The 57523-nt window shown below is 63.0% G+C and carries 52 protein-coding genes (1 of these 52 only partly in view); 37 read left to right on the forward strand and 15 right to left on the reverse strand.

Annotated features, from left to right (window positions below; genetic code table 11):
* Positions 1-501: 501 nt before the first annotated feature.
* The 3 genes from E3T46_RS16570 to E3T46_RS16580 form a co-directional block, all read right to left on the reverse strand.
* Positions 502-1950: an amino acid permease gene (locus tag E3T46_RS16570; protein WP_134579393.1), complete on the reverse strand. Its 1449-nt coding sequence runs from the start codon at positions 1948-1950 to the stop codon at positions 502-504.
* A gap of 98 nt (positions 1951-2048) precedes the next feature.
* A complete protein-coding gene (locus E3T46_RS16575; RefSeq protein WP_134579394.1) occupies positions 2049-2276 on the reverse strand; it encodes a YbdD/YjiX family protein in 228 nt (75 codons plus the stop codon).
* Positions 2276-4549 carry a carbon starvation CstA family protein gene (locus E3T46_RS16580; protein WP_134579395.1) on the reverse strand — a complete coding sequence of 758 codons (2274 nt, stop codon included), beginning with the start codon at positions 4547-4549 and terminating at the stop codon, positions 2276-2278. The genes E3T46_RS16575 and E3T46_RS16580 overlap by 1 nt, the downstream gene beginning before the upstream one ends.
* Positions 4550-4712: 163 nt before the next feature.
* On the opposite strand from E3T46_RS16580, the gene E3T46_RS16585 reads away from it, so the two are divergent.
* Both E3T46_RS16585 and E3T46_RS16590 read left to right on the forward strand, forming a co-directional pair.
* A complete protein-coding gene (locus E3T46_RS16585) occupies positions 4713-6098 on the forward strand; it encodes a glycine--tRNA ligase (RefSeq protein ID WP_134443261.1) in 1386 nt (461 codons plus the stop codon).
* A 73-nt stretch (positions 6099-6171) separates the two neighbouring features.
* Positions 6172-7221 (forward strand): alcohol dehydrogenase catalytic domain-containing protein, encoded by a 1050-nt coding sequence (locus tag E3T46_RS16590; protein ID WP_134579396.1) that lies wholly within the window; start codon positions 6172-6174, stop codon positions 7219-7221.
* Positions 7222-7338: 117 nt separating this feature from the next.
* Here E3T46_RS16590 and E3T46_RS16595 read toward each other — a convergent pair whose 3' ends face one another.
* Positions 7339-8718: a glutamyl-tRNA reductase gene (locus tag E3T46_RS16595; protein ID WP_104131880.1), complete on the reverse strand. Its 1380-nt coding sequence runs from the start codon at positions 8716-8718 to the stop codon at positions 7339-7341.
* A 72-nt stretch (positions 8719-8790) separates the two neighbouring features.
* Here E3T46_RS16595 and hemE point away from each other — a divergent pair, with 72 nt between their 5' ends.
* The 12 genes from hemE to E3T46_RS16655 all read left to right on the forward strand — a co-directional run bounded on the left by hemE (position 8791) and on the right by E3T46_RS16655 (position 19399).
* Positions 8791-9897, forward strand: a complete 1107-nt coding sequence (gene hemE, locus E3T46_RS16600; protein ID WP_134579397.1) for a uroporphyrinogen decarboxylase — start codon at positions 8791-8793, stop codon at positions 9895-9897.
* Between the two features lie 8 nt (positions 9898-9905).
* Positions 9906-11450, forward strand: coding sequence for an FAD-dependent oxidoreductase (locus tag E3T46_RS16605; RefSeq protein WP_134579398.1), 1545 nt, complete (start codon positions 9906-9908; stop codon positions 11448-11450).
* Between the two features lie 225 nt (positions 11451-11675).
* On the forward strand, positions 11676-12089 hold the full coding sequence (locus E3T46_RS16610; protein WP_134579399.1) for a hypothetical protein: 414 nt from the start codon (positions 11676-11678) through the stop codon (positions 12087-12089).
* 75 nt (positions 12090-12164) lie between these two features.
* Complete coding sequence (locus E3T46_RS16615) at positions 12165-12584, forward strand: phage holin family protein (RefSeq protein WP_092448137.1); 420 nt, start codon at positions 12165-12167, stop codon at positions 12582-12584.
* On the forward strand, positions 12571-12819 hold the full coding sequence (locus E3T46_RS16620; RefSeq protein WP_134579400.1) for a DUF3618 domain-containing protein: 249 nt from the start codon (positions 12571-12573) through the stop codon (positions 12817-12819). Before E3T46_RS16615 ends, E3T46_RS16620 begins: the two co-directional genes overlap by 14 nt.
* Positions 12820-12891: 72 nt before the next feature.
* A complete protein-coding gene (gene hemQ / locus E3T46_RS16625; RefSeq protein WP_104131876.1) occupies positions 12892-13644 on the forward strand; it encodes a hydrogen peroxide-dependent heme synthase in 753 nt (250 codons plus the stop codon).
* Positions 13644-14768, forward strand: coding sequence for a ferrochelatase (locus tag E3T46_RS16630; protein ID WP_134579401.1), 1125 nt, complete (start codon positions 13644-13646; stop codon positions 14766-14768). Before hemQ ends, E3T46_RS16630 begins: the two co-directional genes overlap by 1 nt.
* Entirely contained in the window at positions 14765-15718 is a 954-nt protein-coding gene (gene hemC / locus E3T46_RS16635; protein ID WP_134472252.1) for a hydroxymethylbilane synthase, read from the forward strand. The genes E3T46_RS16630 and hemC overlap by 4 nt, the downstream gene beginning before the upstream one ends.
* Positions 15719-15722: 4 nt before the next feature.
* Positions 15723-16511, forward strand: coding sequence for a uroporphyrinogen-III synthase (locus E3T46_RS16640; protein ID WP_092448141.1), 789 nt, complete (start codon positions 15723-15725; stop codon positions 16509-16511).
* A 58-nt stretch (positions 16512-16569) separates the two neighbouring features.
* Positions 16570-17553 carry a porphobilinogen synthase gene (gene hemB, locus E3T46_RS16645; protein ID WP_092448142.1) on the forward strand — a complete coding sequence of 328 codons (984 nt, stop codon included), beginning with the start codon at positions 16570-16572 and terminating at the stop codon, positions 17551-17553.
* Positions 17550-18923 (forward strand): glutamate-1-semialdehyde 2,1-aminomutase, encoded by a 1374-nt coding sequence (gene hemL, locus E3T46_RS16650; protein WP_134579402.1) that lies wholly within the window; start codon positions 17550-17552, stop codon positions 18921-18923. The genes hemB and hemL overlap by 4 nt, the downstream gene beginning before the upstream one ends.
* 125 nt (positions 18924-19048) lie before the next feature.
* On the forward strand, positions 19049-19399 hold the full coding sequence (locus tag E3T46_RS16655; protein WP_134579403.1) for a hypothetical protein: 351 nt from the start codon (positions 19049-19051) through the stop codon (positions 19397-19399).
* Between the two features lie 45 nt (positions 19400-19444).
* Here E3T46_RS16655 and E3T46_RS16660 read toward each other — a convergent pair whose 3' ends face one another.
* The gene (locus E3T46_RS16660) at positions 19445-20395 is read right to left on the reverse strand and encodes a sugar-binding domain-containing protein (RefSeq protein ID WP_134579404.1); all 951 of its coding nucleotides are present in this window, start codon (positions 20393-20395) and stop codon (positions 19445-19447) included.
* Positions 20396-20601: 206 nt separating this feature from the next.
* Here E3T46_RS16660 and E3T46_RS16665 point away from each other — a divergent pair, with 206 nt between their 5' ends.
* From E3T46_RS16665 to E3T46_RS16730, 14 genes are all read left to right on the forward strand, one after another.
* Positions 20602-21675 carry a substrate-binding domain-containing protein gene (locus tag E3T46_RS16665; RefSeq protein ID WP_206751489.1) on the forward strand — a complete coding sequence of 358 codons (1074 nt, stop codon included), beginning with the start codon at positions 20602-20604 and terminating at the stop codon, positions 21673-21675.
* An 84-nt stretch (positions 21676-21759) separates the two neighbouring features.
* The gene (locus E3T46_RS16670; protein ID WP_241980859.1) at positions 21760-23367 is read left to right on the forward strand and encodes a sugar ABC transporter ATP-binding protein; all 1608 of its coding nucleotides are present in this window, start codon (positions 21760-21762) and stop codon (positions 23365-23367) included.
* A gap of 116 nt (positions 23368-23483) precedes the next feature.
* On the forward strand, positions 23484-24407 hold the full coding sequence (locus tag E3T46_RS16675) for an ABC transporter permease (protein ID WP_233195027.1): 924 nt from the start codon (positions 23484-23486) through the stop codon (positions 24405-24407).
* Entirely contained in the window at positions 24404-25849 is a 1446-nt protein-coding gene (locus tag E3T46_RS16680) for an iron-containing alcohol dehydrogenase (protein WP_092448148.1), read from the forward strand. The genes E3T46_RS16675 and E3T46_RS16680 overlap by 4 nt, the downstream gene beginning before the upstream one ends.
* Positions 25849-27360 (forward strand): FGGY family carbohydrate kinase, encoded by a 1512-nt coding sequence (locus E3T46_RS16685; RefSeq protein WP_104131869.1) that lies wholly within the window; start codon positions 25849-25851, stop codon positions 27358-27360. Before E3T46_RS16680 ends, E3T46_RS16685 begins: the two co-directional genes overlap by 1 nt.
* Complete coding sequence (locus tag E3T46_RS16690; RefSeq protein ID WP_134579406.1) at positions 27357-28226, forward strand: HAD-IIA family hydrolase; 870 nt, start codon at positions 27357-27359, stop codon at positions 28224-28226. Before E3T46_RS16685 ends, E3T46_RS16690 begins: the two co-directional genes overlap by 4 nt.
* Before the next feature lie 116 nt (positions 28227-28342).
* Positions 28343-29326 carry a thiamine pyrophosphate-dependent dehydrogenase E1 component subunit alpha gene (locus tag E3T46_RS16695; protein ID WP_198415578.1) on the forward strand — a complete coding sequence of 328 codons (984 nt, stop codon included), beginning with the start codon at positions 28343-28345 and terminating at the stop codon, positions 29324-29326.
* On the forward strand, positions 29323-30354 hold the full coding sequence (locus E3T46_RS16700; RefSeq protein WP_092448151.1) for a transketolase C-terminal domain-containing protein: 1032 nt from the start codon (positions 29323-29325) through the stop codon (positions 30352-30354). The genes E3T46_RS16695 and E3T46_RS16700 overlap by 4 nt, the downstream gene beginning before the upstream one ends.
* A 37-nt stretch (positions 30355-30391) precedes the next feature.
* Positions 30392-30634 carry a biotin/lipoyl-containing protein gene (locus tag E3T46_RS16705; RefSeq protein ID WP_092448152.1) on the forward strand — a complete coding sequence of 81 codons (243 nt, stop codon included), beginning with the start codon at positions 30392-30394 and terminating at the stop codon, positions 30632-30634.
* A 62-nt stretch (positions 30635-30696) separates the two neighbouring features.
* The gene (glpD, locus tag E3T46_RS16710; protein WP_134579407.1) at positions 30697-32403 is read left to right on the forward strand and encodes a glycerol-3-phosphate dehydrogenase; all 1707 of its coding nucleotides are present in this window, start codon (positions 30697-30699) and stop codon (positions 32401-32403) included.
* Positions 32400-33956 carry a glycerol kinase GlpK gene (gene glpK / locus E3T46_RS16715; RefSeq protein WP_134579408.1) on the forward strand — a complete coding sequence of 519 codons (1557 nt, stop codon included), beginning with the start codon at positions 32400-32402 and terminating at the stop codon, positions 33954-33956. The genes glpD and glpK overlap by 4 nt, the downstream gene beginning before the upstream one ends.
* A gap of 34 nt (positions 33957-33990) precedes the next feature.
* Entirely contained in the window at positions 33991-34863 is an 873-nt protein-coding gene (locus tag E3T46_RS16720; RefSeq protein ID WP_134579409.1) for a class II fructose-bisphosphate aldolase, read from the forward strand.
* A complete protein-coding gene (locus tag E3T46_RS16725; RefSeq protein WP_092448155.1) occupies positions 34860-35537 on the forward strand; it encodes a 2-oxo acid dehydrogenase subunit E2 in 678 nt (225 codons plus the stop codon). The genes E3T46_RS16720 and E3T46_RS16725 overlap by 4 nt, the downstream gene beginning before the upstream one ends.
* 83 nt (positions 35538-35620) lie before the next feature.
* Entirely contained in the window at positions 35621-36346 is a 726-nt protein-coding gene (locus E3T46_RS16730) for a lipoate--protein ligase family protein (RefSeq protein ID WP_134477661.1), read from the forward strand.
* A gap of 66 nt (positions 36347-36412) precedes the next feature.
* Here E3T46_RS16730 and E3T46_RS16735 read toward each other — a convergent pair whose 3' ends face one another.
* Positions 36413-37936 (reverse strand): FGGY family carbohydrate kinase, encoded by a 1524-nt coding sequence (locus E3T46_RS16735; RefSeq protein WP_134579410.1) that lies wholly within the window; start codon positions 37934-37936, stop codon positions 36413-36415.
* 83 nt (positions 37937-38019) lie between these two features.
* Complete coding sequence (locus E3T46_RS16740) at positions 38020-38967, reverse strand: 3-keto-5-aminohexanoate cleavage protein (RefSeq protein WP_134579411.1); 948 nt, start codon at positions 38965-38967, stop codon at positions 38020-38022.
* 257 nt (positions 38968-39224) lie between these two features.
* Between E3T46_RS16740 and E3T46_RS16745 the strand changes: the two genes are divergently transcribed.
* The 6 genes from E3T46_RS16745 (at position 39225) to pepD (ending at position 47054) form a co-directional block, all read left to right on the forward strand.
* The gene (locus E3T46_RS16745) at positions 39225-40490 is read left to right on the forward strand and encodes an epoxide hydrolase family protein (protein ID WP_166790317.1); all 1266 of its coding nucleotides are present in this window, start codon (positions 39225-39227) and stop codon (positions 40488-40490) included.
* 169 nt (positions 40491-40659) lie between these two features.
* Entirely contained in the window at positions 40660-41814 is a 1155-nt protein-coding gene (locus E3T46_RS16750) for a sugar ABC transporter substrate-binding protein (RefSeq protein WP_134579413.1), read from the forward strand.
* Positions 41815-41910: 96 nt separating this feature from the next.
* Positions 41911-42960, forward strand: a complete 1050-nt coding sequence (locus E3T46_RS16755) for an ABC transporter permease (RefSeq protein ID WP_092448161.1) — start codon at positions 41911-41913, stop codon at positions 42958-42960.
* 80 nt (positions 42961-43040) lie between these two features.
* Entirely contained in the window at positions 43041-44492 is a 1452-nt protein-coding gene (locus E3T46_RS16760) for a sugar ABC transporter ATP-binding protein (protein ID WP_206751490.1), read from the forward strand.
* Entirely contained in the window at positions 44492-45499 is a 1008-nt protein-coding gene (locus E3T46_RS16765) for an ABC transporter permease (protein WP_134579415.1), read from the forward strand. Before E3T46_RS16760 ends, E3T46_RS16765 begins: the two co-directional genes overlap by 1 nt.
* Positions 45500-45557: 58 nt before the next feature.
* Positions 45558-47054: a beta-Ala-His dipeptidase gene (gene pepD / locus E3T46_RS16770; RefSeq protein ID WP_134579416.1), complete on the forward strand. Its 1497-nt coding sequence runs from the start codon at positions 45558-45560 to the stop codon at positions 47052-47054.
* A gap of 53 nt (positions 47055-47107) precedes the next feature.
* Here pepD and E3T46_RS16775 read toward each other — a convergent pair whose 3' ends face one another.
* From E3T46_RS16775 to E3T46_RS16785, 3 genes are all read right to left on the reverse strand, one after another.
* Positions 47108-47920, reverse strand: coding sequence for an ABC transporter permease (locus tag E3T46_RS16775; protein WP_134579417.1), 813 nt, complete (start codon positions 47918-47920; stop codon positions 47108-47110).
* Positions 47917-48819, reverse strand: coding sequence for an ATP-binding cassette domain-containing protein (locus tag E3T46_RS16780; protein ID WP_134442768.1), 903 nt, complete (start codon positions 48817-48819; stop codon positions 47917-47919). Before E3T46_RS16780 ends, E3T46_RS16775 begins: the two co-directional genes overlap by 4 nt.
* Before the next feature lie 81 nt (positions 48820-48900).
* Entirely contained in the window at positions 48901-49806 is a 906-nt protein-coding gene (locus tag E3T46_RS16785; protein ID WP_134579418.1) for a rhodanese-related sulfurtransferase, read from the reverse strand.
* A gap of 56 nt (positions 49807-49862) precedes the next feature.
* Between E3T46_RS16785 and E3T46_RS16790 the strand changes: the two genes are divergently transcribed.
* The gene (locus E3T46_RS16790) at positions 49863-50387 is read left to right on the forward strand and encodes a YbhB/YbcL family Raf kinase inhibitor-like protein (protein ID WP_241980860.1); all 525 of its coding nucleotides are present in this window, start codon (positions 49863-49865) and stop codon (positions 50385-50387) included.
* Between the two features lie 74 nt (positions 50388-50461).
* Entirely contained in the window at positions 50462-51574 is a 1113-nt protein-coding gene (locus E3T46_RS16795; RefSeq protein WP_241980861.1) for an alpha/beta hydrolase, read from the forward strand.
* Here the strand turns inward: E3T46_RS16795 and E3T46_RS16800 are convergent.
* Positions 51571-52209, reverse strand: coding sequence for a LysE family translocator (locus tag E3T46_RS16800; protein WP_134442766.1), 639 nt, complete (start codon positions 52207-52209; stop codon positions 51571-51573). The two genes, E3T46_RS16795 and E3T46_RS16800, sit on opposite strands and share 4 nt — an antisense overlap.
* A gap of 109 nt (positions 52210-52318) precedes the next feature.
* Here E3T46_RS16800 and E3T46_RS16805 point away from each other — a divergent pair, with 109 nt between their 5' ends.
* Positions 52319-52876, forward strand: a complete 558-nt coding sequence (locus E3T46_RS16805) for a thioesterase family protein (protein WP_241980863.1) — start codon at positions 52319-52321, stop codon at positions 52874-52876.
* 682 nt (positions 52877-53558) lie between these two features.
* Here the strand turns inward: E3T46_RS16805 and E3T46_RS16810 are convergent.
* The 4 genes from E3T46_RS16810 to E3T46_RS16825 form a co-directional block, all read right to left on the reverse strand.
* Positions 53559-54575: a MetQ/NlpA family ABC transporter substrate-binding protein gene (locus E3T46_RS16810; RefSeq protein WP_241980866.1), complete on the reverse strand. Its 1017-nt coding sequence runs from the start codon at positions 54573-54575 to the stop codon at positions 53559-53561.
* A 37-nt stretch (positions 54576-54612) separates the two neighbouring features.
* The gene (locus E3T46_RS16815) at positions 54613-55362 is read right to left on the reverse strand and encodes a methionine ABC transporter permease (RefSeq protein WP_241980868.1); all 750 of its coding nucleotides are present in this window, start codon (positions 55360-55362) and stop codon (positions 54613-54615) included.
* A 14-nt stretch (positions 55363-55376) separates the two neighbouring features.
* Positions 55377-56525, reverse strand: a complete 1149-nt coding sequence (locus E3T46_RS16820) for an ATP-binding cassette domain-containing protein (RefSeq protein ID WP_134579419.1) — start codon at positions 56523-56525, stop codon at positions 55377-55379.
* Between the two features lie 304 nt (positions 56526-56829).
* Positions 56830-57523: the 3' portion of an HNH endonuclease signature motif containing protein gene (locus E3T46_RS16825; protein WP_134579420.1), read on the reverse strand. Its footprint extends 422 nt past the window's final position; the window shows 694 of its 1116 coding nt (coding positions 423-1116); the start codon falls outside the window, past its right edge; its stop codon occupies positions 56830-56832.

The raw sequence follows: 57523 nt of genomic DNA on the forward strand, positions 1-57523 counted from the left end.
TATAGTTGCCGGTTCAGGCTCTACATTGTGACTCACTTCTTCCCGGATCGGGGAGATTTGACATTAACGGGGGGTGAATAGTTTTGCACTAAAACTATTTGGTAGCCGGCGAACCCTTTTCGCAGTATCCCCGCACGCCCCTCGCCGTCGAGATTCGCTGCCCCTGAGCCCCGCCTCAGCCGGAGTCCTACTCTCGATCCAGCAACCCGCGCGATTCTGAAAACGGCAGCAGCGGCATCCGCTCGGCGCAGTCGGATGACGCGACCTGGTTCGATGAATCCACCATCGAACCGGGACTGCTCGCGGTGCCGGGCGGCGACATTAGCGGTGCCGTGGCCAGCGCCCGGGAATTTCTCGCAATCATCGAGCGGGGTGGCGCATCGGAACCCGGACCCTCGCTCTCAACTCGGCTCTTCCGCGAGGCGATCACCCGGTAGATGGTGATCCTATCGATCGTGATCCGGCTGTTAGCGCTCTGTGGCGACCGAGCTGAGTGACAGACTATTTTTCGGCCGGTACCTCCACGTAGCGCGGACTCTTCGGGTTCATGACGGAGTTCCGACGACCGTAGGCGAAGTAAATGACCAAGCCGATCACGAGCCAGATGGCGAAGCGCAGCCAGGTTTCCCAGTGCAGTTGGGTGATCAGAAAGAAGGATGCCAGCACACCGAAGGCGGGGACTATCGGCATGAATGGCAGCCGGAAGGTGCGTGGAACATCGGGCCGGGTGCGGCGCAGCACGATGACGGCAATGCAGACCACAACGAACGCCGCCAGGATGCCGATATTGGTCAGATCCGCGATCAGACGAATCGGGAAGACTCCGGCCAGAAGTGCGGAGGCGATGCCCGCAATCCAGGTGACGCGTTGCGGGGTGCCCTTCTTGTCGGTGCCCGAGAACCATTTGGGTAGCAGACCATCACGGCTCATTGAGAACCAGACCCGGCTGACGCCGAGCAAGAAGGTGAGCATCACGGTGAGGATGGAGACAACGGCAAAGGCCGAGAGGATGGTGGCGATCACCGGCAGACCCACCGACTGGAAGGCGACGGCGAACGCGGCCGTCGGGTCGATGTCCTGCCAGTTCTGCATGCCTGTGAGTACGAGGGTAGCCAGCACGTACAGCACCATGGCAATGGCCAGGGAAAGCAGAATCGCCTTCGGCATGTGCTTCTTGCCGTCCTTGGCCTCCTCGGCCGTGGTGCTCATGGCGTCGTAGCCGAACACCGCAAAGAACACCGTGGCCGCGCCGGTGAAGACGGCGCCGAATCCATTGGGGAGGAACGGGATGTAATTCTGGGTGTTGATGTAGAAAAAGCCGAGCACGATGATGGCCAGAATCAGCAGCACCTTCAGGCCAACCGCGACGAGTTCGAAGCGGCCGAAAGTCTGGGTGCCGCGGCTGAGGATGAACGTGACGAGCAGACAGACGATGATCGCCGGCAGGTTGATCAGTCCGCCGTCGAGGGTGTCGGCCGTGCCCTGCATCCAGATCGGCACCTGCACGCCAACCCCGGACATGAATTCGGTGAAATAGCCCGAGATGCCGATGGCCACCACGGCCACGATGGCAATGTATTCCAGCAAAAGGTCCCAACCGATGAACCAACCCACGATTTCGCCGAGGGCGACATAACCGTACGTGTAGGCCGACCCTGCGCGCGGGATCATTCCCGCGAACTCGGCATAAGACAGGGCGGCGGCGGCGCTGGCCAGGCCAGCGATAAGAAACGAGATGAGTACGGCGGGGCCGGCGCCCTCGCCGTCGGGGCCGCCGTTGGCGACCAGGCCGGCCAGGGTGAAAATGCCGATGCCGATGATGCCACCGACGCCGATCGCGGTGAGCTGCCAGAGTCCGAGGCTCTTGAACAGTCCGTTCTTCTTGGATTCATCGCCGACATCGTTGATGGGCTTTCGCCGCAAGACAGAGTGGGGATTCTGAGCGGACATGACGCCTCCATTGGCTAATCGGCCTGTCCCCGGCTCGCGGGGCACGAAAATAACCTATACCTTCGGTTTGCCGGGGACGAGGCGGCCTGGCAGCTGATCTAGCAGCAGCGTCCCTGCGGGTTCGCATCCTGACGGTCGGTCTGGTCGCGCCAGAATTCCCGCTCTGTCATAAGCGGATGCGGCGCGAGGCCCACGCCCGCAGCATCCGTTTCGCAGACGCTCGCGTGGTGCGCCACATATTTCTCGTAGGCATCCTCGCCGAGGATCCCCTTGAAGAACCAGACCACCCCGCGGGCGCCCTTGCGGACGCCCGCCAGCAGGGTCATCAGTGACCCTTGATTTTGATCTTCTTGTGCACCGGCAGGGCATCCCACTCGGCCTGCAGCACCTTCTCGGGCGGGGTCATGATGAATCCAGCCGGGGCGTAGGTCTGCGACTGCACGGCGTCATCTTCACTCGTCGCACTGGAGTTCTTGCGGTACGCGTTCCAAGTGGCCTGAAGAGCCGTGAGAATCACGATGATCGCGAGCACCACGAACACGATCGACAGCACGCCCTGAACCATCGTGTTGCGCACGACAGCTTCCATGGCTTCGACGCTCGGTGCGGTGCCAAAGCTCGTCTCGCCAGCGGCGAGGGCCTCGGAGAATGCGCGATTCTGCGCGAAGTAACCGATGCCCGGGGTGGTCGAGAAGATCTTCAGGAACGACGCCGAAATCGTGACGACGGCAGCGAATCCGAGCGGAAGCGCCACGACCCAGAGGTATCTGAACAGTCCACGCTTGGCGACGATGGCCATGCACACGGCCAGCGCGATCGCCGCCAGCAGCTGGTTGGCGATTCCGAACAGCGGGAACAGCGTGTTGATGCCGCCGAGCGGATCGGTCACCCCCATCAGCAGCACCGCACCCCAGGCGGCGACCATGATGGCCGTGGCGGCCCAGGCGCCGGGACGCCAGGAGGTGTTCTTGAACTTCGGGAAGAAGTTGCCGAGGCTGTCCTGCAGCATGAAGCGGGCGACGCGGGTGCCGGCATCCACTGCGGTGAGAATGAAGAGTGCTTCGAACATGATGGCGAAGTGATACCAGAAGCTCATCATTGACGTGCCACCGACGAGCTGCTGCATAATGTGCGAGAGGCCGACGGCGAGCGTCGGCGCGCCGCCGGTGCGGGAAACGATTGACTCCTCGCCGACGTTGGTCGCCATATCGATCAGCATGTCGGGCGTGAGGTTGACGCCGGTCAGGCCGAGGCTGTTCACGAAGGCGACCGCACCCTGCACGGTGCCGCCGGTGAGGGCGGGCGAGGAGTTCATGGCGAAGTAGATGCCGCGGTCGATCGACAGCGCGGCGACGAGGGCCATGATCGCGACGAGCGACTCCATGAGCATGCCGCCGTAACCGATGAAGCGGGTCTGGCGTTCCTTCTGAATGAGCTTCGGCGTGGTTCCCGAGGCGATGAGCGCGTGAAAACCCGACAGGGCGCCGCAGGCGATCGTGACGAACAGAAAGGGGAACAGCGTTCCGGGGACGACCGGACCGGTGCCGCTCGATGCAAATTCGCTCACGGCCGGCACGCTGATTTCGGGACGGATGATGACGATCGCCACGGCGAGCATGCCGATCGTGCCGATCTTCATGAAGGTCGACAGGTAGTCGCGCGGGGCGAGCAGCAGCCAGACCGGCAGGATAGCGGCGATGAAGCCGTAGATGATGATGCCCCAGGCGATGGTCACCTTGTCGAGCAGCAGGTAGGTCTGACCCCAGTCGGTGCCGGCCACCACGCCGCCGCCGATGATGGCGGCGATGAGCAGCACGAAGCCGATGATGGATATTTCGGTGATCTTGCCCGGGCGGAAGAAGCGCAGGTAGCAGCCCATGAACAGCGCGATCGGGATGGTCATGCCGACCGAGAAGACGCCCCACGGGCTTTCGGCGAGGGCGTTCGTCACCACGAGGGCGAGGATCGCCACGATGATGACCATGATCACGAGGGTCGCGATGAGAGCGGCGGTGCCGCCGATCACACCGAGTTCGTCGCGGGCCATCTGGCCGAGCGAACGACCGCCGCGGCGCATGCTGAAGTGCAGAATCAGGTAATCCTGTACCGCGCCGGCGAGAACGACGCCGACAATGATCCAGATAGTGCCGGGCAGGTAGCCCATCTGCGCGGCCAGAACGGGGCCGACCAAGGGGCCGGCGCCGGCGATGGCAGCGAAATGGTGGCCGAACAGCACGCGACGGTCGGTCGCGGCGAAGTCCTTGCCATCGGCCTTGTACTCGGCCGGGGTGGCGCGACGGTCATCCGGGCGAATGATGTGCTTCTCGATGAACTTCGAGTAAAAACGGTAACCAATGAGATAGGTGCAGATCGCGGCGAACACGAACCAGATCGCGTTGACGGTTTCACCGCGCACGACGGCGAGCATGACCCAGCTGAGGCCACCGAGCAGTGAAATAGCTGACCAGATAGCAATTTTTAGGGGCGTCCAGTGGCGATCGTGGGCGTCAAGTTCCTCTGGATCCAGAGCGACCGCAAGGTCGTGCGGAATCCGTTTCAGAGCGGTCGGTGATTCGGTCGTGTTGGACGCGGCGCCCATTTCTCCTCCTTGAGCCAAGGCAAATCCTGTGAATCTGCCTACTAACGTTACCTCCGAGCGAGAAAGGCTGAGCACCAGGGCGGGAACTCGGGTCGGATCGAGCGCGTAAAATGGATAACCGGGCATTCGCCCGCATTCTGCGCCTTCGACCATTGGAGCCACCGTGGCCGCACCCACTCATCTTGATTCCGTCATCGCCCTCGCCCGCCACCGCGGCTTCGTTTTTCAGGCCGGCGAGATCTACGGCGGTTCCCGCTCCGCCTGGGACTACGGACCCCTCGGCGTTGAGCTCAAGGAAAACATCAAGAAGCAGTGGTGGCGTTCGATGGTCACCAGCCGAGACGACGTCGTCGGCCTCGACTCCTCCGTGATTTTGCCTCGCCAGGTCTGGGAAGCATCCGGTCACGTCGAGGTTTTCAGCGACCCGCTGATCGAGTGCACGAGCTGCCACAAGCGTTTTCGCGCCGACCACCTCGAAGAGCAATATGAGGAGAAAAAGGGTCGCCCGCCCGAAAACGGCCTCGACGACATTGCCTGCCCGAACTGCGGCAATCGTCACATCTGGACCGAGCCGCGTGCCTTCTCCGGCCTGCTCAAGACGTACCTTGGCCCGGTCGATGACGAGGCCGGTATGCACTACCTGCGCCCCGAAACCGCGCAGGGCATCTTCGTGAACTTCGCCAACGTGCTGCAGGCGTCGCGCTCCAAGCCTCCGTTCGGCATCGGCCAGATCGGCAAGAGCTTTCGTAACGAGATCACCCCCGGAAACTTCATCTTTCGCACCCGCGAGTTCGAGCAGATGGAGATGGAATTCTTCGTCGAGCCCGGTACGGACGAGACCTGGCACCAGTACTGGATCGACACCCGCATGAAGTGGTACACCGACCTCGGAATCAACCCCGAAAACCTGCGCCTGTTCGAGCACCCGGCCGAGAAGCTCTCGCACTACTCCAAGCGCACCGTCGATATCGAATACCGCTTCGGCTTCACTGGCACCGAGTTCGGTGAACTCGAGGGCGTGGCGAACCGCGGCGACTTCGACCTGTCGACGCACGCCAAGGCATCCGGTAAAGACCTCTCCTACTTCGACCAGACCAAAAACGAGCGCTGGACGCCCTGGGTGATCGAGCCCGCGGCCGGCCTGACCCGGTCGCTGATGGCCTTCCTGGTCGATGCCTATGTCGAAGAAGAGGTTCCGAACAATAAGGGCGGCGTCGACAAGCGCACCGTGCTCAAGCTTGACCCGCGCCTGTCGCCGGTCAAGGCCGCGATCCTGCCGCTGTCGCGCAACGAGAAGCTCTCCCCGATGGCGCGCGAGCTCGCGTCGAGCCTGCGCCAGCTCTGGAACGTCGACTTCGACGACGCCGGCGCCATTGGCCGTCGCTACCGTCGCCAGGACGAGATCGGCACCCCGTTCTGCATCACGGTCGACTTCGACTCGCTCGACGACCAGGCCGTCACCGTGCGTGACCGCGACACCATGGCGCAGGAGCGCGTGCCGCTCGCCGAGCTCGAGGCCTACCTGGCCGTGCGCCTCCGCGGCGCGTAGCGTTCAACCAACGGATGCCGCGACTCGGTCTCGAAAACCGCGCCGCGGGCATCCGTCGGGCAGACTGTAGAGCATGAAAGCGGTCTATTTCGAAGAATTCGGCGTGCTTCCGGTGCTGCGCGAGGTGCCAGAGCCGCTGATAAGTGCGGCCGGCGTGATCGTGCGGGTCGAGGCGACCGGACTCTGCCGCAGCGATTGGCACGGCTGGCTCGGCCATGACGCCGACATTGCGCTGCCGCACGTTCCCGGCCACGAACTGGTCGGCGTGATCGACGCTGTCGGGCCGCTCGTGCGCCGAGTTCGGGTTGGTCAGCGCGTGACGGTGCCGTTCGTCTGCGCCTGCGGCGAGTGCCCGGAGTGCGACGCCGGCAACGGACAGGTCTGTCGCAACCAGACCCAGCCCGGATTCACCCACTGGGGTTCCTACGCCGAGCGGGTCGCGCTGCACAACGCCGACGTGAACCTCATCGCCATCCCCGATGACCTCGACGCCGGCGCTGCCGCGATGCTCGGCTGCCGGTTCGCCACCTCGTACCGCGGACTCGTGCACCAGGCACGGCTGCAGGCGGGCGAAACCCTCGTGGTCGTCGGCTGCGGTGGAGTCGGCCTAAGCGCGGTCATGATTGGGCAGGCGCTCGGCGCCATCGTCATCGCCGTCGACATCAATTCCGACGCGCTCGAGGCGGCGAGCCGGGTGGGAGCTGCTCACGTCGTCAACTCGGCCGAACTGCCCGACGACGAGGTGGTCGAGCGCATTCGGGCGCTCGCATCAGGGGGTGCAGACGTGAGTCTCGAGGCGCTCGGCCGGGAGAATACGGTGGCCATCGGCATCCGTTCCCTGGCAACGCGTGGGCGGCACGTGCAGATCGGCCTGCTGGCGGACGACCCGCGGATACCGCTCGGCACGGTGATTGCGCGGGAACTGACCGTGCTCGGCAGCCATGGCATGCCCGCCCACGACTATCCGGCGTTGCTGGACCTTGTGCTGAGCGGCGGGTTGCGCCCTCAGGACCTGATCAGCCGCCGAATCACCCTCGCCGAAGCGCCTGCGGCACTCGCCGCCATGTCCTCGCCCGGTGCGGCCGCCGGAGTCACCCTGATCGAGGTCACCCGGCCGATCTGACCCTCGCGAATTGCCTCGTTTGGCCCCCTGAGACCGCAGCGCCTGGCCCGTCGGTATCAGCAGGCGGCGCTGAACGGATGCTCAGGGCTGGCCGACACGGTCGGCCGTTCGGGAAAGCTAGGAGGCGATTGCGCCGGCATCCGTTGCACCGGCATCCGCTGCGCCGGTGGCCGGCAGCGTCACGTCGATGCCGAATAGGGCGTCGAGGCCCCCGAGGTAGGCGTCTTGCTCGCCGGCGCGGGCGAGCTCGCGGGCCCGCACCATGGGAGTGTGCAGCAGCACGCCGGCCAGGTGGCGCAGGGCCGACTCGGTCGCCTCGCTCGAATCGCCGCGGCTGCGGGCCCGGGCGATTTCGGCGTCGCGCAGCTCGAACACGTAGCTGCGTAGCGCCACCACGGCCGGGGTGAGGCTCTGCTCTTCGGCAACGTCGGAGAACTTGCGGGCCGCCTTGCCGACGATTTCTCGGGCTTCGGTCGTGGCGTTGAGCTCTTCGAGCGGGGCGTGGATGCTGATGGTTTCAAGGTCGAGCAGCTCGACGCCGGGTACCAGGGTCACGTCGGGGGCGACGTTGCGGGGCAGGCCGAGGTCGATGATGAGCTGCGGCGGCGCCTCTGGACCGGCGTCGGCCGGGCAGATGCGGGTCGGAGCGTCGGCGGTGGCTCCCGAAATGGCGAACGGATCAATGCCGATCTCGGCGCGGCCACGACTGATCAGGGCCGCATCGATCACGTGGTCATCGCGCAGGGTGCAGGTGACGACAACGTCGGCACGCGCCACCTCGGCAGCGAAATCCGCAGCGGGAACGGCTTCAATGCCGTGCGAGGTCGCGAATCCAACGGCGCGCCCGGACGGCGAGTAGACGCGAACGTTCTCGGCTCCGCGGTCGCGCAGGGCGGCGAGCGAGGCGCCGGCGTAGCGGCCGGTACCGACCAGCAGCACGCGGGCACTCGACCAGTCGCTGACCCGGCTTTCGGCCAGTTCGAGGGCGAGGCGCACGATCGAGCGGCCGGCCGAGCCGATGCCGGTGCGGTTCTTGACGCCGCGAGAAGTTTGGGAGGCGCGCTGAAACAGGCGCTCAAGTTCGGGGCTCGTGGTGCCATCGGCGCGAGCCTGTTCCAGTGCGCGCCGCACCTGGCCGGCGATTTCGACCTCGCCGACGACGACCGATTCGAGGCCGCTGGTCACGGCGAACAGGTGCTCGGCGACGCCATTGCCGTGCACGAGGGTGAGATTGTCACGCAGGGTGTCTTCGGCGACGCCGGTGCTCGCGCTCACGGCTTCGATCGCCGCGTACACGGCGGGCAGCGGCGACACGCCGTAGGGTTCATCGAGATCGAGGTAGGCCTCGAAGCGGTTGCAGGTCGCGACGACGACGGCACCGCTGAGCCGACCGTGCTGCTCGACCATGCGGGTGGCCGCAACGCTTCCGCCGACAGACAATTTCTCCAGCACATCGAAGGTGGAGTTTTTGTGACTGGCCGACAGAAGAATGAGCACTAGCCAATTCTACGACTTATTGCTGTACGCTTCCGGCGCGCATCGTCAGGGATGTTTGAGAGGATGGGGGGGATGATCCTCGACGCGCAGCATCCACTCTCCTCCGGCCTCACCGCCGACTCCCGCCTGATTCAGGCCTATCAGGGCGTTCGACCCGACGTGACCCCGGTGTGGTTCATGCGCCAGGCCGGGCGATCACTGCCCGAATACCGTGAACTGCGCGTCGGTACGCGCATGCTCGACGTGTGCCTCGACCCCGAACTGGCGAGCGAAATCTCGCTGCAGCCGGTGCGGCGCCATAACGTCGACGCCGGAATCTTCTTCAGTGACATCGTCGTTCCACTCAAGCTCGTCGGTGTCGACGTGACGATTGTGGCCGGCAAGGGCCCGGTGCTCGGCAAGGCCGTGCGCACGTCAGCGGATGTCGACGAGCTCACCGCCCTGGATCCCGCGATTCTCGATGAGGCTCTCGCGCCGATTCGCGACGCCGTGGGCCGCGCGGTGTCCCAGCTCGGATCGACCCCGCTGATTGGTTTCGCCGGCGCGCCATTCACCCTGGCCGCGTACCTGGTCGAGGGCGGTCCGTCGAAGGATCACATCCACGCCCGCACTCTCATGCACGCCGAGCCCGAAGCGTGGGCGCGGCTCATGGCCTGGACCGCCGATGTCACCGGCCGGTTCCTGCGCGCCCAGGTGCTCGCCGGCGCGAGCGCTGCCCAACTGTTTGACTCGTGGGCCGGAGCCCTGTCACTGGCCGACTATGCGGCATCCGTTGCGCCAGCTTCGGCGGCAGCGATCGCGCACGTGCGCGACCTCAGCTACAGCGTCAACGGCGCTGATCGCAATGTACCGATCGTGCATTTCGGCGTGGGCACCGGCGAACTGCTGAAAGAAATGCACAATATCGGCGCCGACGTCGTAGGCGTCGACTACCGGGTGCCGCTCGATGAGGCCAACCGCCGACTCGGCGGAGCTGTTCCGGTACAGGGAAACGTCGACCCGGCCCTGCTGACGGCGCCGTGGCCCGTGCTCGAAGCGCACGTGCGCGACGTCCTCGAACGCGGACGCAGCGCACCCTCGCACGTGCTCAACCTCGGCCACGGCGTTCCGCCCGACACCGACCCCGACGTGCTCACCCGCCTGGTCAGCCTCGTGCACGACGTGAGCGCGGCCGAGTAGGAGCCAGCATGACCAGACCAATCGACGTTCTCGTCATCGGCGGGGGAGTGGCCGGCCTGGTCGCCGCCCGCGAATGCGCCCAGGTCGGCCTGGCCGTGACCGTCATCGAGACAACGGATGCCGTCGGCGGCCCGGTCGCCGGCCACGTTCTCGACGGGCTCACCCTCGACAGCGGCGCCGAGAGCTTCGCTGTGCGCGGAGGCACGGTCGCGTCGTTCATCGAGGATCTCGGCCTCACCGACCAGATCGTGGCCCCCAATGTCGCCGGGGCCTGGCTGCACTTGCCGGCCCTCAAGCAAGCGGATGCCGCGATGAGCGTTCCGCTGCCCAAGGCCGGCGTTCTAGGAATCCCCGGTTCACCACTCGCCGACGACGTGCGCCGCGTCATTGGCTGGAAGGGGGCGCTGCGCGCCTACGCCGACCGTCTCATGCCCGTGCTCACGATCGGCCGCGAGCACAGCCTCGGTGACCTCGTGAAGAAGCGCATGGGCCAGCGCGTGCTCGACCGGCTGGTGGAACCCGTCGCGTCCGGCGTCTACACGACGAGCGCCGTCGACCTCGAGATCGATGTGGTCGCCCCCGGACTCAACCGTGCCCTCACCACGGCCGGCTCGCTCTCCGGCGCGGTCTCGGCCCTGCGTGCTGGCGCCCCGGCCGGGTCCAACGTCGGCGGCCTGCTCGGCGGAATGGCCAGCCTGCCCGCCGCGATCGTGGCCGCCCTGCAACGCCACGACGTGGCGATTCTGACCGGAACCACGGCCACAGCGCTGGCCCGCTCGGGCACAGACGACGCGCCGACCTGGTCCGTCACCGTCACTCGGCAAGCGGATGCGGCCCCGACCGACCCCGCCGCGCCGACCGACCCCGCCGCGCCGACCGGCCCCGCTGCCGAGCGAACCACCAGCACCCTCACCGCCCGTTACCTCATCATCGCGACCCAGGGCGCTCAGGCACTGCGCCTGGTCAACCCGCTCGGTGACCAGTTCGACGCCCTCGCCGAGCTCGACTGGCCAGCACCGACTGCCGTTACCCTCACCACGCTCGTGCTCGATGAGCCAGCCCTCGACGCGCACCCACGCGGCACCGGCGTGCTCGTCTCGGCCGATGCCCCCGACGTCACCGCGAAAGCGCTCACCCACGTCACGGCGAAGTGGGCCTGGGTCGCCGAAGCGGCCGGCCCCGGCCGCCACGTCGTGCGGCTGTCTTACGGCCGCGCCGGCCAGCCCAACCCGACCGACGACTTGAGCGACAAGGAGCTGCAGGCCCTCGCCCTGCACGACGCGAGCGCCCTGCTCGGTGTGCCACTGGCAGCGGCCGCGGTGCGCGCTTTCGCCCGCACCGAGTGGCGCGACGCCCTGTCGCCGGCCACCCTCGGTGCTCCGGAACGCGCGCAGCAGGTGCGCGAGGCCGTCGCCGCGACCCCCGCAATGGAGATCACCGGTGCCTGGCTGGCCGGAACCGGCCTCGCCTCGGTCATCCCACACGCACTCGAGGCCGGCGACCGCATCCGCCACGCCGCCCTCGGCCTGACCATCACCGGGCCGGACGAGTAGTCCCGGTACCGAACCGCGGACACCCGCGTCTTGAACCGCGAATGCGGCCCGATTCGCCGGATTCTCCGCAGTTATGCACGGGCTGCCGAACGGTGGGCGCGCAGGTGCCCCAAACTGTGCACTTCCTGTATTGATACGAGCACTCCGAGACATACCCGGGCATCACCCGAGATCGAAACGGCGAACCGGGTTACTCTGGGGAGACCTTACGAAAGTGGAGACTCAATGCGCGGAAAGCTTCTGTTCATCACGGGCGGCCTCGTTGGCTATGTGCTCGGTGCACGCGCCGGCCGCAAACGTTACGACCAGATCGCCGCCGCCGCCAATGACCTCTGGAACGCCAAACCTGTGCAACGCCGGGTGACCGAGGTGCGCGACGCCGCGCTCGAACTCGTCGGCGACGTTCCCGTGACCCTGTACAACGCCGGCAAGAAGGCCGTCACGCAGGCTGTCGCCAAAAAGAAGAAGAACAAGAAGGCGGCTGCCCAGACCTCGACAACGTCAGCGAAAGCGGATGCCGCCGCCCCCGCAACCACGGCCAGCACCACGACGAGCCGCACGGCCGCCGCGAAGCCGAAGGCGACCGAGCAGCCGACACCGACGGCCAAGGCCAAGCCGGCGGCTGACGACGCCCAGTAGCTCGTAGAATTCGGACACCCGTTACACCGCCGGGCGCGACACCCCGACGACACCCGAAAACAGGGAAGGCAATTCGTGACTAGCAGTGGATTCAACCCGAAGAGCAAACGTCCGTTGCTCGCGCTGATCGGGGAACTGCCCGGCCAGATCAGCGCTCTCGTGAAAGCCGAACTCGATGCCTTCAAGGCCGAGTTCACGGCCAAAGCCAAGAATTTCGGCATCGGTGCAGGCCTCTTCATCGTGGCCGGGGCTTTTCTGTTCTTCGCGCTCGGGGTGCTCGTTGCCCTCTTCGTGATCTTGCTGGCCCTCGTGCTGCCGCTCTGGCTTGCCACGCTCATCGTGCTGGTCGTGCTCCTGCTCATTGCCGCACTCCTCGTGCTCATCGGCGTCAACCGGGTGAAGGCGGCAACGAAACCCGACCCAGAGGGCGTGCACGCGAGCATCCGTCACGACGTTGATGCATTCAAGGGAGTTGGCGAATATGACCACAAATGACCTGCGCGCCGAAGCCCGACACGCTCGCGCCGAGCTCGCCTCGACGCTCGACGCGATCGAGTACAAGCTCAATATCCCCAAGCAGCTGCGCATCAAGCGCCGCCGCCTGACCCACGCCCTGCACCAACTCGGCGAAGACAGCCCGGCCGCCCTCGTCGGCATCGCCCTCGGTGCGGCGACCCTGGTCGGTGTCATCGTCTGGTTCGGCGCCTCCGCGGTGGCCAAAAACCGGTAGCAAGCGGGGTGGGTTCACAGCTACCGCACTGCTCATTTTGGTCGTAGGGGCAATTCAGAGCAAACTAGACCCATGACTCACCCGGCTGCCGGAGAGGCAGTAACCAGCGTTCAGCCCACCACTCCCACCGATACCGAGGTAACCGCGGCTTCGCCGCAAGGATTCACCCTCTTTACCGTGCTGCGAAGAGACCCGCACAACCCCGATGATCTCGACGGCCGCGATGTTCCGCACGCCGTGAACGAGCTCGACGACGTGGTGGCCTTGATCGAAGCCGAGGGCGTCACCGTGCGCGGCTTCTACGATGTCTCCGGCCTCAAGGCCGATTCCGACGTCATGATCTGGACCCACGCGCCCGAGGCAGAGACCCTGCAGTGGGCGAACCGTGAGCTGCGCCGCAGCCGCCTGCTGAAGAGCCTGTTGCCAACCTGGAACGCCATGGGCGTGCATCGGGACGCCGAGTTCAACAAGAGCCACGTGCCCGGATTCCTGCGCGGAGTCGAGCCCAAGGCCTGGCTCACCATCTACCCCTTCGTGCGCAGCTTCGAGTGGTATCTGCTGCCCGAGGCTGAGCGCAGCGCCATGCTCGCCGACCACGGCCGCAAGGGCGCCGCCTACCGCGGTGCAATCGCCAACACCGTCTCCGCCTTCGCCCTCGGCGACTACGAGTGGCTGCTGCCGATCGAGAGCGACGAGCTCACCGAACTCGTCGACCTCATGCGCGGCCTGCGCGACACCGAGGCGCGTCGCCACGTGCGCGAGGAGATCCCGTTCTATACCGGACGCCGCATCTCCACCGCCGAGCTGGTCGAGGTGCTTCAGTAATGACCGCTTACGACGCAGTGCTGCTCGCCGGTTTCGGCGGACCCGAAGGCCAGGACGACGTGATTCCGTTCCTGCGCAACGTGACCGGCGGTCGCGGCATCCCGGAAGAGCGCCTCGAAGAGGTCGCCACCCACTACCGCCACTTCGGCGGTGTGAGCCCGATCAACGACCAGAACCGCGTGCTCAAGGCCGCTCTGCAGGTTGAACTCCAGCGTCGAGGCATCGACCTGCCCGTGATCTGGGGCAACCGCAACTGGGCGCCCTATCTGAAAGACACGATCAGTGAGGCCCACGATGCCGGTCAGGATCGCCTGCTGGCCATCGCGACGAGTGCCTACAGCTCCTACAGCGGATGCCGCCAGTACCGTGAAGACTTCGCCGCAGCCCTGACCGACACGGGCCTAAACGACACGGTCCATATAGACAAGATCCGCCAGTTCTTCGACCACCCCGGCTTCGTCACCCCGTTCATCACCGGTGTCACCCAAGGACTCCAGGATGTCGTCGCGGCCATGCCCGGCATCGACGTCGACTCCGAGGTCGAGATTCTGTTCTCGACCCACTCGATCCCGATGACGGACGCCAACAAGAGCGGCCCGGTGGATCGCGGCTTCGGCGAGGGTGGCGCCTACGAGGCGCAGCACCGCGCCGTCGCCCAGGTCGTCATGGACGCCCTCGTGGAACCCGGAGATGCGTCCACCCCGCTCAAAACGCAATGGCAGCTGGTCTACCAGTCCCGCAGTGGCCCGCCCAGCATGCCGTGGCTCGAACCCGACATCAACGATGCGATCGCCCTGCTGCCGGCCCGCGGCATCCGTGCCGTGATCATTGTGCCGCTCGGATTCGTGAGCGACCACATGGAGGTCATGTGGGACCTCGATAACGAGGCCATGGAGACGAGTGCGAAGTTCGGCATCCACGCCGTGCGCGTACCGACCCCCGGTATTTCGCCCGACTTCGTCAGCGGCCTGGTCGACCTGATCGAGGAACGCCTCAACGACACCCCGGTCGAAGACCGTCCGGCCAAGACCGCGCTCGGCCCCTGGTACGACGTCTGTCGCCCCGGCTGCTGTGAAAACGTGCGCCTCGGCTTCAAGCCGGCCGTCGCGGGAATGGCACCATGACCGTCATTCGCGTAGGCACCCGCGCGAGTGCCCTCGCCCTCGCGCAGACCCAGACCATCGTCAACCGCATCGCGGCGTCGGCCGGCGTCGAAGTTGAAATCGTGCGCGTCACCACGCACGGCGATACCTCCACCGAGCCGCTGTCGAGCCTCGGCGGCACCGGCGTGTTCGCGAGCGCACTGCGTGAAGCCCTGCTGAATGACGAGTGCGACGTCATCGTGCACTCGTTCAAAGATCTGCCGACCGAGGCCCACGCAGGCTTGCGCATTGGCGCCATCCCCAAGAGAGCGGATGCCCGCGACGTGCTGGTCGCGCGCGCCGGCTTCACCCTCGACACCCTTCCGGAGGGGGCCCGCGTCGGTACGGGTTCGCCCCGCCGCGTCGCCCAGTTGCTGGAGCGTCGCCCCGACCTCACGATCGTGGACATTCGCGGCAACATCGACACTCGGATCGGGCGCGTCGCCGAGGGCGACCTCGACGCCGTCGTGCTGGCCGCGGCCGGCCTCGGTCGTCTCGGTCGTCTCGAATCCCTCGCACCGGAGTTTCTCGAGCTGTCGGCCTGGCCGACCGCTCCCGGCCAGGGTGCGCTCGCGATCGAGGTGCGTGACGGCAAGCCGGAGCGCCTGCTCGGCGTGGCACTCGCGGCGATGAACCATGGCTCTACTCAGGCGACAACCGCCGCCGAACGCACCGTGCTGGCCCGACTGGAGGCCGGTTGCGCCGCGCCGATTGGCGCCACCGCCGTGGTCGACGATGGACTGCTCTTTCTCACCGCAACCGTGTACAGCCCGGATGGATCCCGCAAGATCACCAGCTCGCACGCGGCGACGCCCGATTCCCACTCCGCACCCCATCTCACCGAAGCCGCGCTCGATGTGGCCGAACGAGTGTCCATAGATCTTCTGGCCGGTGGCGCGGCCGAGTTCGCTCCCCTGAAAGTGACTGAGTGACCACGTGACCAATCGACTGACCAAGCCCCTCGCGGGGTGGCGAGTTCTCGTTCCGCGCGGCGGCCCCTGGGGCGACCAGGTCGCAGCGAACCTGCGCGCCAAGGGCGCGCATCCGATCGTCGCACCGATGATCAACTTCGCCGCCACCGATGACGCCCCGGCTCTGAACGCGGCGCTGACCCGTCTGGCCGCCGGGGATTTCGACTGGATGACCATCACCAGCGCCACGACCGTCGACGTACTCTCGTCGCACCGCGCGGTCGTCGCCCCGGGAACCCGCATCGCCGCCGTCGGTGAGACCACGGCCGCCGCACTCATCGCGGCCGGCTACCACGTGGACATCGTGCCCTCCGAAGACAACTCCGCCCGAGGACTGCTCGAGGAATGGGAAACCGCGACCGCGGGGGTTATTCCGTTGCGCGTGCTCACCCTGCGCAGTGAGATCGCCAAGCCGCTGCTCAGCGAGGGACTGCGCCGCGTCGGCCACGACGTTGAATCGGTCGTCGCTTACCGCACCATCGGTGTTCCGGTCAGCGACCAGGTGGTCGCCGACGTTAAGGCTGGGCTCGTGCACGCCGTACTCGTCACGAGCGGCAGCGTTGCTCGTCAAGTGCGCGAACAGTTCGGGGACATTCCCGAACGCACCCTGGTTGCCTGCATCGGCCCGCAGACCGCCAGGGACTCCCGGACCCTCGGACTGCGCGTCGACGTTGTCGCCTCGGAGCGCAGCGCCGAGTCACTCATCGATGCACTCGTCGATGCAGCACTCGCGGGGAGCACGCCAGCAGCCTGACCCAGCCCGGTAACGAGCCTATAACGAAATGCACAGCCGGGCGGCGTAGTGTACAGGGGTGACCAAACCCGTTATCCGCCCACGACGACTGCGCACCAGCGGCGCGCTTCGTCGCCTGGCCAGTGAAATCCGTCTCCACCCGGCCGAGCTCGTGCTCCCCATGTTCATTCGGGAGGGCAACGAGCAGCGGCCGATCAGCTCGATGCCCGGCGTCGTGCAGCACAGCATCGACAGCGCCCGTCGGGCCGTGGCTGAGGCGGCAGAAGCTGGTGTCGGGGGCATCATGCTGTTCGGAGTGCCAGAGGTGCGCGACGCGACCGGGACCGGCGCGACCGACCCCAACGGCATCCTCAACCTGGCCACCCGTGCTCTCGTCGACGAGATCGGTGATGCGCTCGTGGTGCAGACCGACCTGTGCCTGGATGAATTCACCGACCACGGCCATTGCGGCGTGCTCGCCGCCGATGGCCATGTCGACAACGACGCGACCCTCGAACGCTACCGCGACATGGCGCTGGCCCAGGCGAGCGCCGGTTCCGCGCTGCTCGGCCTCTCCGGCATGATGGACGGCCAGGTCGCCGCCGTGCGCGAAACCCTCGACTCCAATGGTTTCGAAGACACCGCTGTGCTGGCTTACTCGGCCAAGTACGCCTCGGCCTACTACGGCCCGTTCCGGGAGGCCGTCGCCTCGACCCTAGTCGGCGACCGCCGCACCTACCAGCTCGACCCGGCGAATCGACGCGAGGGCGTACGCGAAGCCCAGCTGGACATTGACGAGGGCGCCGACATCGTCATGGTCAAACCGGCCGGCAGCTACCTCGACGTGCTCGCCGAGGTCGCCGCGATGAGTGATATTCCCGTTTGGGCATATCAAGTCTCTGGCGAATACGCCATGATCGAAGCCGCAGCTGCGCAGGGCTGGATCGACCGGCGCCGCGCCGTCGAAGAATCGGTACTGAGCATCCGTCGGGCCGGTGCCGACGCTGTACTTACCTATTGGGCCGTTGAATTGGCCACCTGGCTCAAGGAGGAGCGAGCATGACCGACACACTGTCAACCGAAGTGCACCACGTGGCCACCCGTAACGACGAGCTATTCGACCGGGCCCGGAAGGTCATTCCCGGGGGGGTTAACTCTCCGGTGCGGGCCTTTGGCTCGGTCGGCGGCACTCCGCTGTTTCTGGTGAAGGCCGCCGGCGCCTATGTCACCGACTCCGACGGTCGCGAATACGTCGACCTCGTCAACTCCTGGGGTCCGGCCATTCTGGGCCACGCCCATCCCGAGGTCATCAAGGCCGTTCAGGATGCCGCCGCTCTCGGCCTGTCCTTTGGCGCCTCGACGCCCGCCGAGACCGAACTGGCCGAGCTCGTCGCCGAGAGGGTCGGCGCGGTCGAAAAGCTGCGCCTGGTGTCCACCGGCACCGAGGCGACCATGACCGCCATCCGACTGGCCCGCGGTTTCACCGGTCGTGACCTGCTGATCAAGTTCGCCGGGCACTACCATGGCCACTCCGACGGCCTGCTGGCCCAGGCCGGTTCCGGCCTCGCTACCCTCGCCCTGCCCGGTTCGGCCGGCGTCACGGCCGCGACCGCCGCGCAGACCCTCGTGTTGCCGTACAACGACCTCGACGCCGTGCGCGCCGCCTTTGAGGCACACCCGGGGCGCATCGCCGCGATCATCACCGAGGCTGCCGCCGCTAATATGGGCGTCGTCGCGCCGGATGCCGGCTTCAACGCGGCCCTGTCGGCGATCGCGCACGCGAACGGTTCCCTGCTCATCCTCGACGAGGTGCTCACCGGTTTTCGAGTGAGTCGCTCGGGCTTCTGGGGACTCGAGACCAGCAGTCTCGAGTCGGCCGGTGAAGAGTTTTACACGCCCGACCTGCTCGCCTTCGGCAAGATCATCGGCGGCGGCCTGCCCGCTGCTGCCCTCGGTGGCCGGGCCGACGTTATGGACTTTCTGGCACCGACCGGCCCGGTCTACCAAGCCGGAACGTTGTCGGGCAACCCGGTCGCGGTTGCGGCGGGCATCGCCACGCTCAACCTGCTCGACGAGAGCGTGTACGACCGGCTCAACGCAACCGCCATCATCCTCTCTGAGGCTGTTTCTGCCTCGCTTGCCGCCGAGGGTGTCGCGCACCGGGTACAGCGGGCCGGCAACCTGTTCAGCTTCGTGTTCGGCGAGGAGGCGCAGGGTTCGGCTCCGCGCACCTACGCCGATGTACAGCGCCAGGAGGCTTTTCGCTACGCCCCGTTCTTTCACGCCATGCTCGATGGCGGCGTCTCGCTGCCGCCGAGCGTGTTCGAGGCCTGGTTTGTCTCCGACGCACACGATCAGAGCGCGATCGGGCGCATCTTCGAGGCGCTGCCCGCCGCGGCCAAAGCTGCAGCGGCAGCCCAGCCAACGGTCTAATTGAGCAAACGCGCCCGGACCGGCCGGGAGCGTTTGCTTCAGTTGGAGAGTTCCTGCGCTGGGACATTACTGCTTTGTTCGCGTCAGACAACGAGTTTTCGGGCCGGACCGGGCAGACTGGAACAATGGCTTCCCTGAGCGTGCATTCCGACCGGCTCGAGATTCACTTGACGCGCACGGAAAGAACGCTCGCGCTGCGGCGTGACTCGATTGTGGTGCGGCGGGAGAACATCCGCTCGGTGATCATCACGGAAGATCCGTGGATCTGGCTGCGCGGCATCCGCTCACCCGGATCGATGATTCCGCTCGTGCTGGCGGCCGGAACCTGGAAGTTTCACGGCGGCAAGGACTTCGTCTCGATCAAGCGTCACCGCCCGGCCGTGGTGATCGACCTGGTCGACGAAGAATTCGCCCGCGTCATTCTCACCAGCCAGCACGCGGCCGACTTCGTCGACTCGCTGAAACTCCCCGCCTGACCCTCTCGGGCTTGGCGTGAGCGCCATTGTCTTTGCGGCACCAACTTAGGACGACGCCGTGCGCCCCTGTGCCATCAGGTGTTCTGCTGTGACAACATCAGTGACAAGTACGTTGACCCATCCACCAGAAATAGCGGCATGAATGGCCTTATATTTGCTGGGGCCACCGGCCACCCCGAGCCTTCGGTCGGTATTACGCAGCTGCTTGAGGGTCACCCCGATGACAAGTTCATCGAGCTCTGACATTACCGGCTCACCATGAGCATCGATGAAGCGGAGATTTACTTCACCAACAGCTCCGAGCGACTTCGCGAGATCAAACTGCTCCTGGCTGAAGAAATTGTCTCCGGCCTCCAGCGGCGGTACGATTTCGCAGTTTCCGATACCCATCAAGGCGATATCCATCTCGTCTAGGGCGCTCAAGGCTGCCCGAGTATGAAGGTCCTGCCCGAGTATTGCCGCCTTGACTTCCGGGGATGAAACCACACCGGGGACCCGTAAGAATAGGGCGGCGGCACCGGTGAGATGGGCCAAACGCTGAGTTGCGCGAGTTGCTTCGTGCTGGAGCGTTGGCGGACCGACATCTCCCAGCATTTCCACGACTCGTGTCGCGGCCAAACGTTGCAGGGGTTGTAGAGCTGACGTCATTTCTCGAAGCGATCGGCTCCAGGAAGTGAAACCTATCGTTTTTGTTTCTAAGGGCATGATGCGCAATATCGATGCCACAGCGTTTCCGAGGTCTTGGGTCAGGCGTGCCTCATCGTCATCGATCACGTCCACCACGTGAACTTCATCGATACCAAATTCTTGCTCGAGGGAGTCTTCGAGGTCCACGTGCAAACCTGGAGGGATAACGACGATCGTTCTGATTACATTAGCCTCTTCGGCGGCGCGCAGCAGCCGCGAAACGCGGGCCTGCGACACGCCGAGCAGACTCGCAATCTCCGTTTGACGCATGTTGCGCGTGTGATAAAGCCTCGCGACTTTGGTGATCAAGCGTAGGTGCTCAACGTCGGCGCCACTGTCGTGGATCAAATTGTTCCTCTATCTTTTTGGTCACCCGGGCCGTGATATTCCAAGCCTCGATGCGCCAGACGCGTTCCGCGTTTTAACGCCCAGTTTCTCATTTGACACCTTCAACACCGACCCATATAGTTTCGGTGAACGGTGGATTTTCAGTCCAGGTTAGCATAAATATGTTGGTGACATTGTTCGAGTTTCGTTCGTCCTCGCAGGACAAGTCATTAACCATGATGTTTCAAGGAAGAAACTTAATGATCAAACGCAATTTTGCTCTGCGCATCGCCATTGCGGCGGTGGGGGCTGTTGCTGCAGCCTCCGTATTCTCGGCCTGCAGCCAAACGGTCACTCCATCCACTACGGAGCCCGCCGCTGGCGGAAACAAAACCATTGGAATCGCAGTGGCCGACCAGAAATCTTTGTTCTATGTTGCCGCCGTCGACGGAATGGAGCAGGCGGCAGAGGAGGCTGGTTACAAGCTGATCACGCTGTCGGCCAACAACAACTCCAGCCAGCAGGTGAACCAGGTCCAGGACCTGATCACTCAGCAGGTCGGCGCCATCATCTTTATCGCTCAGGACGCTACTTCAGCCGCTGCTGGAGTAAAGCTCGCCAACGATGCCGGCATTCCGATCATTGCTGTTGACCAGAAGCCTGAATCGGGTGATGGAAAACTGGCCACGTACATTGCAACGGACAGCGTCAAGGCCGCCGAAGAACTGTGCACCTGGCTTTTCGATCAGATCGGTGGCGCTGGAGACCTGGCAATTCTGCAGGGACCGCTTGGAGCCACGGCCGAACTGCAGCGCAGCGAAGGCTGCGACAAGGCGCTGGGGAATTATCCAGACATCAACGTCGTGGCGATGGAATCGGCAAATTGGGACGAGACTGAGGCCTTCACCGCCGCGCAGAACATCCTCACCGCGAACCCCAACCTGAAGGCATTCTTCGGCGAGAGTGACGCGATGGCCATGGGCGCCGCCAAGGCAGCCAAGCAGGATGGCCGCGAAGGACTGTTCTTCGTCGGAATCGACGGGTTCCCGACCATGTTTGAGGCCATCACTGGCGGACTGACGCAGGCCACCATGGCCCAGCAGCCCTACCTCATGGGTCAGATGTCCGTCAAGAACGCGGTCCAGATCGCGGAGGGAAAGACGGCCGACGTTCCGGAACTTCAGTACATGGACACTGTCCTCGTCACCAAAGAGAACGTCGCGGACAACGACCCGACGAAGTTTTACGGGCCCGACTTCTAAATAGAACGGGTGCGTGTGGGGCCGTCCTGAAGGTGAGGGCCCCATACGCACCACTGAGCTTTGACTACAACGAGGTGGAACACGGTGACAGAAGTAGTATCCGACACCCTGTATTCGACGGACCGGGTGTCCAACGCGAATGGTTCCTCGGCGGGCTTGGTTTGCCTGGGGCTGTCGAAGAGCTACGGCGGAACATCCGTCCTAACTCAAGTGGATCTTTCCCTGACCCCCGGCAGTGTGCTCGGGCTGGTCGGGGAAAACGGAGCGGGAAAGTCGACGACTTCGTCCATCATCGCGGGAATGGTGCGCCCCGACGGGGGCAGCATGACCATCGACGGAGAGATTTACGATCCACAGTCGCCTGCCGATGCCCTCAAGGCCGGGGTGGCGCTCATTCACCAGGAAATTCGGATGGTTTCCGAACTGTCGGTTGCCGAGAACATCTTCTTGGGTCGGCTCCCGATGCGGCGCGGCCGTGTCGACCGCAAGCTCATGAATGAAGAATCCCGCAGTATCCTCAAGCTTCTTGGCTCTGACACCGATCCCCGGCGTCAAGTAGCTGGCTTGTCGATAGCAGCCCAGCAAGAAATCGAAATTGCGCGGGCGCTAACTCGCGAACCGCGATACATCATCTTTGACGAACCCTCTGCTTCCCTCGGCGAGTCCGAAACCGAGCGCGTGTTCGACCAAATTCGTATTTTGCGTGACCAGGGCGCTGGAATCGTCTATATCTCCCACCGGTTGGAAGAAATTCGCACCCTCGCAGATACCGTCGTGTGCCTGCGGGACGGTAAGCGGGTAGCCGCGTGGGAAACGGGAGACGTTTCGAAAGAAGACATTGTTCGAGCAATGGTTGGCCGAGACTTTGTCTTTAGCCACCTCGCGCCCAAAGACGCCACCACTGAGGTTGCGCTCGAAGTGCGCGGGCTCGGTCGAACCGGCATCTTTGAGGGAATTAACTTTGCGGTAAATCGTGGAGAAATTCTCGGGTTTTCGGGTCTCGTCGGCGCTGGTCGCACCGAGATGGTGCGAACGATTGCCGGAGCCGATCGACATGACGCCGGGGAGATCCTGGTTGACGGTACTGCCGTCAAGATCCGCGGACCGCGTTCAGCGATTAATGCCGGCATCGCTATGGTCCCGGAAGATCGCAAGGGTCAGGGTCTTAACCTGGACCGCACCGGCGCCGAAAACATTACCTTGCCCTGGGAGCCCAGCCTTACAACGGGTGGAATAATGACCGTTCGCACGGTCAACGCGACAGCGAATCTGCAACGGGAATTTCTCGACATTAGAAGCAAGCTCGACATTCCGGTTGGTTCGCTGTCGGGGGGTAACCAGCAAAAGGTCCTCCTCGGAAAATGGCTCGTCACGCGACCGCGTGTGCTGATTCTCGACGAACCAACCCGCGGCGTAGATGTTGGCGCAAAAATGGCCATCTACAAGACGATTCGATCGTTGGCCGAACAGGGTGTTGCCATCATCGTCATTTCTTCCGAACTCGAAGAAGTCCTCGGTCTCTCGCACCGTGTCCTCGTCATGTCCGGCGGAAGGCAACGCGGCATCCTCGACCGCGCCGACGCCACCCCGGAAGCCGTGATGGCGCTCGCGCTGATCACCGACTCGAGTGACGATGCCCAACCCTCGAACCAACCCGGCAGCTCGCCACAGGGAAGAAGTGAATCACAATGACGCAAATCAATAACGAGCCCCGCACGTCCGGTGCGGTGGACAGTGCCGCCGCTGCGCCCTCCGGCCTCGGCACCGGGTCGTGGAAGTCAACCGCCGGAAGCAAGATGGCGTCGGTTATGGGCAGTGTTCCGGGCCCCCTTATCGGCCTGATCATCATCTTCATTGCGCTGTCATTTCTTTCCCCGTTCTTTCTCACACCGCGCAACCTGCTCAATATTCTGAGCCAGGTTTCAGCAATCGGCGTGATGTCGGTTGGTGCTGTCCTGATTATTATCATCGGGGGCATCGATCTCTCCGTCGGCTCGGTGGTGGCTTTGAGCTCCATGTCGATGGCGTGGCTATTCCGAGTTGCCGAGCTCCCCTTTGAAATTGCCCTCGTCGGCGGACTGGTTGTCGGCGCATTGATCGGATTGATCAATGGTCTTCTGACTGCATATGGAAAGCTTCAGCCGTTCATTGCCACACTCGCAACTATGTCTGCGGCTGCGGGCCTCGCCCTCTTCCTCACGAATGGAAACCCGGTCAACGGGTTCCCGCAGTGGTTCTTGGCGATTACCTCAACCAGTTTCATCGGCATCCCGATTCAGGGAATTGTCCTTATTCTGATCTTTGCCATTACGGCATTCTGGCTCCGGTATCGGCCGAGCGGTCGAGCGCTTTACGCCATTGGTGGAAATGAAGAGGTAGCACGACTTTCGGGCCTGCCGATCCGACGGGCCAAAATAGCCGTTTACGTGATTGCCGGCATTCTCGCGGCGATTGCTGGCCTCCTCGTTACATCGCGGCTCGACTCCGCCCAGCCGACCGCTGGAGTCGCCGATCTGCTTAATGTGATCGCCGTCGTGGTAATCGGCGGGGCGAGCCTGTCTGGCGGCTCCGGGAGCATGCTCGGCACTTTCGTCGGCCTCCTGATCATCGGAGTGCTCAACAACGGGATGTCGCTTCTCAATGTCTCCCCCAACCTCCAGCCCGTTGTCGTCGGCTTCGTTATCGTTGCCGCAGTCATGACGGATCGACGCACTAGCCGGAAGAAATCATGACTTCATTCTTAGACATCTCGGATCCCACTGATCTAGACAGCTTGCGTCTGGTTATTGCCGCTGCTCCCGGCGCGGACGAACTGGTACCGCTGGGGCTGCGGCTTCTGGACATCTCGCCGCTTGCCACCGACAGAATTAGCGAGGTGGTCGGCGAGGAACTGCGCCTGGCCGGTCGGGTGAGCGCCGGGGCCAAGGTTATTATCCTGGTGGACTCGACGACGATCCTGCGTGATGGCGAAGACTTGAAAGCAAAAATCGCCGACCTTCTCGTCGAAAACTTCAGTGTGGAAACCTACGTTCTCGGCGATGACGCTCATCTGCTGGCCAACGAGGCGTCGCTGGATCTGGCCACCGAGGCGGTCCGTTCCGCGGAGTGTGTTGTCACCATCGGCGGCGGCACGATCACCGACATCGGCAAGGTGGCCACAAATCGAAACGGCGACATCCCCCTCGTCGTCGTGCAGACGGCCGCGTCGGTAGACGGCTTCACGGACAACGTGTCCGTCATTCTCAAGAACGGCGTCAAGCGCACGGTCCCGTCCCGATGGCCCAACGCTGTTCTTGCCGACACGGTGACGATCGCGGGCGCTCCTCGGGCAATGAACACGGCCGGTTTCGGCGAAGTTCTGTCGCTTTACACGGCCCCGGCCGATTGGTACCTCGCCTCCCTCTTCGGTCTGGATTCGACCTTTCACGAAACGCCCCGCGACCTATTGCTGGCATTTGCGGGTGACGTCAGCGAGTGGGGAAACGGTCTTTCGGATGGCGACAGCGCCTCGGTCGAGCAACTCACCCGAGTCTTGGCCATTCGGGGAATCGGCACCGGCGTTGCCGGCACGACCGCGTGCCTGTCCGGGGTTGAGCACGTCATCAGTCACATGCTCGACATGTACTCGGGATCGCACCACCTGCCCATCGGTCTTCACGGCGCGCAAGTGGGGGTGGCTTCCCTCATCGGAGCGGCCGCCTGGCAGCTTTTGTTCGAGCGCCTCGGCGAGGGCGCACCGGCGCTGGACTTCCCCACCGATGATGAGCTCGAGCTACGCGTGCGCTCCGCGTTCGACTGGTGCGACCCGACGGGGGAAAAGGGCGCCGAGTGCTGGGCGGGTTACAGTGCGAAGCTCGCGGATTGGCGCGAGAACAAGCCTCGCGCGCTAGCGGTCCTGCAGGACTGGAAAGACTACGAGCCGGTATTCTCGGGATCGCTGCCGACGCCGGACACGCTCTCCAGCGGACTTCGCATCGCCGGGGCGCCCTCCCAGCCGGCACAGCTCGGCGAGTGGGTCACCGCCGATGTCTGGAAATGGGCCGTACTCAACTGCCTCTTCATGCGAGACCGTTTCACGGTCGTCGATCTGCTCTTCTTTTACGGCTGGTGGACCGCCGAAGATGTTGACCTTGTCATTGCTCGGGCCGCCAGCGCATCTGTAGCGGAAGGCTGATGACCCAAGATGTTGTGGTGTCCGTAGATTGCTCGACCACGGGCGTCAAGAGTGTGGTGTGGGATTCGCAGGGACGGCTCGTCGGTGAGGGCCGGTCGTCCTTAGATCTGAGTATTCCGTCCATCGGTTACGGCGAACAAGACCCGCGTCAATGGTGGAGTGCCATGTGTATTGCCGTCACCGAGGCGGTGCGAAACGTGGACGCGCATCGGATCGCATCAATTTGTGTCACCCACCAGCGCGAAACGTTTGTCTGTTTGGATGGCTTCGGAGAGCCTATTCGCCCCGCCATGCTGTGGTTGGACGCCCGGGCAACCTACGAAGTAGAGACCGCAGGCACCAAACGCGTGCACGACATCACGGGTAAACCACCGAACACAACGCCCGCGTTCTATAAGCTGCTCTGGCTCCAGTCGCACGAGCCAGAAACGCTGCGCCAGACCAAACACGTCGTCGACGTGCACGGATACCTCGTCCATAAGATGACGGATCAATGGCTCACATCCGTGGCCAGCGCCGACCCTCTCGGGCTGGTGAACCTGAACACGGCGGACTACGACGATGAGTTGGTGAGAGAAGCGGGACTTCACCGAGACCAGCTCAGCACCCTGGTTCCGCCGGGAATGGTCTTGGGCGAACTGAGCGCGGCGGCGGGATCTGCGCTCGGTCTCCCGGAAGGCCTGCGCGTGATATCGGGCGCCGGCGACGGACAAGCCGCCGGACTGGGTGCGGGCATCACCGAACCCGGTAGGGCCTACCTCAATCTCGGCACCGGGTTGGTAGCGGGCACCTACAGCGACACCTATTCACCGAATTCCGCCTACCGTGCGCTCACCGGGTCTATTCCGGACACCTTCACGTTCGAATCCTTTATTGGTGCCGGAACCTACATGATCAACTGGTTCATTGACACATTCGTCGAGAAATCTCCAGACGTCCAGGAACCCGCTGGCACCATTGAGAAGCGCCTGGAGCTAGAGGCTGCGCACATCGCTCCGGGGTGCAACGGTCTGCTCGTGGTCCCTTACTGGAACGGGGCACTGACCCCGTACTGGGACCACAACGCACGCGGAATAATCCTCGGCCTGACCGGCATCCACAGTCGAGCGCACATTTATCGCGCGGTACTGGAGGGTCTGGCTTATGAACTTCGCCTCTGTTTCGATCGAGTTGAACTTGGTCTGTCGGAACCGATCTCACTCGTTGTAGCCATGGGAGGCGGCACCCAAAGCGCGTTGTGGTGTCAGATCCTCGCCGACGTACTGCGGCGCCCCATTCTCATCTCGGGACAGCAGGAGAGCACGTGCCTGGGCGCGGGAATGCTGGCGGCGGCCGGAGCTGGGATCTATCCCACAGTGCGGGAGGCCAGCTCTGCAATGACCTCCTTCGGTAAACGGTTCGACCCCAATGAAGACCTGGCGGAGACCTACGACCGATTCTTCGCAGTTTATCAAGAAATTTACCCATCAGTACGCCCCGTTTTTTCTGCCCTCAAGAAAGCCCTGACATGATCACATCGACACACGCCAGCGTCGAATCTCTGCGAACTTCTCCCCTTCGTATCTACCCGGCCTACGTCTTCGACCTCGACGGCACCATTTACCTCGGCGATAAATTGCTCCCCGGTGCTCGGCGACTGATCGAATACCTGCAGGAACGCGGGAGCCGGACGGTTTTCCTGTCGAACAACCCCACGCTCGACCCGGGAATGTACGTGGAAAAGTTCGAGCGTCTGGGCCTGCAGATTAACGAATCAGACGTGGTCAATTCTGTGGTGAGTATTGTGGCCTGGCTGCAGCGGGAGCATCCGGGCGCCGTGGTATTTCCGATCGCGGAAGCACCCCTGATTCGGGCCCTCGGGAACGCCGGAATTCGCATGTCCGAAGATCCCCAAGAGATCGACATCGTCATCGCCAGCTACGACCGCACGTTCGATTACCGAAAGCTTCAGATCGCTTTCGACGCCATTTGGCAATTCGGTCGCGCCATCTTGGTCACGACCAATCCCGATCGATTCTGCCCATTCCCCGGCGGCCGCGGCCAGCCCGATGCGGCGGCCATTGTCGCAGCGATCGAGGCGTGCACGGGCGTCAAGAGTCAGGCCAATGCGGGCAAACCGGATCAGATCATGATCGACACCGTGACCGAAGCGCTCAAAATGGATGTCCGTGACTGCATCATGGTCGGCGACCGTCTGTACACGGATATTCAAATGGCTCTCAACGCGGGCATGGATTCCGCCCTCGTGCTCACCGGCGACAGTTCAATCGCCATGGTGGAAGAGCGTGAGAGCGATCAGCGACCATCCTTTGTGCTCGACCGGGTCGATCATTTGATTCCGACCCAGCTTCGGGACGAACTCGGTTGGAATATCTAGCGGTCGCCTTGCGTCGCCAACATAGACCCGCGTAGAATAGTCAATCACAGGCAGTATATATATTCAGGCTCTCTGGATGTTGAGTCCAACGCAGGCGTTGGTGAAAGGCGGTTCCGATGGCAGATTTGTCACGCGATACTCTGCTCGAGATGCAGAGGCGCATGTTGCGGATTCGAGCGTTCGATGAGCGAGCCTCGAAGATGGTCAAGCGCGGTCACATCCCCGGCACGGTGCACACCAGCATTGGTCAAGAAGCTCAGGTCGTCGGGGCGACTATGGCCCTCGGCGACGGTGACTACATGTCCGGGAACCACCGCAGCCACGGCCACCCGATCGGCAAAGGCTCACCGCTGGGTCCGCTAATGGCCGAACTCGTCGGCAAGGCAACCGGAGTATGCAAGGGCAAGGGCGGCTCCCTTCACCTGGCCGACTTCGCCGTGGGAAGCCTCGGCGAGTCGGGAATCGTCGGTTCCTCGATTCCTATCGCCACCGGCGCAGCGCTGTCGTCGAAAGTCTTGAACAACGGCAAGGTTGCTCTCGCGTTCTTCGGAGATGGGGCAGCCAACCAGGGCGTCCTCTACGAGTCGATGAACCTCGCTGGCGTATGGAAGCTTCCCATGATCTTCCTATGCGAGAACAACCAGTATGCGCTGAGCACTCCCGCGCACACGGTTACGTCCGGCGTCATCGCCGAGCGTGCGGCCGGCTTCGGGATGCCGGGTATCCGGGTCGAAAATGGCCAGGACATCCTCGCCGTGTATGAAGCAGTGAGCGCAGCGGTCGATCGCGCTCGTGCTGGCGAGGGCCCCTCGCTCGTTGAAGTTGTGACCTACCGCTACAACGAGCACTCCGAAGGCCTTCGTCTCAAGACGGACTACCGGGACGCCGACGAGCGCGCCGCCTGGCTCAGCAAAGATCCCATCGTTATGTTCCGCGAGTACCTTGAGGGCCAGGGATTCGATCCGGCACAGCTGGACGAACTCGAAGCCGATGTTCTCGCCGAGGTGGATGCTGCCGTCGAGTTCACCAACCAAAGTCCTTACCCCGATCCGTCAGTAGCCTTTGACGATCTCTATACCGACAAGGAGGTAGCGGCATGAGTGTAATGAGTTACTTGGGCGCCATCGGCGCCGCACAACGCGAAGCCATGGACGCTGATGAACGCGTCGTCATTATCGGCGAGGATGTCGAAGCAAACGTTTACGGCACCACCGGTGGCGGAAAGTCCCGCAGCGACAAGGGTGACTTCCTACAGATGTACGGAAAGAACCGGATCCGAAACACTCCAATTTCGGAAGAGGGAATTGTTGGCGCCGCCGCGGGCGCCGCTATGACCGGCCTGCGGCCAATCGTTGACCTCTCCTATTCCAGCTTCCTGTACATGGCCATGGACCAGTTCGTCAATCAGGTGGCCAAGAACCGGTACATGTTTGGTGGACAGGCTTCTATGCCGGTCGTCTTTCGCTCCGCCATGTTCTATGGCATGAATACGGGAGCTCACCATTCTGACCGCCCGTACCCGATGTTCATGAACGTGCCAGGGTTGAAGATCATCGCGCCGTCGAGCCCGTCAGATGCCAAGGGACTGCTTCGCGCCGCAATCGATTCTGACGACCCGGTGCTTACCTTCGAGGCCTGTCTCTTGTGGGGAACGAAGGAAGAGGTCGACGACAACGAATTCTGGATACCCCTCGGTGTCGCTCGCACTGTGCGTGAAGGTACCGACGTGACCGTGGTCGCCATTTCAGGTTCCGTTCCGGAGGCAATTCTTGCAGCAGAGGATCTTGCCGCCGAAGGCGTTTCGGTGGAAATTATCGACCCGCGCACGCTTGTTCCCCTCGATCGGGACGCCATAGTCCGTTCGGTGGTAAAAACTGGTCGCCTCGTCGTTGCCGAGCCCGCCCACCGCACGTGTGGTGCCGCCGCTGAGATCAGCGCCATCGTGGCTGAGGACGCGTTCGACGCCCTTCGAGCGCCGATCGTTCGCGTTACGGCTCCCGACATGCAGATACCGTTCAGCCCGTCGTTGGAGAGCCAGATGTATCCGACACGACTGACCATCGCCGCCGCGATTCGTCGTGTTCTCGACCTGGAACCTGCACTTACATCAGCGTCAATCATCCGCTGATTTACCGCACGAGCGCTTAAGAAAAGAAGGAAATCGCATGGCTAGAGTGGATGTTCTGTTGCCCCAGTGGGGCATGGGAATGAGTGAAGGCACCATCGTTGAGTGGCTCAAGAAGGTGGGAGACAAGGTTCAAGAAGACGAGCCTCTCGCGGACATCGAGTCGGAAAAAGTCGAAGAATCTCTCGAGTCGCCGGCTACTGGAACGCTCATCGAAATCCTCATGGCGGAGGGTGAGACCGTTCCGGTTCGCACCGTTATCGCGGTCATCGAGACGGACTAACCATGGCGGGCGGGCGGGGTGCGCAGTCAGGCCAACTTTCTACGAAAGACAGCAAGGAACTCATGTCGAACGAAGAAGTACAAGCGTCGCCACTTCCCGTGGTGCCATTTGATCTCATTGTGATCGGGGCTGGGATAAATGGCCTTGGCATAGCTCGGGACGCCGCCTCCCGCGGCCTGCGTGTGGCCGTGGTTGAACAAGACGACTTGTGCAGCGGTGTTTCAGCGTGGTCTGGACGACTCATTCACGGTGGTCTGAGATACCTTGAGCACAAGGATTTTGCCTTGGTGCGCGAATCGCTCAAGGAGCGAGAGCGCCTCTTCAAACTGGCGCCCCACCTTGTCCGTCCAGTTCCGTTGCTCATGCCGTTCTACGCAAAGAATAAGCGTCCGGCATGGTTGATCCGGCTGGGCATGATCGCCTATGACGTGTTGTCGTTTGATAAAACGCCGCCGAATCATCGCATCCTGTCCCGCGAGAAAGTGCTCGCGCGCTTTGGCGGAATGGAAAAAAAGGGGCTCGGCGGTGCGGCGCTGTTCATCGACGGCCAGGTTGAATACGCCGAACGCCTGTGCGTTGAGCTCGCCATCGCCGCGCAGGCAGATGGCGCCGTCATCCTGACACACTCCAGGGTGGACTCGCTCCTGTCGCGCGGTACGACCGTAACCGGCGTGCGCTACTCCGACGCCGCGACCGGTGAAAGCCGTGAAATCTATGGTTCCGTGGTTATGAATGCGGCGGGGCCCTGGTTGGACTGGGTGTTGAATGCCACGCCAAAATCCAATCTCGCCCAGACTGAGAAGCAGCTCATTGGTGGTTCAAAGGGCAGCCACATTATTGTTGACGCCTTCGACGGCGCGCCCACTGACGTGGTCTACTACGAGTCTCAGTCCGACGGCCGCCTTGTTCTGGTCATTCCGTGGATGGGGCGCTTTTTGATCGGGTGCACCGACGCGTTGTACGAGGACGAGCCGGGAACCGCGCGTGCGGAGTCCAATGAGGTTGAGTACCTCCTCGCCGAGGTGAACGCACTCATTCCGCAGGCGAAGCTCACCGTCGACGACATCCTCTTCACCTACAGCGGTGTGCGTCCGCTGCCGTATGCCCCCGGGGTGCCGGAGTGGAAGATCCCCCGGAGCCACGTCATTCATGACCACGCTGGTACTGGGCGAAAGGGCTTGTTCTCCGTCGTTGGCGGCAAGCTGACCACGTTCCGTCAGCTGGCCGAAGATGCCGTTGATATCACGTACCGCAGCCTGGGTCGACCACGAACGAAAACCAGCACGCGGGATATGCCATTACCCGGCGCACGCGTGGCGAACTGGCCGGAATTTCAGAAGGCATTTATCGCTGCACCTGGCCTGGACCGGGAAACCAAGAAGCGACTCCTGAAAATTTACGGAGTTCGCGCGGATTCCGTGTTGGATCTCGTCAGGGCGGATGCCTCGCTCGGCGAAAAATTCGACCCACTGTCGAATGCGATCGCGGCAGAGCTGGTCTTTGCGATGAAGTATGAAATGGCCAAGTCGCTGACGGACGTGTATGCACGACGCACCCTCATCGCTTTTGAACCCGGTCACGGATTGGCTTCGGTATCTCGGGCAGCCGACATTTTGGGCGAGACTCTGGGCTGGGACGCCCAGCGCCGCGCGGTGGAAATTGCCGGCTACGAGAAGTGGCTGGAACATCTTGCTGTGCCCGGCCGCGCCCCGAAATCGCAGTCGAATGGTATTGCTGCGGCCGGCACCGGTTCAGGGGAAACCACGTGAGCAAGCGCTATGTTCTTGCGCTAGATGAAGGATCCAGCAGCGCGCGAGCGATACTCGTTGATCCTGACGGTCGAATCGTAAGCGAATCCGCGACACCGATTAAGGCACGTTTCCCCTCTACGGGTTGGGTCGAACTTGACCCGTGGGACCTGTGGAACGCTGCGAAGGGGGCCATGGACCGAACCATGGCCCAGGCAGGCGTGACCGCTTCCGACATTGCCGCGGTCGGCGTGACTACCCACCGTGAAACCTGCCTCATCTGGGACCGTCAAACCGGGCAGCCGGTCTATAACGCAATCATGTGGATGTCGAAGCAGACAGATGACATCGTCGCTCGGTGGTCAGCCGACGGCCTCGATGGGCAAATCCGCGCCCGGACGGGGCTGCGCAACGACTCGTTCTTCTCGGCTGGCAAGCTGGCTTGGCTCCTCGAGCACGTGCCAGATGTGAGAAGGCGGGCGCAGTTGGGAGAACTAGCCGCTGGCACCGTCGAAACTTGGTTGTTATGGAATCTCACCGGTGGGCGCTCCCACCTGACGGATCCCAGTTCGGCTTCGCGTACCGCCTTGTTTAATATTGGCGAATGCAAGTGGGACGAATGGCTGTGCGCTGCGTACGGTATCCCGATGGAGTTGCTGCCTGAAGTCGTGCCATCCGACTCCTGTTTTGGCTATTTAGATGCTGCCGTGCTGCCGGGCGGCCACGCGGCGAGTGTTCCGGTAATGGCCATTTTGGCGGATCAGCAAGCCGGACTCTTTGGCCAGGCATGTCTGGAAGCCGGATCCGCGAAGAACACCTATGGAACGGCGGGTGTCCTCACTGTCAACGTCGGCGATGCACCCCTAATCGTTGACGGTATGACCAGCAGCGTCGCGTGGACGCTTGGCGGTCGAACGACCTATGAAGCCGAGGGCGTCGTTTTTCATAGCGGTCAAACTTTGCACTGGCTTCGCGACAAAATGCGGGCGATTGATTCCTCGGAAAGCAGCGAAGCGCTTGCTGCCAGTGTTCCCGACAATGGCGGCGTGTACTTTGTTCCGGCATTTGCTGGACTCTGCGACCCGCACTGGGACCGGAACGTTCGGGGTGCGATTGTTGGGCTCACGCTAGAAACTGGCATTGAGCACGTCGTCCGGGCAGCCCTAGAGGCAATGGCGTACCAGACTCGCGACAACATCGACGCTCTAGCCCGAGGTGGTATGCGCATACCCACCCTCAAAGTCGACGGTGGGGGGATTGCGAATGATTTTCTCTGCCAATTTCAAGCAGACATCCTCGGCATAGCCGTGCATCGACCGCACGGACTCGAACGGACTGCCCTCGGCGTAGCGCACGTCGCTGGATCCGGCGTTGGCCTGTGGAACGGGGCGGACGACATCGCTGCGTCCTGGCGAGTCGAGCGTGCATTTGAGCCAGCCATGTCCGAGACGCGGCGTGAGGAGCTCTACGCCGGTTGGCAGGATGCTGTCACTGCCGCCCGCGGGCTGCCCTTTCGTAAGCCCTCCTCACAAATACTTCCCGCAGACAACCAGCCACTGCTGGTTGCGCGCTAAAAATATCCCCAACACGAACGAAAGAGGAATGACCATGGGCAAATTTGACCCGGCAGAAATAGTTGAAAGCGCCCGTCGCGGAGGCTACGCCGTTGGCGGTTTCAACATGCACAACGTCGAGACAACACAGGCGCTGCTCCAGGCGGCCGAATTGGCGGATGCCCCTGTGTTCATGCAAGTGGGGCGCGCGGTAGTGCCACACATGGGTCTCGCCGAATCATTTCGGATGACACAGCGCGAGCTGAGCAAATCAGACGCCCAAGCCGTCATTCACCTTGACCACGGAACATATGACGAAGTATTCGAAGCCCTGCAGCTGGGCTTTGACTCCATCATGTTCGACGGCTCCCACCTGGACTTTGAAGACAATATCGAAGCCACCAAGCATGTCGTAAAAGTTTGTCACTCATTTGGCGTTCCGGTGGAAGCTGAACTGGGCAAGATCCCGGATGCGAATACGGCCATCAACTGGCCGGACTTCTACACGAGCGTGGACGAAGCCGAACGCTTCGTCGCTGAAACCGGGGTCGATTTTCTGGCAATTTCGGCCGGGGTTATGCACGGTGTGACGGCTACGGAGCCGTTGCCCCTCGACATCGAACGCATTGCGCGCATTCGCGACGTGACCGGCATCCCCCTGGTCCTTCACGGCGCATCCGGAGTTCCGCTCGATGACATTCGTGCTGCGATCGCTGCGGGGATTAACAAACTCAATGCCGACACCGACCTGCGTCATGCCTTCCGCCGCGGCATAGAAGAAACCTGGGCACTAGGCGATCGTCAGTTAGAAGACGCAATGGCTGAAGGCCGGCGTCAAATGATCGAAGCCACCGTTCAGAAGATGCGCGAGTTCGGCTGCGCAGATCGATCGCAGAACCAGAATCTCGCCCAGGCAGTCACGGCATGAGCGACACAACGGCTGCGCCCGTCGGAGTGACAACGCCGCTAAAAGGGATCCGGCGCACAGCGGCACGTCGTATGGTAGCGGCGTGGGAAGCGCCAGTCTTCCACCTGACCATCGAGATTGATATGACGGAAGCCTCGAAGGTAAAGCAGGTTGTGCCGGAAGCGACCGTCACGGACGTCCTGGTCGCAGCAGCAGCTCAGGCGCTTATTGCAGTGCCAGCGCTTAACAGCTACGTCGGTGACGATGAAGTGACCGTTTTTAGTGAGGCGAATGTCGGCGTCGCCGTGGCCACCGATAAGGGCCTCACGGTGCCGGTAATCCACGGTGCTGATCGCCTGACCATGACAGAGATCGCGGCACGCCGTCGTGAAGCTGTCGATCGCGCCCGCACAGGAACCCTGGTCAGGGACGACATCACCGGCGGAACCTTCACCATCTCCAACCTCGGGATGATGGGAATCGATCGATTCGATGCAATTCTTAACATTCCGCAGTCCGCGATCCTCGCTGTCGGAGCCACAAAGAAACGACACGTCTGGACCGAGGCGGGTGGCGAGTGGCTACCGATCGCGGAGTTCACCTTGACCTGTGACCACCGCTCAGTAGACGGAGCCACCGGCGCAACTTTCCTGAAGGCATTCAGTGATGCCCTCACCACTCCGATTGCCGTTTAGCCAACTCCCGCCGCTCGGATGAGTCGTCTGTGTCTGGAGTGACGACTCGCGGCCCGGAACCAGCCAATCTGCGAGAATCACGTATGGATGCATTGCTCGTCACTCACAGCGTCGGACACGGCGCAGCTGGGGATCTGGACGTATCTCTGCGAATGCTCAAGTACGTCGCGGCGAACCCAGAAACCCCCCGGCTGGTTCGGGTCTACCAGCCGGAGCCGACCGTTGCTTTCAGCCGTCGCGAGAGCTTGCTCCCTGGATTCCCTGCTGCGGTGAGCGCAGCTGCCAGCCATGGATTCACGCCTGTCATACGACCCGCCGGAGGACGAGCGGTTGCGTACGATGAATCATGCCTAGTCGTTGATCTCGTGAACGTTGAAGATGGTGCGTACGGAGGTCTCGATAACGAATCTCATTTCAAGACGGTAGGGAATCAGTTCGCTGATGTCCTGCGAGAGTTGGGAGTGGATGCGCGGGTGGGTCCCGTGCCGGGCGAATACTGCCCCGGAACCTACAGTGTTAATGCCCGCGGCCAGGTAAAGCTCGTGGGGACGGCGCAACGCGTGACACGTGGCGCACGCCTCATGAGTGCCTCAATTCCCGTCGCTGAAACTGGTGCACTCATCGACGTTCTGGTCGCGGTGAACCGTGAGCTCGACTTCGCCTGGAACGAACGCACATTCGGGTCGGTGCTCTCTGAAACGAGCGGAATGACCGCCGGCGATGTAACCGAGTCCATCGTTCGGGCGTTTGCTGGTCATCGGAGCGGCGAAATTCAGTATCACGTCTTAGCGAATCGCCTGGAATCATGATCCACGAATGAATTCAGGGGGCGAAACAGTCGTTGCTTCTGGCGTGGCATTGGTCAGCTTGAAATTTTATTCTTCGTCGCTCGGTAGGTAATCGGCAGAACGCCCACGGGAGCGGGCGACAGCCGATCGCCAGCGTTCTCTGCGTACGAGAGATTGCACTGGGTCCATGCCGGGAAAGAAGACTGAGGTTTCGCGGGGGAGCCGTGCGCATTCGTCGGCGCTCCATAACCCCGACGAGATGCCCGCCAAATGGGCGGCCCCGGTAGCTGAGAGCTCCGCGATATTGCTACGAATGACGTCTCGTTGGCTAAAATCTGCTTGCAGCTGCATGAGCCAATCGTTCTGTGACGGACCTCCATCGGTGAGTACGGTCTCTATTCGTGCACCCAATAGCTGTTCGACGGCCTCGAATAGAGCTTCCGTCTGAAGAGCCACCGATTCGAAGGCTGCACGGGCCAGCTCAGCGGGTTTGGTTCCAAGACCAAACCCACAAATCACAGCAACCGCTTTCTCGTCCCAATAAGGGGCACCCAGGCCTGCAAAAGCAGGTACCAAGTCCACACCCTGGCTCGTGGAAACTGTCTGGGCGATTGCACTCAACTGTCCGGGGCCCATTCCCAGCAACTGACCCAACCATAGGAGCGTGGCGCCGGTGGAAAGAATTGTGCCCTCGAAAGCGTATACCGGATCAGGGGTGGCCCACGCGATGGTGCGCACCAAACCCCTCCCGTCGGCAGGGTCTGGCGCGCCCGGTTGGAGCAATCCCATGACCGAGCTGCCGCTGCCATGCGTCGCCTTGACTTGTCCAGGGCCTCGAACCCCGTGAGCAAAAAGAGCCGCGTGAGAATCGCCCAGTACTGCGTAAATCCGAGTATCCGCAGGCAGCACTGGCACACCCACAATGGGGTCAGTTGGTTCGCTTGATGCCGCGAGACGCGGCATGCACCGGAGAGGAATCTGAAAAAGCTCGAGGAGCTCGAGATCCCAGCTCGCTGACTCGAGATTCAATAGTTGAGTGCGGCTCGCGTTGCCGAGTTCAATCCGATGTTCCCCGGTAAGGGAATGAACAAGCCAGGAGTCCACGGTCCCTACTGCAATACGACCGGCCATCGAAGCGGTTCTATCAGGGTCGATCTGGTCAAGCAGCCATTGGATTTTCAGAGCCGAAAACATGGGGTCAAGCGGGAGCCCTGTCTTGTGGCGCACGATGTCGCCCCAGCCCAGATCCTCGTATTCCGCTACCCGACTTGCTGTTCGACGGTCTTGCCAGCCGAGCATGGGGCCAAGCGCCTTGCCGGTCTCCCGGTCCCAGACAACGGCCGACTCGCGTTGGTTGCTCAAGCCGATTCCGCGAATGTCGACGTCACCATCCAGCCCTGCGAGTGCCGCAGTGATCGAACTAATAACGCTCGACCTTATTTCCTCAGCGTCCTGTTCGACCCAGCCGGGTCGGGCATCTACCCGGGATACCTTGACGGAAGCACGACTAAGGATTCGCCCTTCTCCGTCGACGACGATTGTCTTCGTTGAGCTGGTTCCTTGGTCCACGGCCACAATTGCCGGGAGAACAATCTTGGTGCTGGGTGACATATTGAACACCTATTCATCATTGAATGCAAGTTTCCAAGGCTCACATGACGTGTGCAACTTGTCAAAGATTCGCCGGAAGTGAATTACTTGATTTTGTACAGAGCCCTGGTCTCGTCCGGGGTTGCAATGGGGCGGCCCACCTCACGGGCGATTTCCTGGGCCTGCTGAAGCAGCTCAAGGTTCGTGGGGTTGCGGGCCGGATCGTAGAAGAGTTCCAGTCCAGTCTTAATGTGGCCCCCGAGCTCGATGGCCCTGCGGAGGATCGAGGTGTCGTCGAGTGCCCCTTGGCCCCAGATCGAGATGTACCAGGGGTGCTTGACCTTCGCGTCCTCGATCATCGAGAGGTAGTAATACAAGCTCTCCAGAGTCGGCTTCATGCCGTTCGTTCCGATGGGTTTCGTAGCGGTCAGACCATAGTCTCCGATGAGGTAGAAATCCCACATCGATCCGGGCGTGGAGAGCCCGTTGTTGACATAGTGCATGGCATGCCGGAGGTGCCCTGGTTCGTAGACGCCGAAGACCATGGGGGTATTGTGCTCGCGCAGCATCCTGATTTGGCTGGCAACACGCTCGTAGTTGAAACCGAATTCGGGGCCGATGAGGTAACCATCGGCATCCGTTTCTGTAGCGAAGAGCGTGAGCCCGGTGTCGACACAGGCGATTCGAACGTTTGCGTTCTCGACGAGGAAGGGTACGTGCTGAAGCCCGTTCTCGTCTCCCTTGAGGCGCAGGTTATTACAGGTGGTGGGGTACCAGGTGATGTCGGGATGCTTCTGCAGCACCTTGTCCCAGGTTCGCATGTAGTCCTTGTACGCGTCTTTGCCCATGAGATCAAAACTGGTGTTGTGTGCGTGGATCGCGCCCGCGCCGGCCTCCCAGCACCGAATAGCATCTTCCGCAATTTCATCGTAAGAAATTGGGGTGTTCGGGTTCATTTCTTTCGTGCGGATGCCGTTGATGTGAGACTCGATGATGACCGGATAATCCCAGTTCGGCTTCATATCTGCATATTTGTCGAGGGCAGTGCCCATGGTTCACTTCTCTTTCTCACGAGGGCTGCATGCGCAGCGATTTGATGCCTTCGCAAAGCCGAACAACGACGTTCGGTTCCCGTCCGCAGACTGTAGCGCAGGTGCTGGAGCTCAACTTCGAGTCGACCAGCCTTTCGCCGAACCGCATGAATAGACGAACGAACGCAACTTCTCAGTTGGCACGATTCGTCGCCACATATACCCCGTCGGCATGTAAAGTGAATATACACGCAAATGCTGAATATAAAATCTGACACGTGTCCTGCACTGAACAAGGAGGTTCAAGATTGTCAAATTCTTTTGATGTTCGTCCGTACGAGATCCGTATCCCCGATGCAGATCTTCACGACATGATGGAGCGGCTGAAGCGGACACGCTTTCCGCAAGACTTCGCCAACGACGATTGGCGGTACGGATACAACACCGAGTATCACCGCACTCTTATCGACTACTGGATCAATGAGTATGACTGGCGTGCTGTGGAGCGCCGGATGAACGAGCTGCCACATTTCAAGGTCGACCTGATGGGCGTTCCCCTCCACTTCATCCACGTGCGCGGCAAAGGCCCAAACCCGAAGCCGCTGCTTCTCCACCATGGCTGGCCCTGGACTTTCTGGGACGTTCGCAAAATCATCGAGCCGCTGACCGACCCGGTGAAATTCGGCGGTCAGGAGTGTGATTCGTTCGATGTGGTTCTCATCTCTCTGCCCGGCTACGGGTTCTCCTCGCCACTGACGGAAACGGGGTGGAATTTCTGGAAGACCGCCGATCTCGAGAACGTTCTAATGAAGCAGGTGCTCGGGTACGAGCGCTATGCCACCGCTGGGGGGGACTGGGGGGCGCTGATCGCCCAGCAGCACGGGCACAAGTACGAATCCGACGTCATCGGCGTCTACACGCACTTTCCCGCTCAGTTGTCGCACTACCTCGCGGAGCATCCCGATCAGCCCGAGGGCGTCGAGTACGACCCTGCTCTGGGACTGCCGGCTTCGAGCGAGTACTCGACTGACGAAGCAGGCTGGTTTGAACGCGGCAAGTTGTTCGTCGAGAATGAGAGCGGCTACGGGGAGCTCCAGTTGACGAAGCCACAGACGCTTGCGGCGCTCGTCGCCGACTCCCCGGCCGCCCAGTTGGCGTGGATCACGGAGAAGCGGTATTTTTGGGGCCTCGCGGAACGTGGTAGCGGCACGGAGGCATTCGAGGGTGTCTGGCCTAAGGAAGACTTGATCACGACCGCCGCGGTGTACTTTCTCACGGGAACAGGCGGAACGTCCTCCCGGTATTACTGGGAATGCCGAGGGAACCCGTGGACGCCCAGTCATGACCGGGTCCCCGTCGTGGGAGTGCCGACCGCGGTTTCGATCTACCCGGGCGAGATTTACAAGCCGCCGAAAACCTGGACGGAGAAGTACTTTAACCTCCAGCAGTACCGGGTGCACAGCAGTGGTGGCCACTTCGCGCCTCTGGAGGAACCGGAAATCTACGTGGCCGACGTTCGGGATTTCTTCCGAACTCTGAGCTGACGACCCAGGAAGAGCTCCCCACGTCGGAGCCGAATTGTAACGGTTCGGTTACGTGTGGGGCATTGACCGAAAACTTCTTGCATGTGCACGTCCACTCGCATAATGTCACTATGAATCAATACCGATCTACTGAATAAAAATGCAGTAGAACTAAATATAGGAGTCAAAGATGTCTCTCAAGAACAAACGCGGCGTTCTCCGCCTCGCGGCCTTCGCGGCTGTTGCTGCGCTCGCACTCGCCGGGTGCACGTCGACCGCAGGCGGAGCCGACAAGGCTTCCTCTGGGCCGATTGCTAAGGAGGACCTAGTCCTCGTTGCATCCGTGATCAATACCACCAACCCCTACTTCATCGCCAACATTGAGGGAGCGAAGGCCCTCTCCAAAAAACTGGACATTCCTCTCGAGATCATTGACTCGCAGGGCTCGTCGCAGACTGAAATCTCAAAGATTCAGGCGATTTTGGCGCAGGGCAAGAAGGTCGTGATGTTCGTCAACACCGTGGCGAGCTCGGACGCCCCGACAATCGTGGACGCCGTGGAGCGTGCCGGCGGTTTCGTATCGATCTGGTGGAACAAGCCCGACAACTTCGAGCCCTGGGACTCGGGCGACAACTTTGTGGCCTTTCAGAAGCACGCTGGCGTGGACTCAGGCCGCTGCAACGCGAAGGCAATCGGCGATTCGCTGGGAGGTAAGGGCAACGTGATCATGTTCCCCGGCGTAGAGGACAGCACGACCAGCGCGACGCGTGTCGCCGGCTTCGAAGCCGAGATGCGTGAGAACTACCCCGACATCAAAATTCTCGAGAAGCAGGCTTCGAACTGGGACCCGCAGCTCGCCAACCAGAATTCCAAGGACCTGATCGCGAAGTATGGGGATCAGATCAACGGCGTCTGGAGTGCCGATGACGGCATGCAGCTTGGCGCGATCCAGGCCTTCGAGGACGCGGGTTTGCTGGACAAGGTCAAGTTCGCCTCCGACGGTCTGTACCCCGACACCGTGGAAATGATGAAGAACGGCTACGGCAACAACGCCATTGTCGGGGAAACCTTCCACCGCGGCTACATGGCCTCCGCCATCGGCCTCTACACGGCCTACCTGGCCGCGACCGGAGAGATCGTCCCGTCCGAATTGCCCAAGGAGAAGCGCACGAGTTTCTTCGACATCAAGTGCGTCACGCCCGACACGCTGGACGAATACCTTCAGTACGACGGCCCCGATGCTGCAGCTAACTTCGTTGATGAGCTCATTAAGACTGGCCCGTGGGACACCGAGCCGGCGACTCTCGTCGGCGGCGGCGGACCCGAGGTCCTGCCCACGTCGTAGCATTACGGCCAGCCTGTTCCCGGCCCTCGTCATCAGACGAGGGCCGGGAACAGGCGCATCACCATTATGTGATCGGTATCTGCGAGGAGAATTTTCATGGTTCACAAAGTTTTAGCGGAACAGGGCGCGGGGGGCATCAATACCACCGCGATCAGGATCCGCGAATCCGGTATCGAGCGCCGCGCTCGGTTCCGGGGTCTGGCCGAGCCGCTGAGTCTACTCGTGGCTCTGGCCGTCCTTATCGGTGTTTTTTCCCTGTTTAACGAGCGTTTTCTGACGGCATCCAACTTTCAGAACGTGCTCACCCAGTCCGCAATTCCCTTGATCGTTGCCGTCGGCGCGACCCTGGTCATCCTTCTCGGATCCATCGACCTGTCCGTGGAGGGGGTCATGGGGGCAACCGGAATGACCTGGATCCTCCTCAGCGCCAACTCGCGTGGAGGAGCGGACCTGGGACCATGGGCTTGGGTCATCGCCCTCGGCGTGGCCGTCGTGCTGGGTGTCGCCAGCGGTCTCATTTTCACCGCACTGAAAGTACCCTCCTTTATCGTCACCCTGGGAATGTGGTACGTAGGGCTCGGAATCGCCACAATGCTCTACGGGACCGACCTTCTCCCCCGCCTCGAAGACGAGGCGCTCAGCGGCTGGACTTCGCACATTACCCTCGGGCTACCTAACTCCTTCTGGGTGGCGCTGATCGTTATTGGCCTCGGCATACTCGTTCTACGCAGTACCCGAATCGGCCGGGTAACTCTTGCTATTGGAAACAGCGAGACGATCGTGCGCTCGGCGGGCCTTCCCGCTTTCCGCGTCAAGGTTGCCGTCTTCGCCATTGCCGCTGTGCTCAGTGGCCTCGGCGGAATCCTTGCCACCGTCCAACTCGACATCGGGTCGCCCACCGTAGGCTCCGGTGTGCTCTTCATCGTCATCCCTGCGGTTGTCATCGGAGGTACGCACCTCGGCGGCGGAAAAGGGGGAATCCTGCGCACCGTACTGGGCGTGTTCTTGCTGACGATCCTCAATAATGGACTCATCCTCTCCGGCGTTGAATCGAGCTATCAGTCGGCCGTCACCGGAGTGATCCTGGTCGCGGCAATCGTGTTCGCAGCGTGGTCTCAGCGCGACAGATTGCGGGTGGCAAAGTGAGCGACGTGACGACAACTCCCGCAGTGCTTCACCTGGACGCAGTCTCTAAAAGCTTTGGATCGAATCATGCCGTTCGCGGTGTGTCCCTCAGCATTCGATCGGGTGAGGTCATCGGCCTTATTGGAGAGAACGGCGCTGGCAAGTCCACGCTACTGAAAATACTTTCGGGCAACTATCGGCACGATGAAGGAACAATCGCGGTAAACGGACGGGAAGTCCAGTTCCGCGGACCAGCCGATGCCTTGCGCGCAGGGATTGGGGTCGTGCACCAGGAGCAATCACTGTTCACGAACCTCACCGTCGCCGAAAACATCGAGGTCAACACCCCAATCGGCCGGGGCGGGATCAACCGGTTGGGGCTATACAACTGGCGACGCCTCCACGCGGACGCAGCCAAGGCGCTCGACCTCATCGGATCGCACTTGAATCCGAGAACGCGGGTCAGCGACCTGTCATTCGTTGATCGCCAGATGGTGGAGATCGCACGGGCGATCCGGGTAAGTGCCTCCAGCCACACGACTCCTCTAGTGATCCTCGACGAACCGACCGCGATTCTGGAGAGAACGGAGACCGAAATTCTGGAGAGGGAAATCTCCAAGCTTCGCAACATCGGCTCGGTAATCTTCGTCTCGCACCGACTCGACGAGGTCATGCGTATCTGCGATCGCGTTGTCGTCATGCGCGATGGCGAGTTGATCGCCGACCGACGAGTCGATGACGTGACCGAAGAGGAACTATTCCGGCTCATGGTCGGTCGGGAAACTCATGCCGCCGTTCGAGACCGCCACAGCATTGAGCCGGACAGCAGCCCGGTCATCTCGATCCACGATCTCACGAAGGCAGGCGCCTATAGTGAGGTGTCGATCGATGCCTACCCGGGTCGCATCTTGGCCATTCTGGGTACCAGTGGTTCCGGCCGAGAGTCCGTAGCGCGAGCGATATTCGGGGCAGAGGGCTTCGATTCCGGATCTATCTCGATCGCGGGTTACTCCGGGCACCACTTGTCCATTAAGAAGGCCGTCGCCCTTGGTGTGGGCTACGTTCCCGCGGAGCGCAAGACTGAGGGAATGGTTGGGGAAATGCCGGCGGATCAAAACATCACGCTCACGCATCCAGGTTCCGCCGCCATCGGGCCGTTCGAGCTTCCCCGACGCAGGCTGTCTCTGGCACGTATGTGGTTTGAGAAGCTGGACATCCGGCCTCGGGAGCCCGAGCACATGCTTCAGGACTTTTCTGGCGGTAACCAGCAAAAGGTCGTCCTTGCCAAGTGGTTGAACTCTTCGGACCTGAAGGCGCTCGTACTTGACCACCCGCTCCGAGGCCTCGACCCGGGCGCGGGTGAGACAGTCAAAGCGCAGATCCGGTCGGTATGCGATGACGGAACCGCGATCATCCTCATTCCCGACACGATCGAAGAGGCGCTTGACATCGCCGACGACATCGTGGTGATGCGAGACGGTCGGATCTCAGGCGTCTACGACCTTGGGCACGATAATCCCGCCACTCTGGACCTGCTCGAAAGGATGCTGTGATGTCCAAGACTGACAGCGAGACAACGAAGATCGCCGTGCCTGCCCGCGAAAAGTTGCAGTCTATGAAGCGCATCGGAGGCTGGCATGCGATTGGCCCGATTGTCATTTTCCTTGTGATACTCGCCGTTGTTGCGATCCTCACACCAGCATTCATCGGGAGCGGAGGACTCGCGGTAATCGCGTCGTCGTCGGCCCCCATCCTGTTGCTGGCACTCGGGCAGGCCATGGTGCTCAACGTCGGGTCGATCGACCTGTCGAACGCCGCGATCGGGCTGCTGGGCGCAATTCTTCTTGCACTCACGCTCGGGCCCGTAGCGGGACTATCTCCGATCATCGTGCTCCTGGCCACCACCGCCTTTGGCGCCGTGAACGGTCTGATCCTGGCATACGCGCAGGTTCCGTCCTTCGCGCTGACACTGGGCACGTTGGGAATTTTTCAAGCAGTCGCGCTCGTGGTCAGCGGCCGGACGACCGTCTACGTCGCCAGCAACGGGGAGGGCGTCCACTCGTTGTACGAAAGCGGGATCGCCAATGTGCCGATGACGTTCTGGATGGGCGTCCTGCTTGCGGTCGCTCTCTGGGTGCTTCTGCGGTACACCCGCATCGGCCGTGGAATGACGGCCATCGGAAAGAACGAATCCGCAGCGATCTTCTCCGCGGTGCGAACGCGCGCGCTCAAGGTACTCGCCTTTGCTCTCTCCGGGTTTGCCGCCGGACTCGCCGGCATCGCGATCATCGCGCAGGCGGGGTCAGCGTCACCCACCGGCCTGGGCAGCGACCTGCTGCTGCCCGCCATCGCCGCAGCTCTAATCGGAGGAACGTCGATCTCCGGAGGTGTAGTTAATCCGCTTACAGTGATTTTCGGAGCGCTGACCATTGCCCTTGTTCCCATCGCGACGACCGCGGTCGGCATCGAGGCCCAAGCGCAGAGCCTGGTCTACGGCGCGGTCATCATCGCGGTGGTTGCCCTCACCATGTCGCGCAACAAATCAAGCATTGTTAAGTAATTAACGTAACGAACAAACGCAAGTAACAAACGCAAGTAACAAACGAGAGGGAACACACATGCCCACTGTGGACATTATGGAAGCGACCAACTCTGGCGTGCTTAAAGACCTCGAGCCCCGCGAGGTTTTCCGATTCTTCGAGGTGCTGACGAGTATCCCGCGAGGCTCGGGTAACGAAGAGCAGGTCGCCAACTGGGTTGTGGATTTCGCGCGCTCGTGTGGACTCGAGGCGACGAAGGATGACCTGCACTGCGTGCTCGTGCGCAAGCCCGGTCAGGGCGGCCTTGAGAATGCAGCACCGCTAATCCTGCACGGTCACTTGGATATGGTCTGCGAAAAGGCAGAGGGGGTCGAGTTCGACTTCGTGAAACAACCGCTGAGCCTCGTCGTCGACGGCGAGTACATCTCGGCGGCTGGAACCTCTCTGGGCGCGGACAACGGAATCGGAGTGTCCTACATACTTGCGTTGCTTGAATCAAAGGACATCCCTCATCCGCCGCTGGAGGCAGTCCTCACCGCCATGGAGGAAAAGGGCAAGGTGGGGGCCGGACAATTCAACGTCGGGCAACTTGTTGGGCGCCGCATGATCGATTTTAACTGGATCACGGACGAGGAGATCCTCGCGGGGTGCAGCGGCGACGTGACGTTCACCGTTGATGTCCCCGGTGAGTTTGAGCCAGTGCCTGTTGACTTGACCAGTGCGCGCTCGCTCGAGGTGCGCGGGCTCAACGGCGGTCACTGCGAATTCGACATTCAGCTGGAGCGGGCGAACGCTCTGCAGGTGCTGGCTCGTGCGGTCCACAAATTGGCGGGTGCGCACGAATTGCGCATTAGCAACCCGTTCGGAGGCGCCCAGAACAGTGCGATCCCGGCCGACGCATCCGCTGTCATCGTCTTCGGAGACGCAGACACTGATTCGATCGAGGCCCTCATTGTCGAGCTAGACGGCGAGCTCAAGAGAGAGTACGAGCTTTCTGACCCTGCTATTCGCGTCGAGCTCAAGAGTGCAATACGCCCCGATAGTGCATTTTCACGCGGCGCAGGGCTGCGGCTCATGTCCATTTTGCGCCTCATTCCTCATGGGGTGATCAGTTGGAACCTTCACGTTCCCGGTCGCGTAGAGACGTCGAACAACCTCGGAACGGTGCGGCCGACTCCTGAAGGTGCGCGCGTGATGTCGACGGTCACGTCTGCCCTAACCTCGCGGAAGCACGAGTTGGTCGAGCGAATACAGGCGCTCGTCGCGCTCGCCGCCGGTGGGGTCGTGTTCGAACTCTACGGCCTCGACGCTGCAGAGTTCCCGTATCGTCCTGACTCGGAGCTGCTCGCAGCGGCATCCGAGGCCTATCGTGACGTGCTCGGCAAAGAACCCAACATTGAGGTGTCACAGTGCTCACTCGAGCTGGGCATGTTCAGCAAGCGGGTGCCGGTAGCCGACATCATCTCGATCGGCACTGAGCTTCAAGCCCTGCATTCGTCAGCGGAGCGGGTGAACCACAAGTCCGTGGAGCGCGTCTGGCCGTTGATTAAGAGTGTCGTGTCGCGACTGGGATAGGCACGCGCCGGTAGCGCCGTGGGGCTGTAGCTAGCTGACGTCCTTCTTCCAGCTCACGGCGTCCCGATGACGGTGGCCACGAGCGCGTAGCCGAGCAGCACGAGGCCGCCCTGCCACCAGTCCAGGGGCGCTGCGCCGGCCGGGTTCATAAGCGTGAAGATGCTCGCGCCGACCAGGGCGTCGGAGGCGGCACCGGGGAGAAAGTTGCCGATCTTCGCGGTGACCTCGAGAAAAGAGGCCGCGAGCCGCAGCAGAGGTTCGACGAACTGGGTGAAGGCGAGCACGATCACGATCGAGGCGACCTGATTGGGCACGAGCACGCCGAGACCGACGCCGATCGCGGCCCACAGGCCCATGGCGAGCACCGAACGAGCTGCCAGCAGCCAGGTCTCCGAATCGAGGAGCAGCGCATCCACACCGAAAGCACTCATGACGCCGCCGCCGATACCAACGGATGCCGCCAGCGCGATGAGACCGAATGCCGCGCCGACCAAGAGGAGTGTGACCGTCTTGGCGCCGAGCACAACCCCGCGTCGCGGTGTCGCCAGAAACGTCGGGGTCAGCGTCTGGTGGCGAAATTCGCCGGTGGTCGTGAGGGCACCGATCAGCACCGGAAAGACATAACCGACCGACGATGCGAAGCTGTAGATGATGGGTGGGAGGCTTCCGAAACCGCTCAGGTCGCCGCCGCCGGCATTCACCGTATCGGGGCTGATCACACCGGTCTGAAGCCCGGAGAACAACGCCGCAAGACCGCCGGCCAGCAGTCCGATGTAGCCAAACAGCACGAGGGCGAGTATCCACCAGAGGCGAGTGGTGAAAATCTTGGCGAATTCGGCCGCAATGGACCGCAGGAACGAAGTCATAGTGAGTGGCCTCCGCCGACGAGGGCGAGAAACGAGTCTTCCAGGCCGACTTTCTGCCGATGCAGCACGCTCAGTTCGACCCCGGCTTCGAAGGCGAGGTGGCCGAGCAGGGCCGGGTCGCTGGTTGCCGCGATGAGTCCGGTGCGGCCGGTCGTGAAGGTGATGCCGGCCGCCGTGAGTGCGGTGGCGAGGTTCTCGCGGTCGGGAGAATCCACGATCGTCTGGGCCGCGGCATCCGTGTCGAGGCTCGACAAGGGCCCGAGGTGCACGAGCTCGCCGCGGGCGATGATCACGACGTCGTCGACGCTCTGCTGCACCTCGGAGAGCAGGTGCGAACTGACCAGAACGGTGCGTCCTTCGGCGGCCATGTCGCGTAAAAACCCACGAATCCAGCGGATGCCCTCCGGGTCGAGCCCGTTGATCGGCTCGTCGAGAACCAGTACGCCCGGGTCGCCGAGCAGGGCATAGGCGAGGCCGAGGCGCTGGCGCATGCCGAGCGAGTAACCGCCGACGCGTTGGGCGGCATGGGCGGCGAGGCCCACCTGGGTGAGCACCTCCAGCACCCGGGTGCGCGGCAGTCCGGCTGCGATAGCGTAGACGCCGAGGTGGTCGCGAGCAGAACGACCCGGGTGAAAACTCGCCGCTTCGAGGGCGGCCCCGACCGTTTTAAGCGGATGCGGCAGGTCGCGATAGCGCACGCCGCCGAAGGTGGCCGTTCCGCTGCTCGCGGCGACCAGCCCGAGCAGAATACGCAGGGAAGTGGTCTTTCCGGCGCCGTTCGGTCCGAGAAAACCGGTGACCCGGCCGGGTTCGACCGTGAAAGACAGATCGTTGACCGCGGTGACACCGCCAAAGCGTTTGCTGATGTTCGTGAACTCGATGAGCGCGCCGGTCGGCATCCGACTCCCCTCTGTGCTGCTTCAAGAAATAGTGCTCCCAGCCTATTCCCCGCGTGGCCGTTTTCGGCTGCCGACCGGGGATTATTTGGTGAGGGCGTGCTGTTGGCAGGTCGGAGCAGCCAGCGCAACGCACTCGGGGCAGACCACGAGTTGCTCCCGGCAGGAGGTGTCCCGGCAGTTGCGCATGTTCGTGGTCGGTGCCGCGCAGACCTGGCAGCTGCCGAGTACGGCAGCCTCCGGGGCGAAGTCGATGGACATCCGCTGGTCGAAGACGTAGAGCGAACCCGACCACAGGCCTTCGTTGCCGAAGGTCTCGCCGTAGCGCACGATGCCACCGTCGAGCTGGTACACCTCGCCGAATCCGCGCGATTTCATGAGACCGCTCAGCACCTCGCAACGGATGCCGCCGGTGCAGTAGGTCACGACCGGCTTGCCCTTGAGATGGTCGTATTTACCGCTGTCGAGCTCGGCCACGAACTCGCGGGTATTGGCCACATCCGGCACGACCGCGTCCCGAAAATGGCCGATCTCGGCCTCGAACTTATTGCGCCCGTCGAAGAAGACGACCTCATCGCCCCGCTCGGCGACGAGCGCATTGAGCTCGGCCGGTTGCAGCTTGGTTCCGCCGCCGATGACGCCGTTCGCGTCGACGCGCAGTTCGCCGGGGGCTCCGAAGCTCACGATTTCGTCGCGCACCTTGACCACGAGCTTGGGAAAGTCGAGGCTGTGGCCGTGCGAGTCGAGCCCGGTGCCCTCGCTGAACTTGAAATCGATGTTCTTGAACGCCGGGTAGTCGCGGGTCTTACGGATGTACTTCTTGATCGCCGGCAGGTCGCCGCCGACCGTGCCGTTCAGGCCGTCCTTGGAGATCAGGATGCGCCCGCGCAGGCCGAGTCCGGCGCACAGGTCGCGTTGCCAGAGCCGCACAGCGTCTGGATCGGCCAGGGGAGTGAAGATGTAATAGAGCAGAATCTTCGGAATGGCCATGAGCCCATTTTATTAGGGGCGCGTAGGCTGGCCGCACAACAAATAGGAGGCCCCTCGTGACCGTAGATCCGCTCGCCCGCTTCGGCGAAGTGCCCCAGTTCTCTCTCACGAGCGCCGATATGACCGACGGCGGACCCCTCGCCGCGCCCCAATACGGTGCCGGTGCCGGGGGAGCGGATGTCTCCCCCCAGCTGTCCTGGACCGGTTTCCCGCCCGAGACCCGGAGTTTCGCCCTGACCGTGTACGACCCCGACGCCCCGACCGGCTCCGGGTTTTGGCACTGGGCGGTAGCGAACCTGCCGGTATCGGTGACCGAGCTGCCCGCCGGAGTCGATGCCCTGCCGTCCGGCTCGCTCGTGTTGCCGAACGAGCAGCGCCTGACCTCCTTCTCCGGTGCCGGACCGCCGCCGGGAACGGGCACCCACCGCTACCAATTCATCGTGCACGCCGTCGACGTGCCCATGCTTGATCTCGACGCGCAGTCGACGCCGGCCGTTCTCGGCTTCAACCTGCATTTTCACACGCTCGCGCGTGCGGTGCTGGAGGCGACCGGGGTCGCGGGCGGGGCATCCGCTGCCTGAGTTGAAACCGGGAGTTTACCCCATATGGGGTAGCTCTCAGCGGGGATTCGGGGGAGTCGACATAACCTCAGGTAATGAGTTACACCAGTACCGCGTTCGACATCGTTCGTCCCAATCCCCTCGCGGCACACCCCTCGACTTCGGCGGGCACCGCCCGCGCTGACCGCCGCGCACCGGCCTGGCTGCACGGTATTCGTTTGCACGCGGACGGCGTGACCGTCGACCGGTCTACGCACCGGGAGACGGGCATCCGTCGGCTGCCGGTCTGGGCGTGGCGTGCACTCATGTTGCGGCGCGCGACACCGGTGCACAAGTTCAATCTGCACCCGATCGACTCCGTGGAGTACGACCTCGATATCGACTACATCGGCGACGGGCAGAAGATTCACCGGCTCGACGTCCTCGTGCCCAAGCGCACGGATGCCGTAGCAGCGCCCCTGCCGGTCTACGTGTACTTTCACGGTGGCGGCTGGACCTCGGGCGACAAGGATCCGCTGACCAAATACTGCGCGAGCCAGGCAGCTGAGGGCATGATCGTCATCAACGCCAACTACCGCATGGCGACGCGGTTTCAGCTGGGCCACATGATGCAGGACGGCAACGCGGTGCTCGACTGGGTCGCCCGCAACGTCGCGGCCTATGGCGGCGACCCGACGCGCATCGTGCTCGGTGGCGATTCCGCGGGCGGCCACATCGCCGCGCTGCTCACGGCCGCCGCCTATGCGCCCGAACTCGCCGAGCACTACGGCATTCGTCCCCCGGTCACTGCCCGCCATCTGCGCGGTCTGGTGCAGCACTGCAGCATTGCCGACTTTTCGGTGCTGTTCGACCGCGGATTCGTGTTGAGCCTCAATTTCGTGCGGATGCTGCTGCCCGAGCGGGGCCGCGGGCTGCACCTGCGCACGGCTGCCCGGTTCATGTCGCCGATCGAGTGGCTCGACCGGGGCTTTCCGCCGGTGTTCGTCACGACCTCGGAGCGGGACTATTTCTATCGCGCCAACCTCAACTTCATCGAGGCGCTGCGGGCGCGCAAGATCTGGGTGGACACCCTGATTTACGGACGTCGCAGCGTCAACACCAAGCACACCTGGCAGCAGGACGACTCGCATCCGGAATCGCAGGAGGTCTACCGCCGCCTCGGCGCCTTCGTGCGTGCGGTCGCGCCGCGCGCGGTGGTTGCTGTTTAGGACCGTGCGCCGGTCGCGGCGAGCACCCCGCCGAGCCCGATCATGATCACGCCGCCGGCCGAGGAGAGATTCTCGACGCGCTGCGGTGATTTCGCGAACCAGGTCCGCGCCGTGCCGGCCGCGAGAGCCCAGGTGCTGTCGCCGAGCAGGGCAAGCACCACGAAGACCAGCCCAAGCACTGCGAGTTGCAGCGGCACATCGCCAGCCCGGTAATTGACGAACTGTGGCAGTACCGCGATGAAGAACACGAGCGACTTCGGATTGCTGAGCCCCACCACGAACCCCTCGAACACGAGCCGCCACTTGGTTTTACGCGCCACGCGGGCCTCGCTCATCCGGGCCGCCTTGTGCCGGTTTCGAATAGCCTGCACCCCGAGATAGATGATGTACGCAGCACCGGCGAACTTCACGATCGTGAACAGCAGCACGGACTGGGTCACGATCGCGCCGAGTCCGAGCGAAACCGCGATGATCACCGGAATCAGACCGAGAGCGTTGCCGAGAACGCTGAGAAAGCCACCGAGGCGTCCGAGAGCGAGCGAACGCCCGATCACAAACAGCACGGTCGGGCCGGGAATGACTATGAGCGCGATCGACGCGAGGGCGAACGTCAGCAGGGTGGGCAGGGAAACCATGTTTGAGCATATCGTGCAGGCAAGCTGGTCTGGAGATACGGATGCTGGCGCTCACCCACAACGGATTGCCCGCCTGAGCCGCGGCCTCGCTAGCATCGGGGTCGTGCATATGTTCTTCAGAACCCTCCTCCATGCCCTGCTGTCGCAGTTCGGCCCCCGGCTCGGTCACTTCGACGTGGCGCGCACCAACTTCGTGACGCTGCCCACCGACCAGGACATTTTGCGGCACATGAACAACGGCGTCTACCTGTCGATCATGGACGTGGCCCGCTTCGACATGCTGCACCGCACCGGCGTCTGGGCGATCTTCAAACGGCAAGGCTGGTATCCGGTCGTCGTGTCGGAAACGATCAGTTTTCGCAAGTCGCTCAAGCTCGGCCAGAAGTTCACGGTCGAGTCGCGCATCATCGGGTTCGATGAGAAAGCCGTGTACGTCGAGCAGCGCTTCGTACGACCGGATGCCGATGGCACGCCCGAAATCTACGCCCACGGTCACATTCGTGGTCGCTTTCTCAAGCGCACCGGTGGAATCGTCACGATCGACGAACTGCTCGAGGCCATCGGCGTCGCCCCCGACAACGTGAGCGTGCCCGACTGGCTGCTGGAGTGGGCAGCCACCGCGGCGGTCCCGCCCACGCGCGCTCCCGCCCCCAGCATCTGGAACTAACCGCGCGGATACGGTGACGTCGGGGGAATCCATGCTCGCAACGCGAGGGCGACTTGACTGCGGGGCGCTTGGTCTTTCCATGAAAATCGACCTCTTCGGCTCACGTGCGCCAGGGTGGTTCCGGGCTGGGCGTATTGGCCCGGTGGGTTTGGGCTGGTCGCCAGATTTGGGACGGGTCCCAGAGGAGTGGGCCGAGTAGTTGGGGTCGGCCGTGGATCATGCGGATTTTCCAGCCGCTGATGTCGATCATGTGGTGGTGGTACCAGCACAATAGGACCCCGTTGTCGATACGTTGCTAATACCACCCCAACCTTGGCCTGTGGCGAGGTGTGATGCGCCTTCGGTGCCTAATTCGTTGCCTTCAATCGCCCTACCGGGCTCCCGAGTTACGTTGCTTATTCAAGCTCAGGCGGGCTTTCTGAGCAAATGTGATCCCTTTTCGCTCGCCCATAGCGAACGCTCTTTGTCATTATTCAGGAGGTGGCGAAACGGGTGGCCATCATCATTCAGGATTTGGTGTGGCCCACGAGGCGGATGTTGCTGGTGGGACAGCGCCCCGGCCCTCGAAGGTCATGCTGGCCAGATACTCCTAAATTCTGACGGTCGCACCGCCCAGGAACTCCCGAATGGTGAAAGGGAAAGGGGCCGGGATGCTGGCGGCATCCGATCCCCGCCAGTCGCGCTACTGCTTGTTGAGTGGCAGCAGGATTCCCTTCACCGACGGATCGGTCGCGAGGAACTTCTGCACGGCCGGGTCCTGGAAGGCCGCGACGAGCTTCTTGATGTTGTCGGTGTCGGCGTAGTCGCTGCCGATCGTGAGCTGGCCGGCGAAGTCGTCCGGTGCGGCGGGGGCAAAGATTTGCTGCTCGAGCGGGATCTTTGCGGCGAGGTAGTACTCGGTGTACCCGGCGGCGGCATCGATGTCGGGCAGCGCGCGCGACTGGGCGGCGAAGTCGAGCAGCACGAACTTCAGGTTCTTCGGATTCGACGCGATGTCGTCCTGGGTCGCGGTGCCTGCGGTTGCGCCGTCCTTGAGGGTGATGAGCCCGGCGTTCTCGAGCAGCCATAGCCCCTGTGCCTCGTTGGCGGGGTCGGAGTAGAGCGAGATGGTGGCGCCATCCGGGATCTCCTCGACGCTGCCCCACTTCTCGGACCATAGCCCGAAGCCCCACCGGAAGACCGGTGTCGCCGCCGTCTCCCGGAAGTCGGGGTTGGCCTCGAGCACCTGGCTCAGCCAGAGCTTGTGCTGGTAGATCGTGCCGGCGACCTCGCCCTCGCTCACCGCACGGTTGATCGTGTTGCTGTCGGAGAGTCCCCTGAAGGCGACCGTGATCCCATAGTCGGCGGCCACGTTCTTGGCGACGAACTCGACGAGGGCCTGCTCGGCCGCGTTGCCCTCCGCCGTCGCGATGACGAGCGTGGCGCCCGCGACCTCGTTCGGCGAGACGCTCGGATTGAGCAGCGGGATGCCGATCGCGGCGGCGACCGCGACGACGGCCACCGAGGCGCCGGCGATCCAGGGCCAGCGGCGGCGCGTCTTGAGCTCGAAGCCGTGCGGCTCGTCGGGGTCCTGCGAGGTGGGTTTGGTGATCGTGCCTTGGGACATGGTGTTTCCTTTCGAGGTGCTGGAGTCGTGGTGACGCAGTGGCGTGAACGGGCGGGTGGCAGGGTCGAGCGGATGCCGGGTGGGGAGGCTCATGCCAGGCAAGGGTGGTTCGGCGGAAGCGTCCCCGCGCTCAGCGTGGGACGGGCATCGACTTCGCGCGCCTCGGCTGGCGCTCGCGGGCGTGCGGCGTCGCCAGTCGCACGAGCCGGTCTCCGAGCAGCTGCACCGTGGCGACCGTCGCGACGAGGATGATGATCGTCGCGAGCATGACGGTGTTGTCGAAGCGCTGGTAGCCGTAGGTCACCGCCACGTATCCGATGCCGCCGGCGCCGATCGTGCCGGCGATCGCCGAGTACTCGATCATCGCGATCGTGTTGATCGTGAGCCCGCCAATGATCGCGGGCAGCGCCTCGCTCAACTGCGCGGTGCGGACGATCTGCAGAGGCGACGCACCGGACGCCCTCGCGACCCGCACGAGCGTGGGCGGTACGCCACGCAGCGAGTTCTCGACAATGCGGGTGAAGAACGCGATCCCGGCGATCGCCATCGGCACGACGGCCGCGGCGATGCCGATGTTGGTTCCGGTGATGAAGCGCGTGAACGGAACGATCGCCGCCATCAGGATGAGGAACGGCAGCGACCGGCCGATGCTGACGATCCAGCTGATCGACTGGTGTAGCGCGGGGTTCTCGACTAGGCCGCCAGGCGCGAGGTTGTGCACGAGCGCGCCAAGCGGCACCCCGACCAGCACGACGATGACCATGACGATGCCGACCATGATGAGGGTGTCGATCAGCGCCGGGAACACGAGCGCCGGGATCTCGGCGATCGGCACGTTGTTGTTCGTCGGAAGGGCCGTGCGGATGCCGGTGGCGAGCACGCTCAGGGCAGCGCTCATGCAACACGCTCCAGTGCGGGCACTGTGGACGAGATCGAGGCCGCCGGGGTTGTGTCGCCTGCCGCAGCCGGGGCGGACGCATCCGCGAACGTCGAACGCCCGCCATCCGAGGACCTCGAAGACTCCTCCGCCGACCGGTCGGCCAGAGCCGCAGCCTCCGGATCCTCGGGCACGGGCCGGGCATCCAGCCCCAGGCGGCGGGCAGTCTCAACAAGCAGGGCCGGGTCGACCGCGCGCACGCCGATGTTCGCGTGCCCGACCGTCTGGCCGGCGACGGTCTCGATCGAAGCGCCGAGCACGGAGACCGGGGTGTCGAGCTCGCTGGCCAGCCGTAGCACCCAGTCGGCCGGCACCGCGCCGGAGGTGTAGCTCACGAACCAGTGCGTCTCGCCCAGCTGCGGTGTGGCGTGCGGGCGGGCCGGGCGGAGGGCGCGGCCGAGGGCGGATGCCGGGTCGCGCAGCAAGTCGACGATGCGCCCGGACTCGACGATGTGGCCGTGGTCGAGACGGGCGACGGCGTCCGCAACCTGGAGCACGGTGTCCATCTCGTGGGTGATGAACAGGATGGAGAGGTCGAGGTCGTCACGAAGCTCCTTGAGCAGGGAGACGATGGATGCCGTCGACTCGGGGTCGAGGCCGGATGTCGCCTCGTCGGAGAGCAGCACCTGCGGGCGCAACGCGAGCGCGCGGGCGATACCGACGCGCTGGCGCTGGCCGCCGGAGAGCTGGTGCGGGTAGTGTCCGGCGCGGTCGGAGAGCCCGACGCGGTCGAGCAATTCGGCGACGCGGCGCTTCGCCTCGGCGGTGGTGACGCCGAGGTATTCGAGCGGTAACGCGACATTCTGGGCGGCCGTGCGACGGCTGTAGAGGCCGTCGGACTGGAAGATCGTTCCGATGCGGCGGCGGGCCGCGCGCAGCTGGCGCTCGCCGAGCTGGGAGAGGTTCTCGCCGTTGACAAGCACCGAACCGGACGTGGGCCGCTCGAGCAGGTTGACGCACTGCGCGAGGGTCGACTTGCCGGCACCGCTCGGTCCGACGACGGCGAAGATCTCGGCGGCGTCGACGCGGAAGTCGAGCCGGTCGAGGACGACCGTCGCCTTGGCGCCGTGACCGTAGACCTTGGTCAGTTGTTCGATGCTGATCATGGCCGTGAGCCTATTGTCGGCCCGGCGCGGCGCCTAACCGCGGCGAAACAATGTTGCGTCGCGTGACGATGCGTGACGCGAACGACTTCCGCTGGTTGAGCAGGTCTCGGAGCGATCGTCTCGAAATCAGAAGATGCGGCGGGGTTTCGACTCGTGCCAGAGCGCGTTGCTCAACCAGCAGAAAACAGCCCGGGGGTCGTGGTGGTCTCGGTACGAAAAGTTTCCAGCGGCGCTTGGGTTTGCGGCTGGGGTCGATGCTCGCTGGTGGGGCGAACCAGCGCACGTTGTCGACGACCTGCACCCTTCAGCCTCTATGGATCACGTGGTGGTGGCTGGGGCCGGGCAGCGTGCCGTTGTCGATGTTGGTTAGTCCTCCTTCGTGCCAGGGGAGGACGTGGTGGACTTCGGTCCAGCGGGCGGGGATGGTGCAGCCGGGGATGATGCAGCCGCCGTCGAATCGGGTGTCGCCGGTGAACGGGGCGGCACTGAATGGTCCCGTGCCGAAAGCGGCCGAGCCGGGGATGCTCTCCACCCCGTCGATACTGTCGATGCCGTCCAGCTCGGGCTTATTGCGGCTCTCGAGCAGTTCGGTGGGCACGAAGATGGGGGTGCGAGACCGGGCCGACAGAAACGTATCGAAGAGGGTGTCCATGATGCCGCGCAGTTCGGGGGTGACGTCGACGCGCAGCGGGTAGAGCCCGTTGCGGAGCAGGCCGAACGTCAGCGTGCTCTTTGCCTCGACGGCGTCGTCGCCCGGGGCGGTGCCGTCGGGGTCGAGCCGGCCCTGCCATTCCATCGCTTGCGCCCGCAGCATGTCGGGAGCGAAGCGGATGCCCGCTCCCGGCAGCCCCGCGGTCTCCGGAGTGATCGCTCCCGTCGCCGACGCGACCAAAGCGCGTTCGACGCGGTCAAGGTCGTCCTGCCCGACTCGGCCCTGCAACGCGGTGAGGGTCGTGGCGATGATTTCCGCTGACTCTACGCCGAGGTCGCCGCTGATC

Source organism: Cryobacterium sp. Hh11 (genome assembly GCF_004404045.1).
Lineage (GTDB): Bacteria > Actinomycetota > Actinomycetes > Actinomycetales > Microbacteriaceae > Cryobacterium > Cryobacterium levicorallinum.

Excerpts from the sequence above, each read along its gene's own strand:
- E3T46_RS16570 (WP_134579393.1), bottom strand. The coding sequence starts at position 1,950 with ATGTCCGCTCAGAATCCCCACTCTGTCTTGCGGCGAAAGCCCATCAAC.
- E3T46_RS16575 (WP_134579394.1), bottom strand. The coding sequence starts at position 2,276 with ATGACCCTGCTGGCGGGCGTCCGCAAGGGCGCCCGCGGGGTGGTCTGG.
- E3T46_RS16580 (WP_134579395.1), bottom strand. The coding sequence starts at position 4,549 with ATGGGCGCCGCGTCCAACACGACCGAATCACCGACCGCTCTGAAACGG.
- E3T46_RS16590 (WP_134579396.1), top strand. The coding sequence starts at position 6,172 with ATGAAAGCGGTCTATTTCGAAGAATTCGGCGTGCTTCCGGTGCTGCGC.
- hemE (WP_134579397.1), top strand. The coding sequence starts at position 8,791 with ATGATCCTCGACGCGCAGCATCCACTCTCCTCCGGCCTCACCGCCGAC.
- E3T46_RS16605 (WP_134579398.1), top strand. The coding sequence starts at position 9,906 with ATGACCAGACCAATCGACGTTCTCGTCATCGGCGGGGGAGTGGCCGGC.
- E3T46_RS16610 (WP_134579399.1), top strand. The coding sequence starts at position 11,676 with ATGCGCGGAAAGCTTCTGTTCATCACGGGCGGCCTCGTTGGCTATGTG.
- E3T46_RS16620 (WP_134579400.1), top strand. The coding sequence starts at position 12,571 with ATGACCACAAATGACCTGCGCGCCGAAGCCCGACACGCTCGCGCCGAG.
- hemQ (WP_104131876.1), top strand. The coding sequence starts at position 12,892 with ATGACTCACCCGGCTGCCGGAGAGGCAGTAACCAGCGTTCAGCCCACC.
- E3T46_RS16630 (WP_134579401.1), top strand. The coding sequence starts at position 13,644 with ATGACCGCTTACGACGCAGTGCTGCTCGCCGGTTTCGGCGGACCCGAA.
- hemC (WP_134472252.1), top strand. The coding sequence starts at position 14,765 with ATGACCGTCATTCGCGTAGGCACCCGCGCGAGTGCCCTCGCCCTCGCG.
- hemL (WP_134579402.1), top strand. The coding sequence starts at position 17,550 with ATGACCGACACACTGTCAACCGAAGTGCACCACGTGGCCACCCGTAAC.
- E3T46_RS16655 (WP_134579403.1), top strand. The coding sequence starts at position 19,049 with ATGGCTTCCCTGAGCGTGCATTCCGACCGGCTCGAGATTCACTTGACG.
- E3T46_RS16675 (WP_233195027.1), top strand. The coding sequence starts at position 23,484 with ATGGGCAGTGTTCCGGGCCCCCTTATCGGCCTGATCATCATCTTCATT.
- E3T46_RS16680 (WP_092448148.1), top strand. The coding sequence starts at position 24,404 with ATGACTTCATTCTTAGACATCTCGGATCCCACTGATCTAGACAGCTTG.
- E3T46_RS16685 (WP_104131869.1), top strand. The coding sequence starts at position 25,849 with ATGACCCAAGATGTTGTGGTGTCCGTAGATTGCTCGACCACGGGCGTC.
- E3T46_RS16690 (WP_134579406.1), top strand. The coding sequence starts at position 27,357 with ATGATCACATCGACACACGCCAGCGTCGAATCTCTGCGAACTTCTCCC.
- E3T46_RS16695 (WP_198415578.1), top strand. The coding sequence starts at position 28,343 with ATGGCAGATTTGTCACGCGATACTCTGCTCGAGATGCAGAGGCGCATG.
- E3T46_RS16700 (WP_092448151.1), top strand. The coding sequence starts at position 29,323 with ATGAGTGTAATGAGTTACTTGGGCGCCATCGGCGCCGCACAACGCGAA.
- E3T46_RS16705 (WP_092448152.1), top strand. The coding sequence starts at position 30,392 with ATGGCTAGAGTGGATGTTCTGTTGCCCCAGTGGGGCATGGGAATGAGT.
- glpD (WP_134579407.1), top strand. The coding sequence starts at position 30,697 with ATGTCGAACGAAGAAGTACAAGCGTCGCCACTTCCCGTGGTGCCATTT.
- E3T46_RS16720 (WP_134579409.1), top strand. The coding sequence starts at position 33,991 with ATGGGCAAATTTGACCCGGCAGAAATAGTTGAAAGCGCCCGTCGCGGA.
- E3T46_RS16725 (WP_092448155.1), top strand. The coding sequence starts at position 34,860 with ATGAGCGACACAACGGCTGCGCCCGTCGGAGTGACAACGCCGCTAAAA.
- E3T46_RS16730 (WP_134477661.1), top strand. The coding sequence starts at position 35,621 with ATGGATGCATTGCTCGTCACTCACAGCGTCGGACACGGCGCAGCTGGG.
- E3T46_RS16735 (WP_134579410.1), bottom strand. The coding sequence starts at position 37,936 with ATGTCACCCAGCACCAAGATTGTTCTCCCGGCAATTGTGGCCGTGGAC.
- E3T46_RS16740 (WP_134579411.1), bottom strand. The coding sequence starts at position 38,967 with ATGGGCACTGCCCTCGACAAATATGCAGATATGAAGCCGAACTGGGAT.
- E3T46_RS16750 (WP_134579413.1), top strand. The coding sequence starts at position 40,660 with ATGTCTCTCAAGAACAAACGCGGCGTTCTCCGCCTCGCGGCCTTCGCG.
- E3T46_RS16755 (WP_092448161.1), top strand. The coding sequence starts at position 41,911 with ATGGTTCACAAAGTTTTAGCGGAACAGGGCGCGGGGGGCATCAATACC.
- E3T46_RS16765 (WP_134579415.1), top strand. The coding sequence starts at position 44,492 with ATGTCCAAGACTGACAGCGAGACAACGAAGATCGCCGTGCCTGCCCGC.
- pepD (WP_134579416.1), top strand. The coding sequence starts at position 45,558 with ATGCCCACTGTGGACATTATGGAAGCGACCAACTCTGGCGTGCTTAAA.
- E3T46_RS16775 (WP_134579417.1), bottom strand. The coding sequence starts at position 47,920 with ATGACTTCGTTCCTGCGGTCCATTGCGGCCGAATTCGCCAAGATTTTC.
- E3T46_RS16780 (WP_134442768.1), bottom strand. The coding sequence starts at position 48,819 with ATGCCGACCGGCGCGCTCATCGAGTTCACGAACATCAGCAAACGCTTT.
- E3T46_RS16785 (WP_134579418.1), bottom strand. The coding sequence starts at position 49,806 with ATGGCCATTCCGAAGATTCTGCTCTATTACATCTTCACTCCCCTGGCC.
- E3T46_RS16795 (WP_241980861.1), top strand. The coding sequence starts at position 50,462 with ATGAGTTACACCAGTACCGCGTTCGACATCGTTCGTCCCAATCCCCTC.
- E3T46_RS16800 (WP_134442766.1), bottom strand. The coding sequence starts at position 52,209 with ATGGTTTCCCTGCCCACCCTGCTGACGTTCGCCCTCGCGTCGATCGCG.
- E3T46_RS16805 (WP_241980863.1), top strand. The coding sequence starts at position 52,319 with ATGTTCTTCAGAACCCTCCTCCATGCCCTGCTGTCGCAGTTCGGCCCC.
- E3T46_RS16810 (WP_241980866.1), bottom strand. The coding sequence starts at position 54,575 with ATGAGCCTCCCCACCCGGCATCCGCTCGACCCTGCCACCCGCCCGTTC.
- E3T46_RS16820 (WP_134579419.1), bottom strand. The coding sequence starts at position 56,525 with ATGATCAGCATCGAACAACTGACCAAGGTCTACGGTCACGGCGCCAAG.